Below are 56,824 nucleotides of genomic sequence, written 5' to 3'. Positions count from 1 at the left end.
AGCACCAGCGCGGGGTCGGTGGACACGGAGTTCGGGAAGCGGATCACCGAGCCCGAGCAGTTGCTGAGCGAGACGGTGCCCGCGAAGGTGACGGCCTGGAGCGTGGGGGCGGCGGCCGTCCGCGTGGGGGCGGCGGCACTGCCGACGGACGCGGGCGCCTCGGGTGCGGGGGCGGCGACCGCGGGTGCCGCGCCCGCCCCGGCGATCACCAGGGCGAGGAGCGCGGCGACGAGAGGCTTTCTCATGTGGGGGTCCCCTCTTACGACGGAGGCGACCGGAGATCTTCCGGCCACCACTGTTTTGTCATGTGCATTGTTATGACAGAGGGGCGCATGGGCAACGAGTGCTTTCCGGCCGGGGGTGGCCGAATCTCGGCCGAATGACAGGGGGAGGAATCACCTGATATCGGCTGAAAAACCTGAGTGGTTGGATCTGGGACGAACGGCTGGACGGCGACCGAGGGAGCCGGGGCGACCGGGGGTGGCCGGGGCGACCGGGGGTGGCCGGGGCGACCGGGGGTGGCCGGGGGCCGAGGGGCGTGCGGAGCCGGGGCGACCGGGGGCGGCCGGGGTGGCCCGTGCGGCCAGGACGCCCCGGAGGCGACCGGAACACCCCGGAGTCCCGCACTGGTCCGCGGGCCGAGCGCACCGCGGGCGCGACGCACCGCGGGCAGAGCACACCCCAGGCCCGGCGCACCGCGAGCCGAGCGCACCGGAGGCGCGACGCACCCCAGGCGCGACGCACCGCGGGCCGAGCACACCGCAGGCCCGGCGCGCCAACGGCCCGGCGTGCCGCAGGCCGGGCCGTCAGTTCTCGTCGCCGCCGCCGTGGCCCCAGCCGTGGCCGTGGCCGTGGCCGCGGGTGGGCTGGGTCGTGACCGGGGCGCTGACCGTGGGGGTGGCGGAGGGGGTCGTCGGGGTGGAGGCGGAGGCCGGGGACCCCTCGCTCCCACCCGGGGACGCCGAGGCGCTCGCCGACCGGCTCGCGGAGGGCGTGGCGGAGGCCGACCGCGTGGCGGCCGGGGCGCTGCTCGAAGCCGTCGAGGACGCGGGGGCGGCGGAGGGCGTCACCCCTTCGGGGTCCTTCACCGTGACCGCGGCCGTACCCGTCTCCGGGTCCTCCGGCGCGGCGGACCCCCCGGCCGTGCCGTCCCGTTCGCTGCCCGCGCCGCCGGAGCCGGTGAAGGAGAGTCCGGCCAGCACCGCCGCCACGGACACGACCCCCGCCGCACCGGCGACGATCGCCGTCCGGCGCCTGCGCACGGCACCCTGCTTGCGCCGGGACCGGCGGCCGGGACCCGCGGGCGCCAGGGACGCGACGGCCGGCACGGGCGGCGCGTACGGCGTGGAGTACCCGTCCTGCCCGGCCCCGGCCCCGTCCGGATGCCCGTCGGCCTCCGGGTACCCGTCCGCGCCCTGGGACCCGTCGTCAGCGGGATGGCCGCCCTCCACGGGATACCCGGAGTGCTCCGGATCCTCCGGCCGGCCGGGATAGCCGGGATGCCCGGGATATGCGGGATGCCCGGGATATCCGGGCGGTATTTCGCCATCCACCAGCACCGGCAGCTCGCGCGTCTGGTCGTACGAGTTCGTCCAGCCGTGCGCTGCCGCGGGATCGGCGTACTCCTCGTACGCCGGAGCCGGAGCGGCCTGCGGCCGGTACACGTTCGGGTGCGCCGCGGGCTCCACTCCGAGGTGGGCGCCGGACGCGCCGGCCGGGTCGGCTGCGGCATGGGGGCCGTACGCCCCGTCCTGGCGCTGAGATGGGGTGGACATGATCGCGGATTCTAGGTACAGGCGGGGCTCCAGTGACAGCTCTCGGCGATACCCGCACAAACCGACTTGTCTCACGTGGCGGAAAACACGACCCAAGAAGCGTTATCGAGCCGTAAGCTCACGGACATGCAGGTGATCCAGTCGACCAAGCTCGCCAACGTCTGTTACGAGATCCGGGGCCCGGTGCTCGAGGAGGCGATGCGGCTGGAGGCGGCAGGGCACCGGATCCTCAAGCTGAACACCGGCAATCCGGCCGCCTTCGGCTTCGAGTGCCCGCCGGAGATCCTGGAGGACATCCTCCGCAACGTCTCCACGGCGCACGGCTACGGCGACGCGAAGGGCCTGCTGGCCGCCCGCAGGGCCGTCGTCATGCACAACCAGACCCTCGGCATCGAGACGGACGTCGAGCACGTCTTCATCGGCAACGGCGTCTCCGAGCTGATCGTGATGGCGATGCAGGGCCTGCTGGACGACGGCGACGAGGTCCTCGTACCGGCCCCCGACTACCCCCTGTGGACCGCGGCCGTCTCCCTGTCCGGCGGCACGGCCGTGCACTACCGGTGCGACGAGCAGTCCGACTGGATGCCCGACCTCGCGGACGTGGAACGGAAGATCACCGACCGCACCAAGGCGATCGTCATCATCAACCCGAACAACCCGACGGGTGCGGTCTACGACGAGGCGATGCTCAGGGGCCTGACGGACATCGCCCGCCGCCACAACCTGCTGGTCTGCTCGGACGAGATCTACGACAAGATCCTCTACGACGGCGCCACCCACACCCCGACCGCCGCGATCGCGCCCGACCTGCTGACCCTCACCTTCAACGGCATGTCGAAGGCCTACCGGGTGGCCGGCTACCGCGTCGGCTGGATGTCGATCTCCGGCCCCCGCGCGCACGCCCAGTCCTACATCGAGGGCCTGACGATCCTGGCGAACATGCGCCTGTGCGCGAACATGCCAGGCCAGCACGGCGTGGTCGCCGCGCTCAGCGGCCGCCAGACGATAAACGACCTGGTGCTGCCGGGCGGGCGCCTGAAGGAGCAGCTGGACACCGCCTACGAGCTGCTGACGCAGATCCCCGGCGTGACCTGTGTGCGGCCGAAGGGGGCGCTGTACCTCTTCCCGCGCCTGGACCCCAAGGTCTTCAAGATCAAGGACGACCGGCAGATGGTCCTCGACCTGCTGCGCAGCGAGAAGATCATGGTCGTCCAGGGCACCGGCTTCAACTGGCCCGAGCCCGATCACTTCCGGGTGGTGACCCTGCCGTCGGTCGGGGACCTCCAGGACGCGATCGGCCGGATCGGCACCTTCCTGGACGGCTACAGCCAGCTCTGACGGCGTCCGGGCGGGAGCGACGGCGGCCGGCGGCGGCCCTGTTTTCCCGAACGGTGCAACTTTAGACGAAATCCAAGCTAGGATGGTTTCCTGTCAGAGCACAGGAGACCATCCCATGTACGAACCGATCCGCACCAAGTCGGTCCACAGCACGATGGACGGCAACACCTCCGACTTCCCTCACCGCTCCCGCGAGGAGGAGCTGGACATCCAGCTCGCCGGCCATCTCGCGGCACTGCTCGCCGTCACGGACGAACTGCGCGGCACCGACCCGTCGGCCGATCTCGACACCGCGGCCGACCGTCTCACCCAGCAGGTGACCCGACTGCGCGCGGGCCACGCGCCGGTCCGCGCCGCGGTGGCCGCCGGCGACGAGCGGCAGCGCGCGGCGCTGCACGAGCGGGCCCACACGCTCGCGGGCCGTGCCCTCGTCGTCGCCGCGTCCCGCGCCGACACGGCGGCGGCCATCCTGGCGGCGGAGCGCATGGACGCGCACGCCGCGGCGGCGGCGCAGCGTCCGGAGCTGAGCGCCGCCGGCTGACACCCCCTCACCGGGGCCCCGAACGGCCCCGGTCCGCGTGCACCCGTAGCGACGCGCGGACCGGGCGCCCTGTTTCTCCCGTCGGACTCCCGTCCTCCCGTTGCATACCGGGAACACCACTTCACCGCGCGTTCATCCGACCCGCCCAGGAATGTAGGGTTCCGCGAGCACAGTCCCCCGCGTGAGACGCATCGCAGGAATAGTCCTCGCGGTACTGCTGATCGGCGGAGTGGTGGCTGCCGTCGTCGCGGGCCGGGAACACGGGGACAAGGGCACGGCAACGAAGACCGTGCGCATCGTGATCGGGTCGGAGAAGGCCGAGTTCTTCGCCGATCCGGACGTGGTGAAGGCCCTCGCCGCCAAGGGCTACACCGTGCAGGCGGAGACCTCCGGGTCATGGGCCATGGAAGGCCTCGACCTCGAGGGGTACGACGTCGCCTTCCCGTCCAGCCAGGCCCCGGCCGCCGAACTCGCCGCGAAGTACAAGGTGCGCGGGACGCTGCCCCGCCCGTTCTACTCGCCCCTCGTCGTCGTGGCCCACCGCGGCGCCGCCGAGGTGCTCGCCGGCAACGGGCTCGCCACGCTCGACGGCAAGAACCGCGGCATCCTGAAGATGGCCGCCTACCTCGACGCCGCCCGGCACGACCGGACCTGGCAGCAGCTCAAGGGGGCCGCCAAGTACGGGGAGCTGACCGGCACCCTCTACATCTCCAGCACCGACCCGGAGACCTCCAACTCGGGCGCCCTCTACCTCGCCGCGGCCTCCTACGTCGCCGACGGCGGCCGGGTGGTGTCCAGCGACGCCGACATCGCGCGCACCGCGCCCCTGCTACACAAGCTGGTCAGCGTCCAGGGCGCCCAGCAGTCCAGCAGCGACGCGAACTTCCGGGACTTCATCAGCGGCGCCGGCAACCCGCTCGTCCTGGTCTACGAGTCCCAGGTCGCCTCCCTGCTCGGTCAACAGCACGACCCCGGGGACCTGGTCGTCCTCTACCCGGACACCACCGTCAACAGCGACCACACCGTCGTACCGCTGACCGAGAACGGCCGCGGTCTGGCCGAACTCCTCGGCACCGACCCGCTGTTGCGCAAGCTGGCCGTGCGGCACGGGTTCCGGCCACAGGGCGACACCGACGAGTTCACGGCGGCGGCCGCCGGCCACACCGCCTATCTCAAGCAGCAACTGACCGGCGTCCGGCAGGCGCCCGTGCCCACCTCGAAGGTGCTGCACGAACTGGCGCGCCGGGCCCGCGGATGAACGGGGGGAACCACATGACCACTGCGGAGAACGACTTCACGCTCAGCCCGCCCGAGGCCGTCGCGCCGGTGCCGCGGGAGAAGGCCGGCGGGCTCGTCCCCGTGGACGACCGGGTCCGTACGGAGATGGCCGCCAAGGCCACCGCCTACATCGAGGGCCTGACCGCGCTGGACGCCCGCTCGCCCGAGTTCGCGGGCAAGGTCGGGGAGATCACCGCGCTCGGCGCCGGGGAGATGCGCACCGCCACCGCGCAGTCCAACCGGATGCTGGAGCGCGCCGTGCGCAGCCTGCCCGACAAGGGCGGCGACGCCCAGTCGAAGGTCGCGGGCTCGCTCGTCGAACTGCGGCGCGTGGTCGAGGACCTGGACCCGCGCGACCTGTCCGCCAACAAGGGGCGCAAGTTCCTCTCCCGGCTGCCCGGCGGCAACAAGCTGCGCGACCACGTCGCCAAGTACGCCTCGGCACAGGGCACGTTGAACAAGATCGTGGGCTCGCTGCGCGGCGGACAGGACGAACTGCGGCGCGACAACGCCGCGTTGCAGACCGAGCGGGTGCGGCTGTGGGAGACCATGGGCAAGCTCCAGGAGTACGTGGTGCTGACCCAGGCCCTGGACACGGCCGTCGAGCAGCACATCGCCGGGGTGGAGGCGACCGAGCCCGAACAGGGCGACACCCTGCGCGCGGACGTGCTCTTCCCGGTCCGGCAGAAGCAGCAGGACCTGCTGACCCAGCTCGCGGTGTGCGCACAGGGCTACCTCGCCATGGACGTCGTACGCCGCAACAACGACGAGCTGATCAAGGGCGTCGACCGGGCGGCCACGACCACCGTGTCGGCGCTGCGCATCTCGGTGATGCTGGCCTCCGCCCTCGACCACCAGAAGAAGGTCGTCGACCAGGTCAACGCCCTGCGCGGGACGACCGAGGACCTCATCCGGGGCAACGCGGAGATGCTCGCCACGCAGAGCGGGGAGATCCAGCGGATCGCGGCCGACCCGGCGGTGGGCGCGGAGACCCTGCGCGCGGCCTTCCAGCAGATCTACCGCACCCTCGACGCCATCGACACCTACAAGGTCCAGGCGACCGAGGTGATGGCGACGACCGTGGAGTCCCTGACCTCGGAGCTCCAGAGCGCGAGCTCGTACCTGGAGCGCAGCCGCTCGCAGAGCGCGCTGGAGGGAGGCCTCGGATGAGACGTGGTCTGACCGCGGCCCTGGCCGCGCTGTCCGCGCTGTCCCTGCTGACGGCGTGTTCGACGGAGCAGCAGAAGAATCCCGACGCGCCCGAACCCGGCACCGTCCGCGTCCTCGCCTCCAGCGAGCTCGGCGACATGACACCGGTGCTGGAGCAGGTCCGCAAGGACACCGGCCTCACCGTCCGCCCCACCTACATGGGCACGCTGGACGCCGTGGACCTGCTCGCCAAGGGCAAGGCGGACAGCCGCTTCGACGCGGTGTGGCTGTCCTCGAACGCCTATCTGCGGCTGCGCCCCGACGCGGCGAAGAAGGTCGTGTCCGAGACCCCGATCATGTCGAGCCCGGTGGCGATAGGGGTGAAGACACGGACGGTGAACTCGCTGGGCTGGCAGCCCGACCACGTCACCTGGTCGCAGGTCGAGAAGGCCGTCGCGGACGGCAGGCTCACCTACGGCATGACCGACCCGGCCCGCTCCAACTCCGGCTTCTCCACGCTGATCTCGGTCGCCTCCGCGCTCTCCGGCGCCCAGTCGGCGCTCACCGACGCCGATGTCGCCAAGGCCACCCCGCGGCTGAAGGAGTTCTTCCGGGGGCAGAAGCTGACCTCGGGGTCCTCGGGCTGGCTGGCGAGCGCGTACACCCGGCGCGGGAACGTCGACGCGCTGCTCAACTACGAGTCCGTCCTCAAGGGCATCCCGGGCCTGACCGTGATCCGCCCCACGGACGGGGTGGTCACCGCCGACTACCCGCTCTCCTCGCTGGCGGCCTCGAACGCGGCGGCCCGTGCGGACGTCCGCCGCCTCGCCGACGACCTGCGCACCGACGCCGTGCAGCGGCTCATCACCGAGCGCACCCACCGCCGGCCGGTCGTGGCCTCGGTGGCCCCGGCCGCCGGTCTCGACACCTCCAGGCGGCGCGAACTGCCCTTCCCCGGCAGTCGTTCCGTCGCCGACGGGCTGCTCGACTCCTACGAGAACGAGCTGCGCCGGCCCTCCCGGACGGTGTACGTCCTGGACACCTCCGGCTCGATGGAGGGCGACCGGCTGTCCCGGCTGAAGAAGGCGCTCACCGATCTGACCGGCGACTTCCGCGACCGCGAGGAGGTCACGCTGATGCCGTTCGGGTCGGAGGTGAAGAGCGCACGGACCCATGTCGTCAACCCGTCCGACCCGCAGCGCGGGCTCGCCGCGATCCGCAAGGACACCAGGTCCCTGGAGGCCGACGGCGAGACCGCGATCTACACCTCGCTGGAGAAGGCCTACGACCATCTCGCCACCGACAGCGACACGTTCACGTCGATCGTGCTGATGACGGACGGCGAGAACACCACCGGCGCCGAGGCCGGCGACTTCGACGCCTTCTACCGCAGGCTCGGCGCCGCCCGGCGGGACATCCCCGTCTTCCCCATCCTCTTCGGCGACTCCGACCGCGATGAGCTCGCGCACATCGCCGACCTGACCGGCGGCCGCCTCTTCGACGCCCAGCAGGGCTCGCTGGACGGCGCCTTCGAGGAGATCCGTGGCTACCAGTAAGTTCCTCGGGTACCTGGAGAGCCGCAAGAACATCACCGGCGCCGCCTGCGGGATCGCCGGTCTGGCGCTGACCTTCACGGGGGTGGCGGGCCCGTACTGGCCGGTCGTGGTCGCGGGCCTGTACGGCGCGGGCGCGCTGATCGCCCCGCCGGAGCGGCCGCCGCTGCCCGACTTCCCGGATCCGTCCGCGCAGCTGGACGAGGTACGTGCCGACTTCGGGAAGCTGCGCGACTATCTCGCGGACGTCGAGCTGCCGCCCGCCGCCGCGGGCCGGCTGACCGAACTGAACGAGCTGCTCACCGCGTTGCTCGACCCCGGCTGGGTCACCGAGCTGCTCGCCCAGGACCCGGAGGGCGTGCACACGCTCTCCCGGGCGGTACGGCAGGACCTGCCGGAGGCCGTCGACACCTTCGTACGGACCCGGTGGTGGACGCGGCTGGCACCCGGCCAGGAGCCGCCGGAACGGCATCTGGAGCGGCAGCTGACACTGCTGCACGAGGAGGCGGACCGGCTGGCGGCGAGTCTGCGGGAGGCGGAGGCGCGGCGGCAGGAGTCGCACACGCGCTATCTGGAGGACCGCTCGCAGTAGCGGGGCCGGTGCCCGTCGGGGAAAGGGCCGGTGCCCGGAAAAGGGCGAAGGCCCGCCGCCGGTTCCCCGTCAGGGCGGACGGGGACACGGCGGCAGGCCTCGAGCCGCGCACGTCGTTGTGCGCAACCTCGCCGGTCTGTGGTGGTTCACCGCGGCCGGCCGTGACGATACTGCTGGTCAGGGCACGATCGGAGCCGGCCGCGGCGTATGGGGGGCTGGTCAGCCCAGGCGCTCCACCAGGGCGCGGTACTCGTCCCACAGTTCCTTGGGCGTGTGGTCGCCGAAGGTGTTGAGGTGCTCGGGGACCAGGGCGGCCTCCTCGCGCCAGACCTCCTTGTCGACCGTGAGCAGGAAGTCCAGGTCGGACTCCGACAGGTTCAGGCCGTCGGTGTCCAGGGACCCCTTGGCCGGCAGGATGCCGATGGGGGTCTCGACGCCCTCCGCGCGGCCGTCGAGACGGTCGACGATCCACTTCAGGACGCGGCTGTTCTCCCCGAAGCCGGGCCAGACGAACTTGCCCTCGTCGTTCTTGCGGAACCAGTTGACGTAGTAGATCTTCGGGAGCTTCGCCTTGTCCTTGTCCTTGGCGACGTCGACCCAGTGACCCATGTAGTCGCCCATGTTGTAGCCGCAGAACGGCAGCATGGCGAAGGGGTCGCGGCGCAGCTCGCCGACCTTGCCCTCGGCGGCGGCGGTCTTCTCGGAGGCGACGTTCGCGCCGAGGAACACGCCGTGGTTCCAGTCGAAGGACTCCGTCACCAGGGGCACCGCGGTGGCGCGGCGGCCGCCGAAGAGGATCGCCGAGATCGGCACGCCCCGGGGGTCCTCCCACTCGGGCGCGATGATCGGGCACTGGGCCGCGGGGACGGTGAAGCGGGCGTTGGGGTGGGCGGCGGGCACGCCGGACTCGGGCGTCCAGTCGTTGCCCTTCCAGTCGGTGAGGTGGGCCGGGGTCTCCTCCGTCATGCCCTCCCACCAGATGTCGCCGTCGTCGGTGAGGGCGACGTTGGTGAAGACGGAGTTGCCCCACAGCGTCTTCATCGCGTTGGCGTTGGTGTGCTCGCCGGTGCCGGGCGCGACGCCGAAGAAGCCGGCCTCGGGGTTGATCGCGTAGAGGCGGCCGTCCTCGCCGAAGCGCATCCAGGCGATGTCGTCGCCGATCGTCTCCACGGTCCAGCCGGAGACGGTGGGCTCCAGCATGGCGAGGTTCGTCTTGCCGCAGGCGCTCGGGAAGGCGGCGGCGACGTACTTGGACTCGCCCTGCGGCGGGGTCAGCTTGAGGATCAGCATGTGCTCGGCGAGCCAGCCCTCGTCACGGGCCATGACGGAGGCGATGCGCAGGGCGTAGCACTTCTTGCCGAGCAGCGCGTTGCCGCCGTAGCCGGAGCCGTAGGACCAGATCTCGCGGGTCTCGGGGAAGTGGGAGATGTACTTGGTGCTGTTGCACGGCCACGGGACGTCCGCCTCGCCCTCCGCGAGGGGGGCGCCGAGGGTGTGCACGGCCTTCACGAAGAAGCCGTCGGACCCCAGCTCGTCCAGGACGGGCTGTCCCATCCGGGTCATCGTGCGCATGGACACCGCGACGTAGGCGGAGTCGGTGATCTCGACGCCGATCGCGGACAGGTCCGAGCCGAGGGGGCCCATGCAGAACGGGACGACGTACATCGTCCGGCCCTTCATCGAACCGCGGAATATGCCCTTCTCGCCCTGGAATATCTCCCGCATCTCCGCGGGGGCCTTCCAGTGGTTGGTCGGGCCTGCGTCCGCCTCGTCCTCGGAGCAGATGTAGGTCCGGTCCTCGACCCGGGCGACATCGGTCGGGTCGGATGCGGCGTAGTAGGAGTTGGGGCGCTTGATCGGGTCGAGCTTGCGGAAGGTGCCCTTGGCTACCAGCTCCTCGGACAGCCTGTCGTACTCGGCCTCGGATCCGTCACACCAGACCACGTTGTCCGGCTGCGTCAGTTCGGCGATCTCGTTGACCCACGAGATCAGTTCCTGATGGTTGGTGGGGATGACGGGAGCCGCAATGTCGCGCGCCACGATTGCTCCTAAAAAGAGGGGATTTTTTGTTGGAGGCCCCGTGGGGGCTGCGACCCGGATGCTGCACAGCGGAGCGCTCTCCGCTCATCCGGTGCCGACCGCACTCATTTGATCCTCCGATGCGTCCGCCCATATGTCCAGAGGGCGTCACAGGTGAGCGGAGTGACCATCGCCACGTGTAGCCGGGCATCTTTGCGTCCACATGGCGTTCGACTGAAGGACTTTTTGCGTTGCCCGATTCACCGTGAGATCATGAATACTCGGACGTCGTACTGACACGTAACTTACGGTTCCGTAGGTACCATGCCCTCCATGACTGCGCCCGTCCCCGACGCGTCGACGGACACGTCGGCCGCCACCCCCGGCACCGCCCCTTCGCATCCGGTCAAGCCGAAACTGCGCGGCTGGCTGCATCTGGGCATGTTCCCGGCCGCACTGGTCTCGGGACTGGTACTCACCGCCCTCGCCGACTCCCCGCGCGGCCGCATCGCCTGCGGGATCTACGCGCTGACGGCGTGCCTGCTGTTCGGCGTGAGCGCGCTGTACCACCGGGGCGACTGGAGCCCGAGAATGGACGGCGTCCTGCGCCGTCTCGACCACGCGAACATCTTCCTGATCATCGCGGGCACCTACACACCGCTCACCATGCTGCTGCTGCCGGAGGCCAAGGGGCAGTGGCTGCTGTGGGGCGTGTGGGGCGCGGCGGCCGCGGGCATCGCCTTCCGTGTCTTCTGGGTCGGCGCCCCGCGCTGGCTCTACACGCCCTGCTACATAGCGATGGGCTGGGCGGCCGTCTTCTTCCTGCCCGACTTCATGCGCACGGGCGGCATCGCGGTCCTCGTCCTGGTGATCGTCGGCGGCCTGCTCTACAGCGCGGGCGGGGTGATCTACGGGATCAAGCGGCCCAACCCTTCACCGCGCTGGTTCGGCTTCCACGAGGTGTTCCACTCCTTCACCCTGGCCGCCTTCATCGTCCACTACGTCGGGATCTCCCTGGTGGCGTACCAGCACGCGTAACACTCCCCCTCTTTTATGGCCACGGCTCACGAGCCGTGGCCATTTTTCGTTGCCCGAGCTCTGCCGAGAGCAGACTTCACTTGACAGTGAGCATCTTTTGAAAGCTACTCTCATTTCATGGTTACTGTCACGCAAGGCGACGACGTACGGCGCGACCCCCATCGCTGGTGGGCCCTGGGCGCCCTGGTCGCGAGCATGCTGGTGCTCGGCTTCGACATGACGATCCTCAATGTGGCGCTGCCGACGATGGCGGACCAGCTCGGCGCCACCACCGGCCAGCTCCAGTGGATGGCGGACGCGTACATCGTCGTCTTCGCCGCGCTGATGCTCCCCGCCGGACTGCTCGGCGACCGGTTCGGGCGGCGCCGGATGCTGATCACCGGGCTGGTGATCTTCCTGGCCGGCTCCCTGGTCGGCACCCTGGCCGGCGAGGTGGACTGGGTGATCGCCGCCCGCGCCCTGATGGGTGTCGGCGCGGCGCTCGTGATGCCGCTCGCCCTGTCCGTGCTGCCCTCGCTGTTCGGACCGGACGAGCGCACCCGGGCCGTCGGGATCATCTCGGCCGCCTCGGCGCTCGGCCTGCCCCTCGGCCCGATCATCGGGGGCTTCCTGCTCAACCACTTCTGGTGGGGCTCGGTCTTCCTCGTCAACGTCCCGATGGTCGCCATCGGCGTCACGGCCTGCCTGTTCCTGCTGCCCGAGACCCGCGACCCGGCCTCACCGAAGGTCGACGTCGTCTCCACCGCGCTCACCGCGTCCGGCCTCGCCGCCCTCATCTACGCGATCATCGAGGCGCCCGGCCGCGGCTGGGGCGACGCACTGGTCCTGTCCTGCTTCGCGGGGGCCGCGGTCCTGCTCACCGGCCTGGTCCTGCGCGAGCGGCGGACCGAGCGCCCCATGCTCGACATGAGCCTGCTCGCCCACCGCGGCTTCCTGCTCAACACGGCCGCGGCGACCCTGGTGATGTTCGCCCTGTCCGGCCTGATGTTCGTCCTGCCGCCCTACCTCCAGGCCGTGCTCGGCAACGACGCCCTGGGCACCGGGGTGCGGCTGCTGCCGATGATGGGCGGTCTGATGATCGCCGCGCGGGCCGCCCAGCCGGTGGTGGCGCGGTTCGGGGCCCGGGCCGTGGTCAGCGTGGGCCTGGTCGTCCTCGCCTTCGCCGCGCTGCTCGGCAGCCGCACCACGACCGACTCCGGTTACGGCTTCACCGCGCTGTGGCTGTCGGTCGCGGGCCTCGGCTTCGGCTTCTCGGTCGTCCCGGCGATGGACGGCGCCCTGGCCGCGCTCCCCCGCGACCGGGCCGGCAGCGGTTCCGGGCTGCTGATGACGCTGCGCCAGGTGGGCGGCGCGGTCGGCATCGCCCTGCTCGGCAGCCTGCTCGCCGGCGCCTTCCGCGACCGGCTCGACGTCACCGGGCTGCCGCCGCGGGCCGCCGACGCCGCCGGGGACTCGGTGGTGGCCGCGCACCTCGTCGCCGAGCGGGCAGGGTCGGCCCACCTGGCGGCCTCCGCGGACAGCGCCTACGTCCACGGCATGGGCCTGGTGCTGCTGGTGTGCGCGATCGCCTCGCTGGCCGCCGCCCTGCCGGCCGCGGCCTTCCTGCCGAGCGCGCGGCCCGCCCGGGACGAGGCGGGCGACGAGAGCCCGGCCGTGGTCACGCTCGCGGGTGATGCCCGACAATGAACCCCATGACGGCCGCACATCGCACCACCCCCGCCGACCGCCCCCAGCTGGGACTGAGGGAGCGGAAGAAGATCAAGACCCGGGAGGCGATCCGTACCGCCACCTACGGACTGATCGAGGAGCAGGGGTACGACGCCACGACGATCGACCAGATCGCCGAGCGCGCCGAGGTGTCGCCGTCGACCGTCTTCCGCTACTTCCCCACCAAGGAGGACATCGTCCTCACGGACGAGTACGACGCGTTCCTCATGGACGAGCTGCGCGCCCGGCCCGCCGACGAGCCGTGGCCGCAGTCCATCCGCTATGTGGTGCAGCGGGCCCTCAGTCTCGGCGCGAAGGACGACATCGAGGTGTCCCGGCTGCGCAGCAGGCTGACGGTCGAGGTCCCCGCGGTGCGCTCGCGCATGATGGAGAGCATGTCGGTCACCGGCCGCATGCTCTGCCAGGCCATCGGCGAGCGCACCGGCCTGGATCCGGAGAGCATCGAGGTGCGGGTCTACGCCATGTCCCTGGTCGGCGGTCTGATGGAGGCGTCCCTGTACTGGGCCGAGCGGGGGCACACGGACGACTTCCCGGAACTCATCGACCGCACCCTGAACGTCCTGCAACACGGCCTCCCGCAGCGGAACTCCTGAGACCGCGCACCGGCCTCCGTGTCATCCTGACCAGGTGAACCGACCCGAGATCCACGTCGAAGTCGCCCCCGAACTCACCCTGTTCGTCCCGCACGCCCGACGCCACGGCGCCACCGCCCTGGCCACCGACGGCGTCTCGACCCTCGGCCATGTCGTCGAGTCCCTCGGTGTCCCGCTCACCGAGGTCGGCTCGCTCGTCGTGGACGGCCGCCAGGTGCCGGTCTCGCACATCCCGGCCGCGGGCGAGTCGGTGACCGTCCGCGCGGTCGAACGCCCCCAGCGGATCCCCGGCGCCCCCTTGCGCTTCCTCCTCGACGTCCACCTCGGCACCCTCGCCCGCCGGCTGCGCCTGCTCGGCGTGGACACGGCGTACGAGTCGACCGACATCGGCGACCCGGCGCTCGCCGCCCGCTCGGCCGCCGAACAGCGGGTGATGCTCAGCCGCGACCGCGGGCTGCTGCGCCGCCGTGAACTGTGGGCGGGCGCGTTCGTCTACAGCACCAGCCCCGACGACCAGCTCCGGGACGTCCTCGACCGCTTCGCCCCCGAGCTGCGCCCCTGGACGCGTTGCACGGCCTGCAACGGCCTGCTGAAGGAGGCCACCAAGGACGAGGTCGCCGATCAGCTCAAGCACGGCACGCAGGCGTCGTACGACGTGTTCGCGCAGTGCCGGGAGTGCGGGCGCGCCTACTGGAAGGGCGCGCACCACGAACAGCTGGAGGCCATCGTGGAGCGCGCCCTGGCGGAGTTCGCGGGCGAGCGCTAGCTCGTCACCCGCCGCTCTGCACCCGCTATTTCTTCACGTCACCCTTCCCGCAGGCGACCCCGTCCCGGTCGCGGTCCAGGGCCAGCGGGTCGTCCTTGCCGTTGACCTTCAGCCGGCCGTAGTGGTTCGTCTTCAGCCAGGCACAGCGCGCGGCGGCCGTCTTCTTCACCTGCGCCGGGAAGACGGTCGGCACACACACGTTGATCGTTCCGTAGTGCCGGTCGCAGCCGGAGACGGTCGGGCTGACCTGCTGCGAGGTGCGCTTCTTGCCGGGCTCGGTGACCGTGCCGGTCAGCGAGTCGGCGAAGGCGTGCACGTGCGGGGAGGCTTCGGTGGCGCTCAGCGCCGCCGGGCCCTGGAGGTGGACCCACTTCGCCACCGACGGCACCCCGTTGGCGTCCACCGCGAAGAGCATGTACCAGCCGGGCGGCGCCAGGTTGGGGTTGCTCGTCACGTTCAGGTCGACGTTGTTGCCGCTGACGGACAACGGCAGGTCCACGAACCGCTGGTTGGGGTCGGAGGAGTGGGTGACGGCGGCGGGACGGATCAGTTCGGCCTTGGCGACCGGCCGGTCGACCGTGATCCGCTGGGTGTCGCCGTAGGTCCACTCGGTGTCGATGACCGAAGTGATCGTCGGCCGGGCGCCCTTGAGCAGATAGGGCGGGGTGTAGATCGACACGTTGTGGTTCCAGGTGCCGTTGCCCGGGTTGTCGCCGGTCGACATCACCCGCCCGTCGGGCAGCAGGAACGACGAGGAGTGGTAGCCGCGGGCCTGGGGGTCGGCGGCCACCGGGTCGAAGGTGTTGGTCGCCGGGTCGTACAGCGACGACTCGAAGACCGGGTTGGCGCGGTTGTGCAGCGCCCCACCCGTCTCCAGCACATGGCCGTCCGGCAGCAGCACCGCGGAGACGTACATCTTGCCCTGGTTGCCGGTCTCGGCCACCGGGCCGTTGCCGAGGTCCACCGTGCCCTGCGGCAGCGGCGGCCCGGCCACGTAGGCGGGGCTGGCCGCCTTGAGGTCGATGACGTCGGTCAGCCGGTTGCCGTCCGGGTTGGAGTCGATGTTGCCGCCGCCGAGGGTGAGGACCTTCTGGTCCTGGGCCGGGGGCAGCAGCACGCTCGCCGACTGGTCGCGCTGGTCCTTGTTCTGGAGGCCGGGGATCTGGGTGATCGTGTTGGCGTTGTAGTCGTAGATCGCCGAGCCGGTGCCGGGGATGTTGTTGCCGAAGACATGGCTGCCCGAGTAGAAGAGGCGGCCGTCCTGCATCAGGATCATCGACGGGTACAGACCCCAGTACGACCAGGTCTGGTTGACCTGCCACAGCGGCAGCCACTTCTGCTGCGCGTTCGACCACAGCTCGGCGGTCACCGAGCCGGTGGAGTCCTCGCGCAGACCGCCGAAGGAGATCACGTCACCGTTGCCGAGCTCAGTCGCCGACGGGTACCAGTGGCCGTCGTTGAGGTCGTTGGTCTTGCTGTAGGTCTCGGTGACGGGGTCGAAGATGTACGAGTCCTTGAAGCCCTCGTAGCCGTGGCCGCCCGCCACCGGGAACGCCTTGTTGCCGCTCATCACCAGCACCCGGCCGTCCTGGAGCTGGATGTGCCCGGCGCAGAACATGTCCTTCGGGGTGGGGATGACCTTGTAGCTGCCGTCGGCCGGGTTGTAGACCGCCGAGGTGAAGGTGCCCGCGTTGAACTGCTCCTCGCTGTTGCCGGAACCCGCGATCAGCAGCACCTTGCCGTTGTTGAGGACGACGGAGTGCATGGAGCGGACCGGGTTCTGCGTGGGCAGCACCGTCCACCTGCCGTTGGCGCACTCGTCGGCGGTGCCGGTGCAGGTGGCGGGCGGTGCGACGTCGGGGACCTGCTCCATCGTGTAGTCGTCGGTGGTCGCCGAGCCGGTGCCGTAGACGGAGACACCCCAGGTGATGCGGTCGGTGCCGGCCGGCACCTCGGGGGTGCGGACCGAGGCCTGGGTCCAGTTGCCCTGCATCTCCAGTGTCTTGAGGTCGGTCCAGTACTGCCAGCCCGCGACGGTGTCGTGCCGGAAGAGGGTGACGGCCGCGTCCGGTGTGGTCGTCTTGTACCAGAGCGAGAGGTCGTACTGCTTGCCCGGCGAGACCGCCGGGGCGCAGGCGGTGGACTCCGTGACCAGCGCCTTGCGGTCGCCGTCGACCCGGCGGGTCAGGGTGACCTTCATGGCCTTGGAGCCGGAGTGGGCGTCGGTGGTGGTGGCGAAGGTGAAGTCGTTGTCGCCCCAGCCCGACTTCTCCCAGCAGTACGGCATGCCGTCGGTGCCGGCCGTCTCGAAGCCGGGGTTCAGGATCAGGTTGGCGGCGGAGGCGGGCTGGGGCGAGGCGAGCAGGAGCCCGGCCGTCAGGGCCCCCACCCCGACGAACGCGGTCCTTCTTCGGCTCCCGCCCCTGCGGTTCACACGGCTGACTCGGTTCACACGGCTCTCCTTGCTGTGCGGCTCCCGGCGGGGGCGTCGGTGCGTCCCCGGCGGGGCAGGTAGACCAGCGCTTCGGTACCGACGAAGCGCAAGACGAACGTCGTCACCAGCGCCAGGGCGGTGGCGGACAGCGCCCCCATCCCGAACCGGTCGACGAACAGGGCGATCAGCGGAATGCGCAGCACGAGGTCGGCGTTGGCCAGCAGTGCGAACCGGCCGACGCGGTCCCACCAGCGCCGGTGCAGGCGCCGGTCGCGGAACAGCAGATGCTCGATGAGCAGGAAGTTCCAGGCGACGCCGAACTGGTTGGCGAGGATCTCCGCGGGGACGTAGTGCATCCCCGCTGCGGTCAGCGCGCCCAGGCCGAGCAGGTTGGGGACGAAACCGGTGGCGCCGATCAGCCCGAAGCCGATCATGCGCGCCACCGGCGAGGCGGTGCGCAGGCCGGCCAGATGGCGCAGGAAGCGCAGGCCCTCCTGCGCGCTCGACTTGGACTCGCCCGCGAACCGGTCCTGGAAGACGAAGGGCACCTCGGTGACCTGGCGGGGGCGGCTGCGCACGGCGAGTTCGAGGAGGATCTTGTAGCCGAGCGGCTTGAGGTCGTCGGCGGTGACCGCGCTGCGGCGGATGGCGAAGAAGCCGCTCATGGGGTCGCTGATGCCGTGCAGCTTGCGCGGGAACAGCGACTTGGTCAGCCAGGTCGCCCCGCGCGAGACGGCCACCCGGTAGCTGCCCGCGAGCCCGGCGCGGCTGCCGCCCTTGATGTAGCGGGAGGCGACGACGAGACCGGCGTGCGCCCGCTCGCCGGTGGCGACCAGCTCCGGTACCAGGGACGGCGGATGCTGGCAGTCGCCGTCCATGACGACGATCCAGTCCGACCCGGCGGCCCTGAGCCCCTCGACGACCGCCCCGCCGAGGCCGCCGACCGGCTCGTCCCGGTGCAGCACGGTCACCGGGAACGGGCAGTCCTCGGCCGCCGCGCGGATGACCTCGGGGGTGTCGTCGGTGGAGTCGTCCACGAAGACGACCTCGCAGGGCAGCCGGGCGGGCACCGACTCGGTGATCAGCTGCAGCAGCCGGCGGACGTTGGCGGACTCGTTGAACGTCGGTACGACGATGGTGACGGCGCCGGGCTCCGGCACCTCCGCGGCCTTTACGGCCGGGTCGCCCAGCTCGCCCGGGACGGTGTGCTCGTGGCTCATCGTGTGCCTCCGGAGACGGTCTCGATCCGGCGGATCTCGATGCGGTCCTCGCCGGTGCCGAAGGTGGCGACCGGCGTCGAGTGCCGCAGGGCGTCCTGGACGGCGGGCAGATCGGCGGCGTCGCGCCGCACGGTCGGCGAGGCCACCACGTAGTCGAGGTCCCGCCAGCCGTGCGGCATGGTCTTGGTCACCGCGGGGTCGAGGTCGGCCTTGTAGAACCAGATCACGCCCAGTCCGGGCCGGTACCCGGCGTGCACCAGGTCCAGCCAGAGCGCGTCGTCGACCAGGACCCGGGTGTCGGCCGGGTCGGCCACCTCGGTGCTCAGCCACCGGGACGCGGCCCGGTAGGGGGCGTTGGCGTCCGCGGTGACGGCGGTGCTGTCGCCGTCGTACCACTGCGGTACGACATAAGCGCCGGCGGCGAGCGCCAGGACCGCGGCGAGGGCGTAGCGGCCGCCGGTGACGTACCGGTTCTCGCCCTCGCCGCGCCGTCGGCGCAGCACGGCGTGGGCGACCGACGCGGTGGCGCCGGCCAGCACCAGGGCGAGGAACGGCAGGGCCCCGATGACGTACATCGCGGGCAGGTAGCCGCTGGGGCGCATCGCGACCAGGGTGAGGACGGCGACCGCGAGGGCCGGTCCGGCCAGCGCGCGGGCGGTGACCGACCAGCGCCAGGTGGCCAGCAGCAGGACCGCGCCGGCCAGGCCGCCCAGGGGCAGCACCCGGTCGTAGTACAGCCACGAGTGCAGCACACCGTAGGAGCCGCTGCCCGGGTCCAGGACGAAGCCCGAACCGGGCCTGGACATCTGGTACTTGATCCCGTCCCAGAGCGAGACATGCCCGCCGCCGGGGAGCAACTCGCCCTTGAGCAGGGCGAAGAGGGGGTAGGAGAAGCCGATCAGGACGCAGGCGGTGACGGCGCCGGTGAGCGCGAACTTGCGGGTGTCGCGGTGTCCGTGGCGCCACATGGTGACGACCACGGCGGGCAGGACGACGAGCATCGTCTCCTTGGTGAGCACGGCCGCGGCGGCCGCGATCCCCGCGCCGAAGTGGTGCCACAGATGCCGGCTCGGGGAGGCGGCGAGACAGAACGCCAGCAGCGTCCACATCACGGCGAGGTTGTCGAGGAAGATCTCGCGCTGGAGGACGACGGACAGCGGGGAGAGCCCGAACAGGGCCATGCCGAGCCCGGCGGCCCAGCGCGGCAGGGAGAGCCGCCGGGCGAGGACGTAGACCAGTACGGCGCTGACCGCGCCGACGGCCAGCATCACCAGCCGCATCGTGCCGACGGTCATCGAGCCGGGGCTGACCAGGGACGGGATCCAGGTGAGCAGGGCGATCTGGAACCAGCCGAGGGGCGGGTGGTCGTACCAGTACGTGTAGTGGGCCAGGCCCCTGCCCTCCTGGACGGCCCAGGCCTGGGCGAGGTAGGTGCCCTCGTCGTCGCTGAGGGTCGGGTAGTCGGCGATGTTCCAGCCCTGGACGACGAGGATCGCCACGAGGAGCACACCGCACAGCAGGAGGTCGGGACGGGACGACCGCAGCCGCTTGGGCGGCTCCGTGCGGCCGGTCGGAGGGGTCGTGGGCGCAGGCCTGCGTTGCGCGGGGACCTTGGCTGCGGTCACCGCGGGAAGGGTGGAGGTCACGCGGGGACGTCCTCTCGGATCACTTCGGATGCGGTGAGATGCGCGCCGACATGAGTGGTCAGCTCCCAGTCGTTGCGGCCGCGGTGCTCGCGCCAGACGGCGCGCATGGCGGCCCCGGCGAGGAGGACCTGGTAGAAGGGCCCGCCCACGATGAGCTTCAGGTAGTGGACGAGGCGGACGCGCAGGCCGTACTGCCTGCCGAAGTCGTGCAGTCCGACGACCTCGAAGACGAAGGTGACCAGTGCCGTGACGGCCGGGAGGAAGGTGACGAAGGCGATCCCGACGGGCACGTCGAGGAAGAGCGCGATGGCCACGTTGAGCGGGATGATGACACCGGAGAAGGCCTGGAGGAACGGTGTCATGAGGGTGTAGCGGGCCAGCAGCCGCTGCCCGAAGCCCGGGAGCTGCTTCCAGTCCTTCTTCCGGTAGACCTGGAGGAAGCCCTGGTTCCAGCGGGTGCGCTGCTTCAGCAGCGACATCAGCGTGCCCGGGGTCTCCTCCCGGGTCACCATCGCGGAGTCGTAGGCGACGACGACCTTCTTGCCGACGCTGGACAGCCGCACCCCCAGGTCGCAGTCCTCGGCGAGGCACTCGGGGTCCCAGCCGTCGGCCTCGCGCAGCACGTCGGTGCGCACGAAGACGGTGTTGCCGCCGAGCGGGATGAACCCCTTCTGCGCGTGCAGGTGCAGCCGGGAGCGGAACCAGAAGAAGTACTCCAGGCAGTTGCGCAGGCTGTACCAGCTGGAGTGGAAGTTGATCAGCTGCACCCCGCCCTGGACGACGTCCGCGCCGGTGCTGCGGAACGCGTGGTCGACATGGGCGAGCAGCTCCGGGTGGACCTGGTCCTCGGCGTCGAAGACCCCCACGACATCGCCGCGGCAGTGCGGCAGCGCCGTGTTCATGGCCTTGGGCTTGTTCTTCTTCTCGTGGGTGTCGACGACCACCCGGACCCGTGGGTCGCGGCGCGCCGCCTGCTCGGCGACGGCCGTGGTCTCCGGGTCGTCGTGCCCGACGATGACGATGATCTCGAAGTCGGTGTGGGTCGATTCCAGCAGTCGCTGGATGGTGTGGTCCAGCACGGCCTGTTCGTGCCGGGCCGGCAGCAGCAGCGAGAAGGAGAGGTGCTCGCCCCCGTCCGGTCTGCTGAAGCGGGTGGACGCGAGCACTTCGGGCGTACGCCACGCGTGCATCTGCCACCAGAGCGTGAAGGCCGCCATCCAGAACAATGCCAGTGAAATGGCAGCGATGAAGACAGACGTCAGCAACAGATCCCCCCGGATCCCCTTAGCCCCCTGTCGCGACGGGGAGTCACCTCCGTCGCGGTACTGTGCAGAGACTAGGGGGGAACTGTGAAATGAGGCAGCTCTTCCGATAAATAGCTTGTTTCGGAACTGAGTCGCCATTACCCGGACGTGTCCGAACACATGCCCAATTCGGGCACGTCCCGTCGGCCATCCATGGCCCGTTTCAGCCGTTCAGCGCCCCGCGCAGCCGCTCCTGGTCGGTCGTGGGAGCGTCGCACGTGAAGTTACGGCAGACGTACGCGGCCGCCTCACCACCCACCAGAGGCCGCCCGGCCAACAGCGGGAACTCGTCACTCTCCGCGATCCCGACGGCGACCACGGCACCGGGGGCGGTGCCCAGAAGCGCGGTGCGGTGCAGGGCCCGGGTCGCCGGATCGTCGAGCGAAGGACCGACGATCGCGACCTCCCGCGGCCCGTCCAGCAGCGCCTCGGCGACCGCGAGCCCCCAGCCGATGAACCGCGGCACCCGCGGGCCGAGCGCCTTCACCACGCCCAACGCCCGCTCGGCCGCCGCCCGGTGGGGCGCGGAGCCGGTCTGCGCGGCATAGCCCAGCAGGGCGCCCGCCGCGGCCGTCCAGCCGGACGGGGTGGCGTTGTCGGTCGGATCCTGCGGGCGGCGGATCAGCTTCTCGGCGTCGGCCGCGGTGTCGAACAGGGCGCCCGACCCGGGGTCGACGAATCCGGCCAGGACGTGGTCGAGGAGCAGCCCGGCGAATTCGAGCCACACGCCCTCGCCGGTCACCGACGCCAGGGCGAGGAAGCCCTCGGCGACGTCGGCGTAGTCCTCCAGCACTCCCGCGTTCGCCCCGGCCCGGCCGTCCTTGCTGGTCCGGCAGAGCCGCGCGTGCTCGTCCAGATGCAGACGCACCAGGAGATCGGCGGCGGAGACGGCGGCCTCGACCAGGTCGGGGCGGTCGAAGTAGGCGCCGGTCTCGGCGAGGGCGGCGATCGCGAGCCCGTTCCAGGCGGCCACCACCTTGTCGTCCCGGCCCGGCGCGGGGCGCAGGTCCCGGGCCGCGAGCAGCCGCGTCCGGACCGAGGCGATCCTCTCCGCGTCGAACACGCCCTCGCGCTGCGGAAGTTGCAGTACGGAGGAGCCCTCCTCGAAGGTGCCCTCCGCGGTCACCCCGAAGTGGGCGGCGGCCAGTTCGGCGTCCTGCTCCCCGAGCACCTCGGCGAGCTGCGCGGGTGTCCACACGTAGTACGCGCCCTCGACATGCCGGCCGGCGCCGTCGTCGCTGTCGGCGTCGAGCGCGGAGGCGAACCCGCCCTCGTTCGTGCGCAGTTCGCGCACCATGAAGTCGGCCGTCTCCAGCGCCACCCGCCGGGCCGACTCCGAGCCGGTGGCCCGCCACAGATGCGCATAGACACGGCACAGAAGTGCGTTGTCGTAGAGCATCTTCTCGAAGTGGGGCACGACCCACTCCCGGTCCACGGAGTACCGGGCGAAGCCGCCGCCCAGCTGGTCGTAGATACCGCCACGGGCCATCCGCTCACAGGTGTCCTGCGCCATCTGGAGCGCACCCTCGGAGCCGGTACGGGCGTGGTGGCGCAGCAGGAACTCGACCACCATGGACGGCGGGAACTTGGGCGCCCCGCCGAACCCGCCGCGCCGGTCGTCGTACTCCCGGGTGAGCGCGAGCAGCGCCTGCGCGAGCTCCCCGTCGCCCGGGGTCTTCGCGTCGCCGTAGGAGATCTCCCGTGCCGCCAGGTCCCGCACGATCTTCCCGGCGACCTCCGCGACCTCGTCCCGCCGGTCGGTCCAGGCGCTGTGCACCCCCTCCAGCACCTGCCGGAAGGACGGCATGCCCTGCCGGGGCTCGGGCGGGAAGTAGGTCCCGAAGTAGAAGGGCTCGCCCTCCGGCGTCAGGAAGACCGTCATGGGCCAGCCGCCCTGCCCGGTCGCCGCCTGCACGGCCTCCATGTAGACGGCGTCGACGTCGGGCCGCTCCTCGCGGTCGACCTTGACGTTGACGAAGTGCTCGTTCATGTACGCGGCGGTCCGCTCGTCCTCGAAGCTCTCCGTGGCGAGGACATGGCACCAGTGGCAGCTGCTGTAGCCGACGCTCAGCAGCACCGGCCTGCCGCTCGTGCGGGCCTCCTCGAAGGCCTCGGCCGACCAGGGCCACCAGTCCACGGGGTTGTCGGCGTGCTGGAGCAGATACGGGGACGTCTCATGAGCCAGGCGGTTCGGCATGGGTTCCATCCTGCCCCAGTACCCGGGGATCCACGGACAGCGTCGATGCGGCGCGGCTCCCGCCCGCACCGGCGGCGGGTCGTCGGCCCTCTCCCCTCCACTCCTCATCCGCCGCACACTTGACCACGAGGCACACCGTCGCCGCCGGAGGGGGACCTGGCATGAGGGACAGTCACAGGGTGGAGGCCGAGCAGCTGATCGTGCGGGCCGTCGAGGAGGAGGTACGGCGCTCCGGCGGCCGTGCCGACGGACAGGCTCTGATCACCCGCACGCGCGCCGCGCTCGACAGCATGGCTCAGACGGCCGCCGAGGAGTACGCGGCCTACACCCGCGCCCTCGACGCGGCCCACGCCGGACAGCTCACCTTCGGCCAGCGCTACGCCCGCGAGGGCGGGACGACCCCCCTGCTGGTGGCGGCCGTTGCCGCGGTCGCGGCCGCCGTGACCGACCTGGCCCTGGGCACCGGCGCGGGCACGGCGCTGGCCGCGGGCGCCACCGTCGGGGTGGCCGGCGCGGCGGCGACCGTCGTGAAGGTGGCCGGTTCCCATCTGCCGGCCGCCCACCACCGGGCGGGAGCCGCGGGCCAGCCCGGCGGCCCGGAGCAGCTGAGGTTGCAGTGGCTGACGGCACTGGAGGTACGCGGGATCCGTCCGTTCCTGGACCAGCAGCGGGTGCTGAGCGCCTCCACCGGCCCGAAGAAGACGGGTCCCCAGCTGCGCGGGACGGACAAGAGCGCGGCCGCGCGCGGCCGCAGCGTGCTGGGCCAGTCCTTCGGGCAACTGCCCGAGCCCGGCGGGCCGTTCACGGGACGGCGCACCGAGCTGGCGCAGATCCGGCAGTGGGTGCAGGCGGCCCGCGCGAGCTCGGAGACCCGGCCGACGGTCGTCGTGCTGCACGGGGCGCCCGGCAGTGGCCGTACCACCCTCGCGGTCCGTGCCGCCCACGATCTGAAGGACCAGTTCCGGGGCGCCTGCGTGGTCGATCTGCGCGGCGACAGCGCGCAGGAACCGCCGCTGCCCACCCGCGACGCGCTGCTGCATCTGCTGAACCGGCTCGGCGCACCCCGCGAGCAGCTGCTGTTCCGGGAGCGCGTCTCCCCCGAACAGCAGGTCAAACGGCTGACCGAGCTCTACCACCAGCATCTGACCGGGCTGCCCGTCACCGTGGTCCTGGACGACGCCTGCGACCCCGAGCAGATCCGCACGCTGGTCCCCGAGCGCTCCGACAGCCTGGTGCTGGTCACCGCCCGCGAGCCGCTGGAACTGCCCGCCGACCTGGCCGCCTGGGTGCACCGGCTGCCGGTACGGGCCCTGGACGCGGCCGGCGCGGAGGCGCTGCTCGGGGCGGTCGCCCAGGACAGTTCAGGGCCCTACGACGCCGAATCGGCCGACCTGATAAGCCGGTTGTGCGGGGCGCTGCCGCTGGCCCTGCGGGTCGCGGGCTCCGCGCTCGGCCCGCGCTCGCCCCGGCAGCTCGCCACCGACCTGAGCGCGTACGGCCCGGTCGAACCGGTCGAACGGGCGCTGTGGCTGCGCTACACCGACCAGCCGGACCCGGCCCGCAGACTGCTCAGACGGCTGGCCCTGGCCGGCCGGGCCTCGCTCGGCGCGGCGGCCGCCGCCGCACTGCTGGCCACCGACCGGCAGGAGGCCTCCCGGCTGCTCGAGGCGCTCTCCGGGGCCGGCCTGATCGACCATGTCCGCGGCGACCGCTACCGGCTGCACGACCTGGTCCGCTCCTTCGCCCAGGCCCGCCTGGGCGACGAGGAGGAGCCGGCCGAGCGCACGGCCGCGCAGGAACGGCTGATCGTCAGCTACGCCGAGCTGGCCGACTCGGTGCTGCGGCTCGTCGACGGCAACATGTCCACCCGCTCGGACCGCTTCAGCCCGCACGGCTTCACCTCCCTCGACGAGGCACTGCGCTGGCTGGACGACGAGTCGAGCTTCATCACCGCGACCCTGCGGCAGGCGGAGGGCGTGGACCAGGCGGCGGTGCAGAACCTGCTCGGCGCGCTGTGCGACTACTGTCTGCTGCGCGGCGACCTCTACCGGCTGGGCGAGATCAGCGAACTGGCCCAGTCCGTCGACCAGGGGCTGCTGGTCCGCTCGGTGCAGTGGCGCACCGGCATCGCGGCCCGTCAGCTCGGCGAACTCGACAAGGCCCGCACGACCCTCACGTCCGTCGTCGACCTCTACCGGGAGGCCCACCACGACGCCGGCGCCGCCCGCGCCCTGTGCTCGCTGGGCATCACGCTGCACCACCAGGGCCAGCTGACCGAGGCGGCGGCGCGACTGCGGGAGGCCCTGGCCCTCCAGACGGACCCCGCACTCGCCACGGACCGCGCCTGGACCATGCACGCGTTGGCCGCCGTGGAACGCGACCGCGCCCACCTCGCCGAGGCGCTCGGCCTGCTGACCCGCTCCCTGGTGCTGCACCACGAGGGCGGTTCCGTGCACGGCGAGGCGTGGGCCCACTTCCAGCTCGGCCAGCTGGGGCTGCGTATGGGCGACGTACCGCGCGCGGAGGCGGAGCTCGGCAAGGCCCTCGACCTGTACGGCCGGACCCGCGACGCCCGCGGCGAGGCCTGGGCGCTGACCCAGCTGGCGCGGGCCCGGCTGGTGGCCGGGGACCCCTCGCCCGCGGTGGACGGCCTGCACCGGGCGGCCGCCCGGCACCGCGACAACGAGGACGCCCGCGGCGAGGCCTGGACCCTCTACTACCTCGGCCAGTCGCTGGAGGAGACCGGCGACCTGGACCGCGCGGTGCGCGCGCTGGAGCGCTCCCGCACGATGTTCTCCCGGATGCGCGACGTCTACGGCCTGGCCTGCGCCCGCCACCACTCGGCCCGGGTGACCCGGGACCAGCGCGCCGCGCAGACCGGCTCGCTGCGCAACTCCGGCTTCGCCCGCCAGCTCCTCGTCGACGCCCGCGCCGACTTCCAGCGCATCGGCGTCGCCCACGGGGAGGCCTGGACCTGCCTGGAGCTGGCGGTCGTCGACGCGGGCAACGCCCGCGACCGGCAGGCCCTGGCCCTGTGCGACGAGGCCACCGACCTGTTCACCTCGTACGGCGATCTGCGCGGGGCCGACTGGGCCGCCTTCCTGCGCTGCACCCTGCTGCCGCACACCGACCCGGACGGCGCCGAGGCCGGCACCGCGGCGGCCCTGGCGGAGGTGACCCGGCTCGCCGGCTCGGGGCATCCGCTGCGCGACGAGAAGCTGACCGGCTGTCTGGAGGCGTACCGGCTGCTGCTGGAGCGGGGCGTGAGCCCGGAGGCGGGCTGGCCGGCATGGCGGCTGGGCATGGTGCCGGACCGGCACGCCCGCGAAGTGATGGGGGTACCGGTACCGGAAGGGCCCCGAGCCGCCCGGTGACTCCCCGGACAACCGACGGTCCACCGGGATGTGCGGCGGTGAGGCATCCGAGCCCTGGGCGTGCGGGCGCAAGGCATGCGGGCGCAGGGCGCCGGGACACGGGCGTCGGCCGGACGGGCGTGGGGCGGCGGGGGCGCCGTCCCTGCCCGGTCCGGCCGGCCGTGGGCGGTCAGCCCTGCTGGGGCTCGGCCTGGGCGGCCGCCGTCGTACGGGAGCCGGCCTCCGCCGCGGGGTCCGGGGACTCCTTGAAGTCGACCTTGCCCATGTGCTTGCTCATGGACTTCATCAGGGCCCACACCGCCAGGGCCATCGCCGCGAAGACGATGAAGCCGAGGACGCCGGGGGTGACCTTGTTCTCGTCGACCTCCTTGGCGAGGGGGACGAGGTGCGTCACTGCCAGACTCACGCTTGCGCTCATGTCAGGCATTGTCGCGGATGCCCGCAAAGAGGTCGTCCTCGGGGAGGGAGGTGTCCACGAGGGACTTCGCCAGCTCGTACTCCTCCGTCGGCCAGACCTCCTTCTGGAGCTCCATCGGCACCCGGAACCAGCCGCCGTCGGGGTCGATCTGCGTGGCGTGCGCGATCAGCGCCTTGTCGCGGATCTCGAAGAAGTCGGCACACGGGACGTGCGTGGTGAGCGTGCGCTCGGTGCGCTCGAACTCGCTCCAGCGCTTGAGCCAGTCCCCGTACGGCGACTCCATGCCCCGGTCCAGCAGCGCCTGGTGCAGCGCCTCGGTGCGCGGACGGTTGAAGCCCTGGTTGTAGTACAGCTTGAGCGGACGGTGGACCGCGCCGTACTCGCTCTCGGGGTACTTCTCGGCGTCCGCCGCGCCCTCGAACGCCACCATCGAGATCTTGTGGGTCATGATGTGGTCGGGGTGCGGGTAGCCGCCGTTCTCGTCGTAGGTGGTGATCACCTGGGGGCGGAACGAGCGGATCTGCTTGACCAGCTCGCTGGCCGCCTTGTCGACGTCCTCCAGGGCGAAACAGCCCTCGGGCAGCGGGGGCAGCGGGTCGCCCTCGGGCAGGCCGGAGTCGACGAAGCCGAGCCACTCCTGCTTGACGCCGAGGATCTCCCGGGCCTCGTCCATCTCCTTGCGGCGCACCTCGTGGATGTTCTCCTCGATGTACTTGTCGCCCTGGAGCTTGGGGTTGAGGATGGAGCCGCGTTCCCCGCCCGTGCAGGTCACGACCAGCACGTCCACCCCCTCGGACACGTACTTCGCCATGGTGGCCGCGCCCTTGCTCGACTCGTCGTCGGGGTGCGCGTGCACGGCCATCAGTCGCAGCTGGTCAGTCAAGACTCATTCCTCGGTAGGTCGGCGCCCGCGGTGCACGGGTGCAGTTCGGTGGGTGCCGTCCCGCAGGGACCTCGTTGAGGGGCGGCAGTCGGGCGGCTGGCGGGCGCCTTCTATAGTGACCGAATCGGGGGACGAATAATTCCGGGGCCCCGCTCCGGAACGCACTTTCGGAGCTTCATCCGACACCGCCGACGGCGTTGCCGAGAGGACGATCATGAGTACGGCGAGTACGCGACTGCCCGAGGGCCGTTACGGCCGTTCCTCGGACGAGCGGACCGACCGCACGCTCAAGGTCGTCGGGGCCGTGCTCGGCGCCGCGCTGCTGGCCCTGATCGGCTTCCTCGGCTACCACTACGTGGTCCAGAACGAGATCAGCGCCCAGGTGATCACCTTCGACGCCTCGGCCCACGCGGTGAAGGTCCATCTCGAAGTGCACAAGGACGCGGGCGCCGACGGCTACTGCACCCTGCGCTCCCAGGCCGCCGACGGCTCCGAGGTGGGCCGGGCGGACTTCCGCTTCTCCGGCTCGGCCACGCGGATCGACAAGGTCGTCACCCTGCGCACGACGGCCCTCGGCACGACGGCCGAACTCCTCGGCTGCCACACCGGCTGACACCGGCCCCGGCCGGCCGCCGACACACCGCCCGCCCGCCCGCCGGATCCTGCCCCTGACGGCCGTACCGGACAGTACCCGGTGACATCGGCCACTACCGGCTGACGAGGTACGCATCCTCCGGAATGCGTAGCCGCTGACCTGCGCCGACAGAATTCTAGTGGCTTATGTCCTCCCCCTTCAGCCCGTGAACCGTTAGGCTCGTGGTTTCGCCCATCCGTGAGGGACCATTCTTGTGGGGAGGGCGATGCTTTGTATTCCCTGTACCGACGAGGAGCACCCTGTGACCCAGACCAGCGAGAACGTCACCTGGCTGACCCAGGAGGCGTACAACAAGCTCAAGGACGAGCTTGAGTACCTTACTGGTCCCGCGCGCACGGAGATCGCTGCCAAGATCGCGGCCGCGCGCGAGGAGGGCGACCTGCGTGAGAACGGCGGGTATCACGCCGCCAAGGAGGAGCAGGGCAAGCAGGAGCTCCGCGTGCGCCAGCTGACCCAGCTCATGGAGAACGCCAAGGTGGGCGAGGCCCCGACCTCGGCGGACGGCACGGTCGCGCCCGGCATGGTCGTCACGATCGCCTTCGACGGCGACGAGGACGACACGATGACCTTCCTGCTCGCCTCGCGCGAGTACGCGAGCGCCGACATCGAGACCTACTCGCCGCAGTCCCCGCTGGGTTCCGGCGTGATCGGCCACAAGGTCGGCGAGGACGCGGAGTACGAGCTGCCCAACGGCAAGAAGGCGTCGGTGCGCATCCTGACGGCCGAGCCCTACAGCGGCTGACCCCTTTCATCTCGTACGAAGCCCCCGGCGCCCCCGAGACGCCGGGGGCTTCGCCGTACGCGAGGCGCCCCGGTGCCTCAGCCGATGACGGTGTAGCCCGCCTCGCGCAGGGCCCGGCCGACCTCGGCGCAGTGTTCCGCGCCCTTCGTCTCCAGGTGCAGCTCCACCTCCGCCTCCGCGAGGCCGAGCCGGGGGTCGGTCCGTACATGGCTCACGTCGAGGACGTTGGCGTCGGCCACCGACAGCACGCCCAGCAGTGCCGCGAGGGCGCCCGGCCGGTCCGTCAGCCGCACGGTCACCGCGAGGTAGCGGCCCTGCGCGGCCATGCCGTGCCGCAGGATCCGCTGGAGCAGCAGCGGGTCGACGTTGCCGCCCGACAGCAGCGCCACCACCGGCCCCTCGAAGGCCTCCGGCTCGCTCAGCAGGGCCGCGACCGGGCTCGCCCCGGCGGGTTCGACGACCAGTTTGGCCCGCTCCAGGCAGAGCAGCAGCGCGGTCGACAGGGCGTCCTCGCCGACCGTGCGGACCTCGTCCACCAGCGCGTCGACGATCCCGAAGGGCACGTCACCGGGCCGTCCCACCTTGATGCCGTCGGCCATGGTGGCCGGGTTCGCGATCGACACCGGGCGTCCGGCGGTCAGCGAGGGCGGGTAGGCCGCCGCGCCCTCCGCCTGCACACCGACGATCCGCACGTCCGGCCGCAGCGCCTTCACCGCGACCGCGACCCCGGCCGCCAGTCCGCCGCCGCCGATCCCGACGACGATCGTGCGCACCTCGGGGCACTGGTCCAGGATCTCCAGGCCCACCGTGCCCTGGCCCGCGATGATGTCGGGGTGGTCGAAGGGGTGGATGAACACCGCGCCCGTCTCGTGCGCGTACTCCTGGGCGGCGGCCAGCGTCTCGTCGACCACGTGCCCGTGCAGGCGCACCTCGGCGCCGTAGTGCTGGGTCGCGCTGATCTTCGGCAGCGGGGCGCCCTTGGGCATGAACACGGTGGAACGCACCCCGAGCAGCGACGACGCCAGGGCGACGCCCTGGGCGTGGTTGCCCGCGCTGGCGGCGACGACACCGGCGGCCCGCTCCTCGGGCAGCAGTCCGGCGATCCGCACGTACGCGCCGCGCAGCTTGAACGACCCGGTCCGCTGGAGGTTCTCGCACTTGAGGTGCACCGGCGCACCCACCAGCCGCGACAGGTACCTGCTGCCCTCCATCGCGGTCGTGCGGGCCACGCCCGCGAGCATCTTCTGCGCTCCGCGCACGTCGTCCAGGGTGACCGGCGGCAAGGGGGCGGCCTTGCGGTAGTTCATGACTCAAGTCTCGCAGTTCACACACGGAGCGTTTCATTGTGACCAACCACCGAGACCGGTTTCCGCAGCGCCGGTACGGCCCGCCCTTCGGCCGCGTACCCTGTCCCCCACATCCCAGCACCCTTCATGAAGTGAGTCCGCGGCCATGCCCACAACACCCGAAATGTCGATGGACATGACGACCCTCGGTGACCCCGGCCTTCTGGACACCCTCCAGCACGAGGTGGCGGTGTTCGCCCGCCGCGCCGAACAGACCCGGCTCGGGGGCGTGGGGCAGGTGCGCAACTCCATGGACCGCGCCGCGTACCTGCTGCTCAACCGGCTGGACAACGAGGGCCCGATGGGCGTCAAGGCGCTCGCCGCGAGCATGGGCATCGACTCCTCGACGGTCACCCGGCAGGTGGCTCCGCTGGTGGACACCGGCCTGGTCAAGCGCACCTCGCACCCGGAGGACGGGCGCGCGGTGGTGCTCCAGCTGTCCCCGCGGGGGCTGGCGCGACTGGAGGAAGTACGTTCGTCGAGGCGACAGTTGATGGCCGAGCTGACGCACGACTGGGCGCCCGAGGAGCGGGAGGCGTTCTGTTCGCTGCTGACCCGTTTCAACACCGCGCTCTCCGCCCGGATGGCGCCCCAGGGAGTCCCGGGCGCGAATCCACAGCCCGCCTCCTGAGCCCCGGTCGGCGCGCCGGCCCGCGGTGGACTCCCGGACCGGGACGCGCGGGCCGCGGTTCCCGGCCGTGCGCGCCTCTTGACCGAAAGGTCGTCCCGGGCCTCATATGAGACCGGTTCTCCCTCACCAAGGACGGGGAACCGTTTCCTCAGGGCGGCTGTCGGGCGGGAGGCGCGGTGCGAGAACGACGTGCCCCGCAAGCTGCCCGCCAGGACCGGGAGTTCGAGTCGTTCGTGGCCGGCGCGGGCGGACGGCTGCTGCACACCGCCACGCTGCTCACGGCGGAGGCACCGGACGACAACCCCCGTGCGCGACACCTGCTGACGCTGGCCCTGGCCCACACCTACGCGTCCTGGGACCGGCTGCGCGGGGAGGATCCGTACGACCGCACCCGTCGATATCTGGCCACCCGGTTCGCCCATGGTGCGTGGCACCGCTACGGCGTCCTCGGTATGCGCCGTCGCGCCCGTGGGCACCCCGCGAGCGCGCTGGCCGTCCTCACACCGCAGGAGCGGCTGATCCTGGTCCTGCGGTTGTACGAGGGGGTCGCGGAGGAGCAGGCTGCGTCGCTGCTCGGGCTGCCCGTCGAACGCGTCCACGCGATCTGCGACCGGGCGACGGCCACCCTCCTGCACCCGCCCAGGAGCCCGGCGCCCGCCGCGGCCGAGGCGAAGCCGGCCCCGTCGTGACGGCCGCCGGGGCAGGGCGGCCGCGCGAGGGGAGGCACCGGTGAACCGGCCCGAGCGGGAGGCGGCGGCACGGCGGATCATGGAGCGGACCCCGCCCCGGGTGCCGCCCGGCCTCCACGCGGACGCCGTACGCCGTGGCGGTCGCGTCCTGCGGCGCAGGACGCGCGCGCGTCGCCTGCTGTGGCTGCTGCTGGTCGCCGGGGTGCTGGCGTTCACGGTCTGGGCGCTGACCGTCCGGCCCTGGGTGGAGCCGCCCTCGGACACGACTCCACCCCTGACGGGCTGGTGAACCTCCCGGCGGGCCGCCGGCGGCCCCGGACGCCGCCGGCCCGGGGCACCCGCCGGTCCCGGCGCCGCTAGCCCAGGGCCTGCTGGAGGTCCTCCAGGAGGTCCTCGACGTTCTCGATGCCCACGGAGAGGCGTACGAGGTCGGCGGGCACCTCCAGGGCCGAGCCCGCCGCGGAGGCGTGCGTCATGCGCCCGGGGTGCTCGATCAGCGACTCGACGCCACCGAGGGACTCGCCGAGCGTGAACACCTTGGCCCGGTTGCAGACCCCGACCGCCGCCTCCTCGCCGCCCTCGACCTGGAAGGACACCATGCCGCCGAACGCCCTCATCTGCTTGGCGGCGATCTCGTGCCCGGCGTGCTCGGGCAGACCCGGGTAGAGCACACGGGTCACGCGCGGGTGCCGGGTGAGCATGTCGGTGATCTTCGTGGCGTTCTCGCTGTGCCGATCCATGCGCACCGACAGCGTCTTGGTGCCGCGCAGCACCAGCCAGGAGTCGAAGGGCCCGGCGACCGCGCCCATCGCGTTCTGGTGGTAGGCGAGTTCCTCGCCCAGCTCCGCGTCGTTGACGATCAGTGCGCCGCCGACGACGTCCGAGTGGCCGCCCATGTACTTGGTCAGGGAGTGCACCACGACGTCCGCGCCGAGCGCCAGCGGCTGCTGGAGGTACGGCGTGGCGAAGGTGTTGTCGACGACGAGCCGGGCGCCCGCGTCCCGGGCGATCTGGGCGACGGCGGCGATGTCGGTGATGCCGAGCAGCGGGTTGGAGGGGGTCTCCACCCACACGGCCTTGGTCCGCGGCGTGATGGCCGCCCGTACGGCGCCGGGGTCGCTGGTGTCGGCCACCGACCACTCCACGCCCCACCGGGCGACGACCTTCGCGAACAGCCGGAACGTGCCGCCGTAGGCGTCGTTCGGGATGACCACGTGGTCGCCGGGGCTCAGCAGCGTACGCAACAGGCAGTCCTCGGCCGCCAGTCCGGACGCGAACGCGAGGCCGCGACGACCGCCCTCCAGGGCGGCGAGGTTCTCTTCGAGGGCGGTGCGGGTCGGATTGGCGCTGCGGCTGTACTCGTAGCCGCCGCGCAGTCCGCCGACGCCGTCCTGTTTGTAGGTCGAGACCTGGTAGATGGGCGGGACGACGGCGCCGGTGAGGGGGTCGGCGGTGTTGCCCGCGTGGATCGCGAGGGTCTCGAAGTGCTGACTGATGTGCCTGTCACTCATGAGCCCCGAGCGTAGTGCGCCCGGGAGGCCGGTGTCGGGCGGCGGGACGGCGGGACCTCCGTGGCGGTGGCGCCGGCCGTCGAACGGGTTGGCCAATTGTCGGCGCCGTCTGGTTCGCTTGAGCCATGGAGATTCTCTGGGTCCTGATGGCTCTGGCCGTGCTGGGCTTCGTACTGACCCGCTTCCTGCTGCGCGGCGGCGGCCGGATCGAGCAGGTGACGCCCGGCCACCCGGACGCCGCCGATCCGGCGACGTACGGATTCGTGCGCGAGGAGGAGCTGGACATCCGTCTGCCCGGCCGCGACCAGGACCTCGTCGACGTCCTCGACCTGGTGCAGCGCACCCAGGACTACCGGGCGGCGCAGCAGCTGCTGGCCGGCACCGAGACGGCGGGCGAGCTGCGCTGGCAGCGCGTGCAGTCCCTCGCGGGGGCGGCCTCGCTGGAGATGCAGCAGCGTCCCGGCGGGGTGAGCGAGACGCCGGGCGGGCAGTGGCTGCGGGTGTGGCGGGCCGAGGCGCCCAAGGACCCGGGCGGCGCGGCGGTGCACGCCGAGTTCCTGGTCCAGCAGGCGTGGCGGACGTCGTCCCCGGGGACGGAGGAGTTCCGGATCATCATGGAGGAGGCCAGGGACGCCTGCGGGCAGGCGGCGCTGCTCGCCCCCGGCGACCCGGTCCCGTACATCGTCGAGCTGTCGGTGGCCCGCGGGCTGGCGTACCCCCAGCCCGAGTTCGAGCAGCTGTGGCTGAAGATCCTGGACCGCGCCCCGGCGCACATGGGCGCGCATCTGGCGGCGCTGCACCACTGGTGCGAGAAGTGGCACGGTTCGCGCAAGCTGGCGTACTCCTTCGCCGAGTCCGCGGCGACCCGCGCGCCCCAGGGCTCGCTGCTGGCCGCCATGCCGCTCTTCGCGGTCTTCGAGCACCTGCCCGAGCTCAACCTGGTCAGGAGCTTCTACCAGAGCGAGGTCGTGACGAAGGCGATCCACGGCGCGCTGTTCGCGGTGCACGCGGCCCGCCCCGACGACCCGATGCTGGCGCACGTCCGTCACCTCCTCGTCTTCTTCCTGGTCCGCTCCGAACGCTGGTCCGAGGCGATGACCCAGCTGATACACGTCGACGGCCACGTGGGTGCCCTCCCCTGGGCCCTGTCCGCCGACCCGGCCGCCGAGTTCGCGACGTACCGGGCACTGGCGGTGGCGGGCTACGAGGCCAACGGCGGCAGCCCGGCGACACTCCCGCACTGAACAGGGTCCGTTCCGGTGGTCAGTGCACCGCCGGGGCCTCGATGGCGAGTACGCGGTCGCGCAGGACGGGGAGTTCGGTGCGGATACGGGTGACCTCGGCCATGTCGAGGTCCACCGTCAGCGTCTCCTCCGCGGTGCGGGCCTCGCCCAGGACGGTCCCCCAGGGATCGACGACCGCGCTGTGCCCGGCCTGCCGCATGTCGCCGTGCGTACCCGTGGCGCAGCAGGCCAGGAGGAAGACCTGCTCCTCCAGGGCCCTCGTGCGGGTGAGCAGCTGCCAGTGGCTCAGCCGGGCCGCGGGCCAGGCGGCGGGCACCGCGATCAGCTCGGCGCCCGCGTCGATCAGGCCCCGGAAGAGTTCGGGGAAGCGGAGGTCGTAGCAGATGGCGAGGCCGACCACGCCGAAGTCGGTGGGCACGGTGACGATGTCGTCGCCGCCGCCCATCAGGGTGGCCTCGCCGGTGTCGAAGCCGTACCGGTGGATCTTGCGATAGCGGCCGCGCAGTTCGCCCGACCGGTCGAAGAGGAGCGCGGTGTTGTACAGGGTCCCGTCCGCGTCCCGCTCGACGATCGATCCCGCGTGGAGCCACACTCCGGCCCGGCGTGCCGCAGCGGACATCGCCTGCGCGGTGGGGCCGTCGATCCCCTCGGCGTCGTGCTCCCAGCGGTCGTACGACCATGCGCCGGCCGCCCAGAGCTCCGGCAGGACCACCAGATCGTCACCGGTCCGGGCGCCCACCAGCGAGGCCGCCCGGTGACGGCGCTCGTCCGCGGTGTCCGACGCGTCCACGGACAGCTGTACCAGCGAGGCACGCATGGGTGTCACCTCCGCGACCGCGTCCCGGCGGTCGAAGGCAAAGGAAACCTGTTCCTACGAGCGTAAGGAAGCGGACGCGAGGAGGCATCCGCGGGCTTCGCGCCCCGTGGGTCCGCCCGGGGGCACGGCCCGACGCGGCGCCGTCCCGGCGGCCTCGGCCGCACCCGGCACCGGCTCACCCGGGAGTGGCCGAAGTCCGCGTCCGGCGGGGACAACTGACCTACGCTGACCGGGATTTGACCATTCGGATCGGCTGAGAGGTGGAAGGGCGGATGGTTCACACCCCGTCAAGACGTGCCGTGCTGCGCGGACTCACCGTCACCGGGACGGCGGTGATCGGCTTCGACGCCGCTACCCGTGGCTGGGCCGCGGCCGGGTCGGCCCCCGGTCCGGGCACGGCCGGGATCCCCCGGCTGGACGGGACGCTCGTCACGGACGAGCCGTCGCTCGCCGCCACCGCCGACGACTACGGACACCTCGCGCACCACCGTCCCGTCGCCGTCCTGCGCCCGGGTTCGGTCCGCGACGTCGTCGCCATGGTCCGGTTCTGCAACGAGCGGCGGCTGCCGGTCGCGCCGCGCGGGCAGGGCCATGCCACCTTCGGCCAGGCGCAGGTGACGGGCGGTCTGGTCATCGAGACCGCGACCCTCGCGGACATCGGTCACGTGGGGCCGGACAGCACCACCGTCACCGTCGGCGCGGGCGCCCGGTGGAGCGACGTGGCCCGGGCGACGACCGCCCACGGGCTCACCCCGCCCGTCTTCACCGACTATCTCGAACTCTCCGTCGGCGGCACCCTGTCCGCGGGCGGGCTGGGCGGCCAGACCCACCGGCACGGCGCCCAGGTCGACAACGTCACCGGACTCCTGGTCGTCACCGGAGCGGGCGAGGCGGTCCGCTGCTCCCCCACCCGGCGCCCCGACCTCTTCCACGCCGTCCTGGCCGGGCTCGGCCAGTGCGGTGTCGTCGTCGAGGCGACGCTGCGGCTGGTGCGCGCGCCGGAGACCGTACGCCACTACCTGCTGCCCTACGACGACCTGGAGACCTTCCTCGACGACCAGCGCATCCTCGTCGAGGAGGACCGCTTCGACTACGTCGAGGGCCAGGTCGTCGCGGACGCCGACGGCGCCTTCCGCTCGTACCTCCTGGAGGCGGTGGCCTACGGCCCGCCGGCCGGACCCGCGCCCGACGACACCGCCCTGCTGCGCGGCCTGCGTCACGACCCGGCCAAGGCGGAGCGCGCCGACCTGGCCTACTACGACTTCCTGGACCGGCTGGCCCCGGCCGTGGCCGCGCTGAAGGCGGCGGGCCTGTGGTCGTACGCCCACCCGTGGCTCAACCTGCTGCTCCCCGGGTCGTCCGCCGCCGCGCTCGGCGCCCGGGTGCTGGACGCCCTCACCCCGGCCGACCTGGGCCCCGGTGTCGTCCTGCTCTACCCGCTGCGCCGGGACCGGCTGACCGCCCCGCTGCTGCGCACCTCCGACGACTCCCTGTCGTACCTCCTCGGTGTGCTGAGGACCGTGCCGCCGGACGACACCGCCGCCGTCGGCCGGCTGCTGGCGGCCAACCGCTCCGCCTACGAGGCGACCGCCGCGGCCGGCGGCACCCAGTACCCGGTCGGCAGCATCCCCTTCACCCGCGCCGACTGGCGGGCCCACTTCGGCCCGGCCTGGCCGCGGCTGCAGGCGGCGAAGCGCCGGTACGACCCCCGCGGGATCCTCGTCCCGGGCCAGGGCATCTTCTGAGCGCGGGCGCCCCGGCCGGATGCCTCCCCGGGCAGCGGGGAGGCATCCGGCCGGGAGACGGACGGCGCGGTCAGATCGTCGCGGTGTCGATCACGAACCGGTAGCGCACGTCGCTGGCGAGCACCCGCTCGTACGCCTCGTTGATCTCGTCGGCGCGGATCAGCTCGATCTCGGCGCCGAAGCCGTGCTCCGCACAGAAGTCCAGCATCTCCTGGGTCTCGCGAATGCCGCCGATGCTGGATCCGGCCAGCGTCTTGCGGCCGCCGATCAGCGAGAAGAGGTTGAGGGAGACCGGCTCCTCGGGGGCGCCCACGTTCACCAGCGCGCCGTCGGACTTCAGCAGGGACAGGAACCGGCCGAAGTCGAGCGGTGCGGACACCGTGGAGACGATCAGGTCGAAGCTGCCGCGCAGTTCATCGAAGGTCTTCGGGTCGCTGGTGGCGTAGTAGTGGTCGGCGCCCAGCTTCAGCCCGTCCTCCTGCTTGCGCAGCGACTGCGACAGTACGGTCACCTCGGCGCCGAGCGCGTGCGCGATCTTGACGCCCATGTGGCCGAGGCCGCCCATGCCGAGGATGGCGACCTTCTTGCCGGGGCCCGCGTTCCAGTGCCGCAGCGGGGAGTACAGGGTGATGCCGGCGCACAGCAGCGGCGCGGCCTCGTCCAGCTTGAGGCCGTCGGGGATGCGGACGACGTAGTTCTCGTCGACGACGACCTTCTCGGAGTAGCCGCCGTAGGTCGGCTCCCCGTCCCGGCCGACGCCGTTGTACGTCATGGTCGCGCCGCCGGTGCAGTACTGCTCCAGGCCCGCCTTGCAGTTGTCGCACTCGCGGCAGGAGTCGACCATGCAGCCGACGCCCACCCGGTCGCCGACGGCGAACCGGGTCACGCCGGGGCCGACCTCGGAGACGACGCCCGCGATCTCGTGGCCGGGGACCATCGGGAAGATGGCCTCGCCCCAGCCCTCGCGGGCCTGGTGGATGTCCGAGTGGCAGATGCCCGCGAACTTGATGTCGATCAGCACGTCGAACTCGCGGACCGCGCGGCGCTCGATCGTGGTGCGCTCCAGCGGCGCCTTGGCTGCGGGGGCGGCGTAAGCGGCGACAGTGGTCATGCCGATTCTCCTAGCTGGTGATTCCGTGCCCGGCCGTCCTCGGCCGGGCACGGTGTCCAGCCTGCCCGAGATCAGGACGGCCACCCAGACCACGCTTGTGCCTACGTCCGGTGTTCCTACTACTGGCGGGGTCAGGCTCGGGAACGTAGGACCAGCCACGGGCCGTGAATACTGGACGTATGGACGAACTGCCCGAGCCCGTACCAGGGCCCCTGGAGCCGGGCGGGGCGGCGCTGGACCGCCGGGCCGAGCTCAGCGAGTTCCTGCGGTCCCGGCGGGCCCGGCTGAAGCCGGAGGACGTGGGGCTGCCCGACTTCGGGCGGCACCGCCGGGTACCCGGGCTGCGGCGCGAGGAGCTGGCCCAGCTGGCCGGGGTGTCCGTGGCGTACTACACGCGGCTGGAGCAGGGCAACGGGCGGAACGTGTCGGCCGAGGTGCTGGACTCGATCGCGCGGGCGCTGCGGCTGACCGGCGCCGAGCACGCGCACCTCACGCATCTGGCGAAGCCCAAGCAGCACAAGCGCAGGCCGGCGGCGCGGCAGCAGCAGGTGCGGACCGGGCTGCGGCAGCTGCTGGACAGCATGGAGGGCATCCCGGCCTATGTCACCGGCCGGCGCTCGGACATCCTCGCCTGGAACCGGATGGCGGCGGCCCTGTTCGGCGACTGGTCGGAGCTGCCCGCGCAGGAGCGGAACTGGGCCCGGCTGGTGTTCCTCAGGCCCGACTACCGCGACCTGTTCGTGGACTGGGACCAGAAGGCGACCGACATCGTCAGCTACCTGCGGATGGACGCCGGCTGTCATCCGGACGATCCGCGGCTGTCGGCGCTGGTCGGCGAGCTCTCCGTGAAGAGCGAGGTGTTCCGCAGGCTGTGGGCCACGCACGACGTCAAGGAGAAGAGCCACGGCACCAAGCGGATGCACCATCCGCTCGTCGGCGATCTCGCCCTCTCCTTCGAGACGTTCGGCCTGGTCGACGACGGCGAGCAGCACCTGATCACCTATCACGCGGAGCCGGGCTCCGCGTCGGCCGAGGCCCTGCGCCTGCTGGCCAGCTGGGGCACGGACGCCAGACGCGTACCGCTGGCCTGAGCGGACGGGCCGGGGGCGGCGGGCAGGGGCGCGGAAGGGGCGGACGCGAACGGGCCGGGCGTGGACAGGGCCGGGTGCGGAAGGGGCGGACGCGAAAACGGGCCGGGCGTGGACAGGGCCGGGTGCGGACGGGCCGGGCGCGGACAGGGCCGGGCGCGGGACCGTCCGCGTACCACCACCGGTGCGGTCGTGCGCGGACGGCGTCCTCGGTGTGCCCGGCCTACGAGTTCGCGTTCTCCTTGACGGTGATCTTCCCCTTGCGGATGGTCGCCAGGCGCGGTGCCTTCTTCGCGATCGCGGAGTCGTGGGTGACCATGATGAAGGTGAGCCCGTGCTCCTTCCACATGCTTTCGAGCACCTCCATGATCTCGTCGCGCATGCCCTCGTCGAGGTTGCCGGTGGGCTCGTCGGCGAGGAGCACCTTCGGCTGCTTCACCAGGGCGCGGGCGATGGCGACGCGCTGCTGCTGACCGCCGGACATCTCGCCGGGCAGGTGTCCCAGCCGCTCGCCGAGTCCGACCGACTTCAGGGCCTCGGCGGCCCGTTCGCGCCGGTCCTTCACCTTCACGCCGAGCGGTACGAGCGCGGTCTCGACGTTCTCCTGCGCGGTCAGCGTCGGGATGAGGTTGAACGACTGGAACACGAAGCCGATGTTCTCGCTGCGCACCTTGGTGAGCCGGGCCTCGGACAGCTTGGCCAGGTCGGTGCCGTCGAGGACGACCTCGCCGGAGGTGGGCCGGTCGAGTCCGCCGAGCATCTGGAGCAGGGTGGACTTGCCGCCGCCGGTGGGGCCCTGGATGACGAGCCGGTCGCCGTCCGCGATGGTCAGGTCGATGCCGTCGAGCGCGTGGACGGTGTCCTTGCCCCGCGTGTAGCGCTTGGTGACGCTTCTGAGTTCGTACATGGTGGGTGCAACTCCTGGGTGAGGTGTGGAGACGGGGGCCCGCCCCGCCGGGAGCGGGCCCCGGGGCCGCGGTAACCGTGCGGGGGCCGGTTACTCGACGCGGCGCAGGGCGTCGGCCGGGCGCAGCCGGGAGGCGCGCCAGCCGCCGAAGGCACCGGCGATCAGACCGCCGGCGACGGCCAGGCCGACCGCGAGCGCGACGGTGGTGAGGCTGACGGGCGCGGTCAGCGCGACGTCGAGGGTCTTGGCCGCGGTCTGCCGACCGGGACCGCCACCGCCGAAGGGGCCGCCCATGCCGCCGCCGTTGCCGCCGCCTCCGCCGCCCATCTGGGCCTGGAGCGTGGGGCTGATCGCGGTGACGGTGTACGCGCCCGCCAGGCCGAGCGCGATGCCGAGGGCGCCGCCGAGCAGGCCGTTGACCATGGCCTCGCCGATGACCTGCCGGGTGACCCGGCCGGACTTCCAGCCCAGCGCCTTGAGCGTGCCGAACTCGCGCACCCGGCGGGAGACGGCCGAGGAGGTCAGCAGACCGGCGACCAGGAACGCGGCCACGAGCACCGCGATGGACAGCCACTTGCCGACGTTGGTGGCGAGGCTGGAGGCGGTGGACAGGGAGCCGGAGACGGTGTCCGCCAGGTCCGCGGAGGTGGTGACGGTCGTACCGGAGACGTTCTTCTGGATCGTGGACTTGACGCTGTCGATCTGCTGCGAGTCGGTCGCCTTGACGTAGATCGTGGTGACCTTGTTCTTCGAGTCGCTGAGGGTCTGGGCCTGCGTCAGCGGGATGTAGAGGTTGGCCGCGGAGTCACCGCTGTCGGCCGTCGCGACGCCGACCACCTTGAACTTGACGCTCTTGACGGTGACGGTGGAGCCGACCTTGAGCTTCTTCTCCTTGGCGTACGCCGAGTCGACGACGGCGACCTTGGCGTTCGCCTCGGCGGTCGTGAACGTACGGCCGCTGCTGATCTTGGAGGAGGTCAGCGGGCCGAGCGCGGGCTTGGTGACGTCGGTGCCGTAGACCGAGTAGTTGTTGACGTCGAAGTCGGCGCCGCCGCCCTTGACCTCGCCCTGCGGCTGGCCGCCACCGCGGCTGAAGCCCCCGCCGTTGCCGTCCTGCTGGAACTGGCCGCGGGTGAACTGGCCGCTGACCTTGATGACCTGGAGGCTCAGTCCGCCGACCGCGTCCGAGACGCCGGACTGCTTGCCGACCTTGGTGACGGTGGCGGTGGACAGGGTCTGGAAGCCCTGGACCATGACCCGGTCGGTGCTCTGCTCCGCGTCGGAGTCGCTGTCCTTCGCGTCGAACTGGAAGCGCGGACGCTGCGAGGTGCCGGTGGTCGGCGAGGCGGCCTTGGTGACCGTCATGTCGGTGCCCAGTCCGTACAGCGACTGGAGGACCTTGTCCTGGGCCTTCCCCATCCCGGAGGAGACGGAGTTGACCACGATGACCAGCGCGATGCCCAGCGCGAGGCCGGAGGCGACGACGAGGGCCGCTTTTCTGCGGCGGCGCAGTTCGCGCCTCAGGTAGGTGAAGAACATGGCCGCAAGCTAGGTACGGCGTGTGATGACTCGATAAGGCCGAAATAAGAGAACGATGAGAAGGCTGTGCGAGCCCCAGGAAAGTCCCCTCGAAGGCCCTTGAGAGCCTCCGGGAGACCCCTGGAAGCCACTGGAAGCCCCGGGAAGCACTCGGGCAGCCCCGAGCCCCGGGAAGCCCCCGGAAGTCCGGCAGCCCCCGGCGCAGCCCCCCGAACGGCCGATGCCGCCCCTGGGGGCGGCATCGGTCGGTGATGGGGGAGGTCGGCGTCAGACGGCCGAACCCGCCTTCCACTGCGCCCAGTCCATGTTCCAGCCGTTGAGGCCGTTGTCCGGGGCGACGGTCTTGTCACCGGTGTTCGAGACGACCACGACGTCACCGACGATCGAGTTGTCGAAGAACCAGGCCGCCGGGGTGCTGGCGTCGTTGGCGCCCTTGGTGTCCGACAGACCGACACAGCCGTGGCTGGTGTTCACGTTGCCGAAGACGGACTTCGCACCCCAGTAGTTGCCGTGCACGAAGGTGCCGGAGTTGGTCAGCCGCATGGCGTGCGGCACGTCCTTGATGTCGTACTCGCCCTTGCCGTCGTCGTCGGTGAAGCCGACGGTCGCGCCGTTCATCCGGGTCTCCTTGAACTTCTCGGAGATCACCATCTGGCCCTGGTACGTCTTGTTCTCGGGCGAGCCGGCCGAGATCGGGATGGTCTTGACCGTCTTGCCGTCCTGCGTGACCTTCATCTGCTTGGTCTGCGCGTCGACGTAGGTGACCTGGTTGCGGCCGATGTGGAAGGTGACCGTCTTCTGCTGCACGCCGTAGACACCGGAGGCGCCCTCGACACCGTCGAGCGCCAGCTTCAGCGTGACGGTGGAGTCCTCCTTCCAGTAGTCCTCGGGGCGGAAGTCGAGCCGGTTGGCGTTGAACCAGTGGCCGACGACCTCCTGGCCGGCGCTGGAGGTGACCGTGATGCCCTTCTGGACGGCCGCCTTGTCGGTGATCGCCTTGTTGAAGTTGATCGACACCGGCATCCCGACACCGACGGTGGAGCCGTCGTCCGGGGTGAAGTTCCCTATGAAGCTGTTGGCCGGGGAGACCGTGGTGAACGAGGCGTTCTCGTGCGCCTCGCGGCCCTCGGAGTCCTTGGCGGCGGCCGCGACCTTGTAAGTGGTGGAGCGCTCCAGCTGACCGCTGGGCTTCCAGCTCGTCTTGTCGGCGGACAGCTGCCCCTCGACGGCCTTGCCGTCGGAGGTCGTCATCGTCACCTCGGTGAGGGTGCCCTTGGTCACGGTGACGGCTGCGGAATTGTTGATGGATGCGTTGGACGAACCGTCGGCGGGCGTGATCTTGATCTGCGCCACCGACGTCTTCTTGGCCGCCGCCTCGTCGACCTTGGCCTGGGAGGTTCCCTCGCCGCTGCCGGATGCGTCCGCGTCACCGCCGGAACAGGCCGTCAGTACGAGCACACCGCCGAGCAGGGCGGACGCGGCCACGAGACGCTTGCGCCGCTTGCTGTCCGTCATCACACGCTTCTCCATCGTTGCCGAATTCCCTAAAAACCCCGAGAGTCCCCGTTTAGAACTACCTACGCTACGACCGGTTCGTCCCTTTTTACATAGTTCTCATATGTGGGTCGCGCCACGTCCGCCGGGCGGTCACCCGCCGGGGCAGCCGGGGCCGGTGGTGCGGGTGTCGGTCAGTGCGTCCCTTGAGACGAAGAAACCCCGGGCGATGGTTGCCGCCCGAGGTCCCGAATTCCCCGGGCCGCTCAACCGATGCCGGATTCGCGGTCGCCTTCGTCATCCTGGACGCCATCACCCTCGTCCACGTCCCAGTCCGGCGAATCAGGGTCGTACTCGACCAGCTCGGTCGACCAGGAGGCCTGCTGCAACTCCACCCCGGGCACCTCACTGACCAGGTCGAACGGATCCACCAGATAGGCGAGCGCCTCGGCGGTGTCTTCCGTCACAGCACTCTCGGCCTGCGCCTGTTCGTCACCCGGAAGCTCCTCGTCCTCCGCGATCCGAGCCAACGCGGCGGCCGTCAGAGCCTCCGTGTCGTCCACTTCCACAACGAGTTCCACGCGAAGCCGTACAAAACGTGTTGTCTCTTCAGCAGTCATGAACGGAGCGTACGACTCCGACCTCCCCTAACTTTCCCACGACCCGCGACTTTCATTAGCATCGCCCTACCCGGCCAATTCACCAGCGCCACAAGGGGATCGATATTCCGTGTCTTCTGCCCGCCGTCCGTTGCTGACCGCCACCGCCGCGGGAACCCTTCTGGGGGCCCTGTGGTTCGTGCCGTCCGCGAACGCGTCCCAGAACAGCCCGGCGGCGTCGCAGCCTTCGACGACCGCGTCGGCCCAGGCCACCACCCAGGCGCGGACCATGTCCGCGACGACGACCGACGCCGCCGACGACGCGACCGTCGGCACGGCCACGGGCGACGGGACGGAGGGGACCCGGCTCGCCGACACCGGAAGCTTCGACACCACCCCGTACACGGTGGGCGGAACCCTCTGCCTCGCCATGGGCGTGGGCTTCGTGGCCTACGCGGTCCGTCGCGAACGGCTTGGTTTTTAAAGAACTTGACGGTTCTTTGACTCAGCCTTCATAGTCCGCTCATGAAGAGATCAACGGGGGCGCGTCTCGGCGCCACGGCTGCCGTGAGCGTGCTGTCACTCGCCCTCATCACGGGCTGTTCCGGAGACGGTTCCAAGGACACCGCGGACGCCAAGGCGTCTGGTTCCACCGCGTCAAAGACCACTGCTCCGGCCGCGAAGGCACTCGGCGCGGCCGAGCTGGAGAAGCTGCTGCTCACCCAGGGCGAGGTCAAGGGCTACAAGGTCGACTCCGGGGACGACACGCTGCCGAAGTCCAAGTCCGAGGTGCAGACGGACAAGGCGGAGTGCGCGCCGCTCGCCTGGGCGACCGCCGGTCTGGCCCCGGGCGAGACGGCCGCCGGTGCCAGCAACTCCGTCCAGCAGGCCAAGACGTCGGACAAGTCCGTCCCCGCGGAGGACGCCAGTGCGGAGGACGTCGCGAACGCCTTCGACATCACCATGACGTTCGTGGGCCTCTCCTCGTACGAGGGCGACGGCGCGCAGAAGGCCCTGAAGGCCGTCAGTGACGGGGTGAAGGCCTGTTCCGGCGGGTACGGCCTCAAGGCCGACGGCGAGGACACGAAGGTCACCAAGGTCACCGCGGCGAAGGGCGCCGGCGGCGGCGACGAGTCCGTGGCGTTCGCCGAGCTGGTCGACATGGACGGCGAGGGCACGGCCACCTTCAACACCGAGGTGATCCGCAAGGGCAACACGGTCGCCACGTTCTACACGGTGAACTTCGCCGCGTTCGCGACCGGCGAGGCCATGGACAACCCGGCCGCCGTGGTCCAGGCACAGGTCGCCAAGCTCAAGTAGGCGCGAGGCGGGCTCGCGAGCGGCCGCGGGCGGACCCGCGAGCCGCCGAGAGGTGAACGGGGCCCCGCCGTCCGGCTCGGACGGCGGGGCCCCGTTCCGTCCTAGAACAGCGGTCCGGTGACCGGCTCCACGGCCGCCACCAGCAGCCCCGCGCGCACGAACGCGTCCGCGGCGGCCAGGTCCGGCGCCAGGAAGCGGTCCGGTCCGGGGCCCTGCACCCCCGCCGCCCGTACGGCGTCGATGGCCGCCTGCGAGGCCGGGGCCGGGGTGAGGCCCTCGCGCAGCTCGATGGCGCGGGTCGCCGCGTACAGCTCCACGGCCAGCACGCGCGCGAGGTTGTCCACGGCCGTACGCAGCTTGCGGGCGGCCGACCAGCCCATGGAGACGTGGTCCTCCTGCATGGCGGAGGACGGGATCGAGTCCGCCGAGGCGGGCACCGCGAGCCGCTTCAGCTCGCTCACCAGCGCCGCCTGCGTGTACTGAGCGATCATCAGCCCGGAGTCGACGCCGGCGTCGTCCGCCAGGAACGGCGGCAGACCGTGGCTGCGGTTCTTGTCCAGCAGCCGGTCGGTACGGCGCTCGGCGATGGACGCCAGGTCGGCGACGGCGATGGCGACGAAGTCGAGGACATAGGCCACGGGCGCGCCGTGGAAGTTGCCGTTGGACTCCACGCGTCCGTCGGGCAGGACCACCGGGTTGTCCACGGCCGAGGCCAGTTCGCGCTCGGCGACCAGCCGGGCGTGCGCCAGGGTGTCCCGGCCGGCGCCCGCGACCTGCGGGGCGCAGCGCACCGAGTAGGCGTCCTGGACCCGCGGGGCGTCGTCCTGGTGATGCCCGGTCAGACCCGAACCCTTCAGCACGGCCAGCATGTTGGCGGCGGCCGCGCCCTGACCCGGGTGCGGGCGGATGGCGTGCAGCTCGGGGGCGAGGACCTTGTCGGTGCCGAGCAGGGCCTCCAGCGACAGCGCGGCGGTGATGTCGGCGGACTTGTAGAGGGTGTCGAGGTCGGCGAGGGCCATCACCAGCATGCCGAGCATGCCGTCGGTGCCGTTGAGGAGGGCCAGACCCTCCTTCTCCCGCAGCTCGACGGGGGTGATGCCGTGCTCGGCGAGGAGTTCGCCCGCGGGTCGGACGACCCCGTCGGGACCTTCCGCGTCGCCTTCGCCCATCAGGGTGAGGGCACAGTGGGACAGCGGCGCCAGGTCGCCGGAGCAGCCGAGGGAGCCGTACTCGTGCACGACCGGGGTGATGCCGGCGTTCAGCACGTCGGCCATGGTCTGCGCGACCTCGGGCCGCACACCGGTGTGTCCGGAGCACACGGTCTTCAGCCGCAGGAACATCAGGGCCCGTACGACCTCCCGCTCCACGCGCGGGCCCAGGCCGGCGGCGTGCGAGCGGACGATGTTGCGCTGGAGCTGCGCGCGCAGCTCGGGGCTGATGTGCCGGCTCGCCAGTGCGCCGAAGCCGGTGGAGACGCCGTAGACGGGCTCGGGCTTGGCCGCCAGCGCGTCCACGATCTCGCGGGCCGCGGCGAGGGCCGCCACCGCCTCGTCGGAGAGCTCGATCCGGGCGCCGTCGCGCGCCACGGCGAGAACGTCGGACGCGGTGACCCCGGACGTCCCCACCACCACAGTGTGCATATCCATATTCAGGAGCGTACGCACTGAATTCCAAGATGTCACCAGTGGGTGGGCGGTGCACCCCTTACCGACTCCGTCACACGCCGGACCGGCGTCAGCGGCGCCCGCGGAAGCGGCGGCGCTCCGGGCTCGCCTCCCGCGAGGGCGCGTCCGCCAGCCGTACGACGGGGTCGTCGGGCCCCTCCCGCCCGGCGACGACCGGCCGGTCCGCCCGCAGCGCCTTGGCCCGGTACTGGGCCGCGTCGGCCAGCCGGAACAACCGGCGGGCCGAGCGGACGGGTCCGATGGCGTCCTCGGTGCACGCCACCCCGCAGGCGACGCCGTCGCCCAGCTCCAGCTCGGCCGCGCGGCGGCACAGCTCGCCCGCGGCCGTCACCACGTCGTCGGCGGGCGGCCCGACGGCGAGCAGGCAGAACTCGTCGCCGCCGAGCCGGGCGGCCAGCGCTCCGGGCAGCATCGCCCCGCACAGCGACAGGACGGACCCGAACCGTTCGAGGAGCCGGTCGCCGACGGCGTGCCCGCAGGTGTCGTTGACCCGTTTGAGGCCGTTGAGGTCGCAGACCACGAGGCCCACCGCGGCGCCCTCGCTCCGGTGCCGTTCGATCGCCTCGTCGAGGCGCATGTCCACGGCGCGGCGGTTGGCGAGCCCGGTGAGCGCGTCGGTGAAGGCGAGTCGGCGCGCCTCCTCCAGCCGCTCGGTCTGGGCGATCCCGGCGGCGACGACGGAGGCGAGGACGGTGGCGAAGTCGGCGTCGCCGCGGTCGAAGACGGGCGCGCCGGCCGCGCGGGCGACATAGAGCTCGCCCCAGGCGCGGCCGTGCATCACCAGGGGCGCGACCACGCAGCACCCCCGCCCCCGCCGCCGCAGCGAGGCGACCCGCTGATGGCAGTAACCGGAACCACCGGAGGCCGCGCCGAAGGCGGTCTCGACCCAGGCGTCGGGCTCCCCGCCCGCGGCCCAGCGCTCGTGCAGGAACTCGGTGATCTCCGGGAACTGGTGCACGGGATAGGCCTCCCCCTCGGGGAACTCCTCCTCGTCCGGGGCCCGGTCGCCCACGTTCACGAGCACCCGCAGCCGGCCCAGCTCCCGCTCCCAGACCGACAGCGCGGCGAAGTTCCCCGACAGTGCGCGGCAGGCCCCGAGGGCCGCCGCCCGCCATGACTCACGGGGAGTGCGGGCCGCGGCCATCCCCTGCGCCAACGCCACCACGCCCGCGAGCCGACTGTCCTCACCCATCACCCCAGGTTAGGGAGGTTTCATGACAATCGGGGCATTGATACGGCGAACAGGTGGACGGACGACGGGTGCCGGTCCGGCGGCGGGGACGGGTGGACGCAGCCCCCGGGCAGGCCCGCCGCCGGGCAGGCGTCAGCTCACTCGCCCGGCCACTGGGGCCTGCGCTTCTCGTTGAACGCCGCCACGCCCTCCGCCCGGTCCCCCGAGAACGCCACCGACCGCCACGCCGCGTCCTCGACCTCCAGGCCGGCCCGCAGGTCGAGGCCGTGCCCGAGCCGCAGCGCCCGCTTCGCGGCGCGCAGCCCCACCGGCGAGTTGGCGGCGATCCGCGACGCCAGCGCCAGCGCCTCCTCCCGGTCGCGCCCCTCCTCCACGAGCACGTCCACCAGGCCCAGCTCCCGCGCCTCGGCGGCCTCGACCCGGCGCGCGGTGAAGATCAGCTCGGCGGCCCGCGCGGCCCCGATCCGGCGCGGGAGCAGCTGGGTACCGCCACCGCCCGGAAGCACACCGACGGAGACCTCCGGCAGCCCGACCACCGCCGTGCCGTCGGCCACGATCAGATCGCAGGACAGCGCGAGCTCGAAGCCCCCGCCGAGCGCGAACCCGTGCACCGCGGCGACCGTCGGCACCGGCAGCTCCAACACCCCGGTGTACGCGCCCCGCGCCACCGGCCGCTGCCGCATCAGGTCGGCGTCGGTGAAGGAGTTGCGCTCCTTCAGGTCGGCGCCCACGCAGAACGCCCGCTCATGGGTCGAGGTCAGCACGACGGCCCGTACGTCCCGGTCGTCGCCCAGCGCCGTGCAGGCCGCGGCGATCGACCGGGCCATCTCGGTCGAGACCGCGTTCATGGCCTTGGGCCGGTCGAGGGCCAGCTCGGCGACATGCCCGTCACCGTGCCGCCTCACCAGCACGAACTCCCCGAACCGCTCCTCGCTCATGACACCCTCCGGTTAACGCGGGTTAACATCCGACTCCGCCCGATCATCGCAGCCCGATCCCGCGGGGGAAAGAGCGGGCTCCGGCGCGGGCGGCCTCCGCGATCACACCCGATTACCCGTTCGAGTGACATCTCGCCCAACCGACGGCCGATCGCCCACCGCAGCGCATAACGTGCGCTCCGCCATGGCGCAACGGGGGCGCGGGCGCATCGGGAGGGATCACGATGACGGACACAGCGGTCGAGAAGACCGCACCGATCAACAAAACCGAGAAGGCCACCACGACGGCCGCCGAAGGCGCGACGGGCACGCCGGGCGCACCGCGCAGTGCGAGCACGCCGGGTAGCGCGGGCGTGGCGGGCGGCATGGGCGTGGCGGGCACGCCGGGCGCGTCGAGGTCGCCGGGCACGTCGGGCGCACCGGGTAGTGCGGGCCCGGCAGGCACGCCGGGCAGTGCTGGCACGCCGGGCGGCACGGGCGTGACGGGCACGCCGGGCGCGTCGGGGGCGCCGGACCCGGTGGAGGCGGTGGCCGCAGCGGGCGCAGCGAACGCGCCGGGCACAGCAGGCTGGGCGGATACGCGAGCCATGCCGGAAGCAACGGCCACGGCGGGCGTGGCGGGCCGGGCGGGCACAGCGGGCCGGGCGGGCGCCGCGGGCGCGGGGGATGCGCCGGGCGCGCAGGAAGCTGCGGGGGTGCTGGGCGCGGCAGGTGCCGTTCGGGGCGGGGTCGGCAAGGGGCCCGGCGGTGTGCGGCGGCCGTTCGGTGTTCCGGCGCCGGTCGGCGTTCGTCCCTGGGCTCCCCGGGGGCGGCACCGCAGGCCGCGCCCGCGCAAGGTGCTGCTCGCGGCGGGCGGGCTCGCGCTGGCCGCCGGTGTGCTGAGCCTCGTACGGATGGCGCCCGATTCCGGTGTCGGCGGGCCCGGCACGGCGGAGGCCGGGCCCAGCCCGGACATCGGCGGGGACCGGTCGCCCGGCGCCGCCGCCACGGACGCGGCCGTGCCCCGGGTGAGCCCTTCGTCGACCTCCGTGACGGGCGGGTCGGGCCCGGTCGTGACCACCACCCGCGTCACCCCCGTCCCGGCGGACCCGGCCCGGGCATCGGCCTCCGCGCTCCCCCCGGCGGCGGCCTCCGCCGCGGGCCGCACCGCTGTCCCCGCGTCCACGCCGGCACCCCGTACGCAGGTCACGGGCGCCGCCACCCCGCACCCGACGGCCCCGGGACCCGTACCGGCACCGGCAACTGCCACGCCAGCGGACCACCAGGACGAGCAGGACGGGCAGCAGGACGGGCAGGGCCCGCAGGACGTGCCGACGACGCCGGGGCTGTGCGTGCCGGTCATCGGCCTGTGCGTGGACGCGCTGGACCTGGGGACCGGCCTGGGTGCCCGCTGACCCGGCACCGGCACAGGCAGCCGGAAACCGGAAACCGGAAGCCGAGCCGCTACCGCTGCTCGCCGTCGCGACGGGTGAGCAGCCACGGCTCGACCACACCGAGTCCGCGCACCGGCCGCTGCCACATCGGCCGCAGCGCGAAGCGGTACGTCGGCGGCTCCTCGCCCTCCTTCTCGGCGGCGGCCGCGGCCTCCGCCGCCTCCGCCTCGGAGACCGGCGCCTCGCCGGTGCGGATGAGCTCCTGCGCGAAGGCCCCGTCGACGAGGACGGCGTCGCGCGGGGCTATCGAGGTCAGCCGTGAGGCCAGGTTGACCGTCGTGCCGAAGACGTCGCCCATCCGGGTCGTCACCGTGCCGAAGGCCATGCCGACCCGCAGTTCGGGCATCGTCTCGTCGTTGGCCATGGTCTCGATGAGCCGCAGCGCGATCTCCGCGGCGACCCCCGCGTCGTCCGCGGCGAACAGCACCTCGTCGCCGAGCGTCTTGATGAGCCGTCCGCCACGGGCCGCCACCAGGTCGGCGGAGGTCGTCTCGAAGGCCTCGACGAGCTCGCCGAGCTCCTCCTCCTCCATCCGCCGGGTCAGCCGGGTGAAGCCGACCAGGTCGGCGAAGCCGACGGCCAGGCGCCGGTCGACCATCTCCTCGTCGTCGGCGGCCTGCACGACCCGGCCGGCCGAGGCGGCGAGCTGACGGCGCCAGACGTAGACGAGGAACTCCTCCAGTTCGGGCAGCAGCAGCTCGACGATCGGGTACGTCACCTCGGTGCGGGTCATCCCCGGCTCGGGCGGCTCGGTCAGTCCCTCCAGGAAGGAGTCCATCTGCCACTCGGCCAGCCGGGCGGTGGTCTGCCCGGTGGACCTGGCCACCTGCACGGCCATGGCCTCGCTGAGCAGGCCCGCCTCCACGAGACCGGCCAGCCGGCGCAGGGCCAGCACGTCCGCCTCCGTGAGCGCCTTGGCCTGGCCGATGTCGGCGAAGCCCATGGCCCGCCAGAACCGCGACGCCAGCTCCATGGAGACACCGGCGCTACGGGCCGCCTGGAAGGGGGTGTAGCGCCGCTCGGCGCCCAGGATCAGCTGTTCGAGACGCAGGGCGAGGGGGTTCCCGTCGGATTCGGCACCCTGCGGCTCATTGCGCTCGGGCGAGGACGAGAACGGGGGTGGATCGACCCGGCCGTCCGCGTCCGCGCCGGAGCCCGTGTCGTCGACGGTCACGCCTGTTGCCCTTCCGATCTGCCACGGTCAGGTATCGACCGGCCTTTACTCTACGGCAGGTGTGCGCCAGCTCACTCCGTCAGGTGGAGCCGACGTTTCCTTCCCGTGCGCGTGCGTCACCGGGCATCGTCGCAGGCCGGTGCGGGCCCCGCCGGGTACTCGGCAGACCCGGACCCGCCGCCGCTCCGACGGCCCGGACGCCGGGCGGGCCGGATGACAAGGACCGGCCCTTCCATGACACCCGCCCGACGGTCCGCCCGCACCTCAGGCAGGTCGCAGATGCACGATGTCGCCCGCTCCGACCGGTTCCTGCACCCCTTCGCCGGTGGCCAGCACCAGCCGTCCGTCCCCGTCGACCGCCACCGCCTCGCCGACGATCGAACGGTCGCCCGGCAGTTCGGCCCGCACGGTCCGGCCGAGCGTCGCGCAGCCCGCCGCGTACGTCTCCTGGAGCCCGCTGGAGACCGGATCGCCGCCGGCGTCCCGCCAGCGTCCGTACCAGTCCTCCAGGGCCCGCAGCACGGCCCGCAGCAGCGGATCCCGGTCGGTGGCCGCCGCCCCGGCCAGCAGCAGCGAACCGGCACCCGGCACCGGCAGCTCGTTCTCGCGGAGCGTGACGTTGACCCCGACGCCGATCACGACGCCGTCCTCCCCGGCACGCTCCGCGAGGATCCCGCCCGCCTTGCGCTCCTCGCCCCCGACCGTGACCAGCAGGTCGTTGGGCCACTTCAGGGCCGTGTCCACGCCCGCCGCGCGGGCCAGTCCGGTCGCCACGGAGACCCCGGTGAGCAGCGGCAGCCAGCCCCAGCGGGCCACCGGCACGTCACTGGGCCGCAGCAGGACGGAGAAGAACAGGCCGGAGCGGGGCGGTGCCGACCAGTGGCGGTCCAGGCGGCCCCGCCCGGCGCTCTGTTCCTCGGCGACGAGAACCGCGCCCTCGGCCACCTTGCCGTCCACGGCCCGGGTGACCAGGTCGGAGTTCGTGGAGCCCGTCGAGGGCACCACCTCCAGCTCCGTCCACAGGCTTCCCGGGCGCACCAGCGCGCGGCGCAACGCGCCCGCGTTGAGGGGCGGACGATCCAGATCGGACCAGGGACTGTCGTTTCCGTGGGAGTCATCTTGCGGCGTCATGCAAGCCACCCTAGGTGTGTGAAACGCCGCACTGCCGAACGGTAGGGCCGCCACTACTCTACGGATGAGTAACCGTCCCCCCTTTTGAGCAGGCAGGGAGCCGTATCCCGATGTCCGAGCCGGAAGAGATCGACATCCACACCACCGCGGGCAAGCTCGCGGATCTCCAGCGCCGTATCCAGGAAGCGACGCACGCCGGTTCGGAACGCGCCGTCGAGAAGCAGCACGCCAAAGGCAAACTGACGGCGCGTGAGCGCATCGAGCTGCTCCTCGACGAGGACTCGTTCGTCGAGCTGGACGAGTTCGCGCGGCACCGCTCCGCCAACTTCGGGCTCGACAAGAACCGCCCTTACGGCGACGGCGTCGTGACCGGTTACGGAACCGTGGACGGCCGGCCGGTGGCCGTGTTCTCCCAGGACTTCACCGTCTTCGGCGGTGCGCTGGGCGAGGTCTACGGGCAGAAGATCGTCAAGGTCATGGACTTCGCGCTGAAGACGGGCTGCCCGGTCATCGGCATCAACGACTCCGGTGGCGCCCGGATCCAGGAGGGCGTCGCGTCGCTGGGCGCGTACGGCGAGATCTTCCGCCGCAACACCCACGCCTCCGGTGTCATCCCGCAGATCAGCCTGGTGGTCGGGCCCTGCGCGGGCGGCGCGGTGTACTCCCCCGCCATCACCGACTTCACGGTCATGGTCGACCAGACCTCGCACATGTTCATCACCGGCCCCGACGTCATCAAGACCGTCACCGGCGAGGACGTCGGCTTCGAGGAGCTGGGCGGCGCCCGTACCCACAACTCCGTGTCGGGCGTGGCGCACCACATGGCCGGGGACGAGAAGGACGCCGTCGAGTACGTCAAGCAGCTGCTGTCGTACCTGCCGTCCAACAACCTCAGCGAGGCCCCGGTCTTCGCGGAGGAGGCGGACCTGTCCGTCACCGACGAGGACCTCGAACTGGACACGCTCGTCCCGGACAGCGCGAACCAGCCGTACGACATGCACACGGTGCTCGAACACGTCCTGGACGACGGCGAGTTCTTCGAGACCCAGCCGCTGTTCGCGCCGAACATCATCACCGGTTACGGCCGGGTCGAGGGCCACCCGGTGGGCATCGTCGCCAACCAGCCGATGCAGTTCGCCGGCTGTCTGGACATCAAGGCCAGCGAGAAGGCCGCCCGCTTCGTGCGGACCTGCGACGCCTTCAACATCCCGGTGCTCACCTTCGTGGACGTGCCCGGCTTCCTGCCCGGCGTCGACCAGGAGCACGACGGCATCATCCGCCGCGGCGCCAAGCTGATCTACGCCTACGCCGAGGCCACCGTCCCGCTGATCACGGTCATCACCCGCAAGGCCTTCGGCGGCGCGTACGACGTCATGGGTTCCAAGCACCTGGGCGCGGACCTCAACCTGGCCTGGCCGACCGCGCAGATCGCCGTCATGGGCGCGCAGGGCGCGGTCAACATCCTGCACCGCCGCACGATCGCGGAGGCGGAGGCCGCCGGTGACCTGGAGGCGACCAGGGCGCGGCTGATCCAGGAGTACGAGGACGCCCTCCTCAACCCCTACGTGGCGGCCGAGCGCGGCTACATCGACTCCGTGATCATGCCGTCGGACACCCGCCGCCACATCGTGCGCGGTCTGCGTCAGCTGCGTACCAAGCGGGAGTCCCTGCCCCCGAAGAAGCACGGCAACATCCCCCTCTAGACCCTGGAGCGGTTGTGACGATCAAGGTCGTACGGGGCAATCCGACCCCGGAGGAGCTGGCCGCCGCACTGGCGGTGGTCCGAGCGCGCGCCGCGGCGGCACAGGCCGTGCCGTCCGGCGCGCCCCTGCCACGGGACTCCTGGTCCGACCCGGCCCGGGTGGCCGCCCGTCCGGTGCCCCGGCCGGGCCCCACGGCATGGGCCAGGACCTACTGGCCCGGCTGAGCACATCGCGCGGCGGACCCCGTCGGTCCGCCGCGCGGTCTCCGACGGCACGGCATCGGCCACCACCGGCTTCCGGTGGTGGCCGCCGTCTTCACAGCGGGTTACGGACAAGTTGAGTATGCGTACTCAGGCGCCGCGCGCCGCGGCGCCGCACGCTCGTACACATGCTGTGGTCCGACCCCGAGAACGAGCCGCCGCCGGAACTGCGCGAGATGCAGCTCATGTTGCGGCGGCTGGGCGTTCTCATGGCGCTGGCCATGGTCCTCGCGATGATCCTGATCGGTCTGAGGTGAGTCCGGGCGGGGCCGCCGATACGCTGGCCGCATGACTGATCAGCCGCGCCGTCGACTCGTCCTCGCCTCCCAGTCCCCCGCCCGGCTCGGGCTGCTGCGGCAGGCCGGACTCGCCCCCGAGGTGCTGGTGAGCGGTGTCGACGAGGACGCCGTCACCGCGCCCACCCCCGCCGAGCTGGCCCTCGCCCTGGCCGAGGCCAAGGCCTCCGTCGTGGCGGCCCGCCCGGAGGTCCAGGGCGCGCTGGTGATCGGCTGCGACTCGGTGCTCGACCTGGACGGGCAGGCGCTCGGCAAGCCCGCCGACGCCCAGGAGGCCACCGCCCGCTGGAAGGCCATGCGCGGGCGGGCCGGCACCCTCCAGACCGGCCACTGCGTCTGGGACACCACGGCCAAGCGGTACGTGTCGGGCGTCGCCTCCACCGTGGTCCGCTTCGGCGAGCCCACCGACGCGGAGATCGCCGCCTACGTCGACTCGGGTGAACCCCTGCACGTCGCGGGGGCGTTCACCCTCGACGGCCGCTCGGCCCCGTTCATCGAGGGCATCGACGGCGACCACGGCAACGTGATCGGCATCAGCCTGCCCCTGGTACGACGGCTGCTGGCCGAGCTGGGCGTCGGCATCACGGAGTTGTGGACGCCCCGGGAGGGCTGATCAGGACGCGCCGGACACGGCCTCCGGGACCTCGTGGGCCTCGCGAGGCTCCTCCGGCTCGCGGAGGCCTGGCTTGCTCAGGCCTGGCTTGCCCAGGTCGGGCTTGCTCAGGTCGGTCCTGGGGGCGTCCTGCGGCCCCTGGGGGTACTCCGGGGCGTCAGGGCCTTCAGGGGCGTCGGAGCCTTCGGGGGCGCCTGGGCCCGCCGGGTGGCCGGAGTCGCCGGACACGGCCGCCGCGGGCCCTTCCTGACGGTCGTGCGTCATCAGCAGCAGCACGATCAGCGCGAGTACGACGACCATGAACGCGAAGGCGCTCCGGCCGAGCAGCCCCCAGGCGACGGCACCCAGCAGGCCGTGCACCACCGCCGCGCTGATCAGCAGGATCCGTCCGAGGACGGCGGGCGGCCGGTTGCGCACGCCGACCAGCAGCGCGGCCACGCCGCAGCACAAGAAGTACAGCCCGAAGACGAGCCCGCCGATCTTCGTCGCGGTCGCCATCGCCCCCAGGTCCAGCCCCGCCACCTTCATGTTCTGGCGGTCCGCGGCAACCCCCAGGAACCAGTTGAGGGCCGCGATCCCGACCGCCTCCACGAGGAACACGACCGCCAACAACCAAGCCACCGGTCTTCGCAGCACCGGCCCCCACCCACTTTCGACTGCCGTTCGAGCAGATCTGCCGTTACCCCAAGTACGTTTGGGACATCGCGAACGCTACTAACGGGTAAACCGTGGGACAAGGGTTCGGGGGAGGGCAAAGAATCGTTGGGCCATTCGTAGGGACTCCACAAAGAAACCGAGTGGGCCGCAGCACGCTCTCACAGAGACCTTGCCCACACCGGAGGGCTAGGGTTTTCGCAAGGAGTCCTGCGTACCGAGGTGCGACAAGGGATTTCGTGGGTCGGGCGCGCCTCGCATCACGCTCCGTGTGGGCAAGCTCACCATTGGGGATGGGTCGAAGTGGCGTGTCGGCAGTCCCTAAACTCGGCTTGTTTCAAGGAGGGAGCCTCAATCGTGCGCAAAGTGCTCATCGCCAACCGTGGCGAAATCGCTGTTCGCGTTGCCCGGGCCTGCCGGGACGCCGGGATCGGGAGCGTGGCCGTCTACGCCGACCCGGA

51 protein-coding genes (1 of these 51 cut by a window edge) are annotated in these 56,824 nt (G+C 71.8%); 27 read left to right on the top strand and 24 right to left on the bottom strand.

Annotated elements, in window-relative coordinates:
* Positions 1–245, bottom strand: the 5' portion of a protein-coding gene (locus ACZ7OY_RS25505) for a S1 family peptidase (protein ID WP_471913516.1). 637 nt of this gene lie to the left of the window's left edge; only the first 245 of its 882 coding nucleotides appear in the window; its start codon is at positions 243–245; its stop codon lies off the left edge, out of view.
* A 561-nt stretch (positions 246–806) separates the two neighbouring features.
* On the bottom strand, positions 807–1,775 hold the full coding sequence (locus tag ACZ7OY_RS25500; protein ID WP_471913515.1) for a hypothetical protein: 969 nt from the start codon (positions 1,773–1,775) through the stop codon (positions 807–809).
* Between the two features lie 126 nt (positions 1,776–1,901).
* On the opposite strand from ACZ7OY_RS25500, the gene ACZ7OY_RS25495 reads away from it, so the two are divergent.
* The 6 genes from ACZ7OY_RS25495 (at position 1,902) to ACZ7OY_RS25470 (ending at position 8,226) form a co-directional block, all read left to right on the top strand.
* On the top strand, positions 1,902–3,113 hold the full coding sequence (locus ACZ7OY_RS25495) for a pyridoxal phosphate-dependent aminotransferase (RefSeq protein ID WP_471913514.1): 1,212 nt from the start codon (positions 1,902–1,904) through the stop codon (positions 3,111–3,113).
* Positions 3,114–3,228: 115 nt separating this feature from the next.
* Positions 3,229–3,654 carry an SCO4983 family protein gene (locus tag ACZ7OY_RS25490; RefSeq protein ID WP_471913513.1) on the top strand — a complete coding sequence of 142 codons (426 nt, stop codon included), beginning with the start codon at positions 3,229–3,231 and terminating at the stop codon, positions 3,652–3,654.
* Between the two features lie 181 nt (positions 3,655–3,835).
* Complete coding sequence (locus tag ACZ7OY_RS25485) at positions 3,836–4,912, top strand: substrate-binding domain-containing protein (RefSeq protein WP_471913512.1); 1,077 nt, start codon at positions 3,836–3,838, stop codon at positions 4,910–4,912.
* Between the two features lie 14 nt (positions 4,913–4,926).
* The gene (locus ACZ7OY_RS25480) at positions 4,927–6,102 is read left to right on the top strand and encodes a toxic anion resistance protein (protein WP_471913511.1); all 1,176 of its coding nucleotides are present in this window, start codon (positions 4,927–4,929) and stop codon (positions 6,100–6,102) included.
* Complete coding sequence (locus ACZ7OY_RS25475; protein WP_471913510.1) at positions 6,099–7,637, top strand: vWA domain-containing protein; 1,539 nt, start codon at positions 6,099–6,101, stop codon at positions 7,635–7,637. The genes ACZ7OY_RS25480 and ACZ7OY_RS25475 overlap by 4 nt, the downstream gene beginning before the upstream one ends.
* Positions 7,624–8,226: a hypothetical protein gene (locus ACZ7OY_RS25470; protein ID WP_471913509.1), complete on the top strand. Its 603-nt coding sequence runs from the start codon at positions 7,624–7,626 to the stop codon at positions 8,224–8,226. Before ACZ7OY_RS25475 ends, ACZ7OY_RS25470 begins: the two co-directional genes overlap by 14 nt.
* Before the next feature lie 219 nt (positions 8,227–8,445).
* Here ACZ7OY_RS25470 and ACZ7OY_RS25465 read toward each other — a convergent pair whose 3' ends face one another.
* The gene (locus ACZ7OY_RS25465; protein WP_471913508.1) at positions 8,446–10,266 is read right to left on the bottom strand and encodes a phosphoenolpyruvate carboxykinase (GTP); all 1,821 of its coding nucleotides are present in this window, start codon (positions 10,264–10,266) and stop codon (positions 8,446–8,448) included.
* A 312-nt stretch (positions 10,267–10,578) separates the two neighbouring features.
* Here ACZ7OY_RS25465 and trhA point away from each other — a divergent pair, with 312 nt between their 5' ends.
* From trhA to ACZ7OY_RS25445, 4 genes are all read left to right on the top strand, one after another.
* On the top strand, positions 10,579–11,283 hold the full coding sequence (gene trhA / locus ACZ7OY_RS25460; RefSeq protein WP_471913507.1) for a PAQR family membrane homeostasis protein TrhA: 705 nt from the start codon (positions 10,579–10,581) through the stop codon (positions 11,281–11,283).
* Positions 11,284–11,400: 117 nt separating this feature from the next.
* Positions 11,401–12,969, top strand: coding sequence for an MFS transporter (locus ACZ7OY_RS25455; RefSeq protein ID WP_471913506.1), 1,569 nt, complete (start codon positions 11,401–11,403; stop codon positions 12,967–12,969).
* Positions 12,970–12,974: 5 nt separating this feature from the next.
* Positions 12,975–13,604, top strand: coding sequence for a TetR/AcrR family transcriptional regulator (locus ACZ7OY_RS25450; protein WP_471913505.1), 630 nt, complete (start codon positions 12,975–12,977; stop codon positions 13,602–13,604).
* A gap of 34 nt (positions 13,605–13,638) precedes the next feature.
* Positions 13,639–14,370 carry a Mut7-C RNAse domain-containing protein gene (locus tag ACZ7OY_RS25445; RefSeq protein ID WP_351612947.1) on the top strand — a complete coding sequence of 244 codons (732 nt, stop codon included), beginning with the start codon at positions 13,639–13,641 and terminating at the stop codon, positions 14,368–14,370.
* 25 nt (positions 14,371–14,395) lie between these two features.
* On the opposite strand, the gene ACZ7OY_RS25440 is transcribed toward ACZ7OY_RS25445, so the two are convergent.
* The 5 genes from ACZ7OY_RS25440 to ACZ7OY_RS25420 all read right to left on the bottom strand — a co-directional run bounded on the left by ACZ7OY_RS25440 (position 14,396) and on the right by ACZ7OY_RS25420 (position 23,171).
* Positions 14,396–16,822, bottom strand: a complete 2,427-nt coding sequence (locus ACZ7OY_RS25440; RefSeq protein WP_471913504.1) for a galactose oxidase-like domain-containing protein — start codon at positions 16,820–16,822, stop codon at positions 14,396–14,398.
* Positions 16,819–18,024 carry a glycosyltransferase gene (locus ACZ7OY_RS25435; protein ID WP_471913503.1) on the bottom strand — a complete coding sequence of 402 codons (1,206 nt, stop codon included), beginning with the start codon at positions 18,022–18,024 and terminating at the stop codon, positions 16,819–16,821. Before ACZ7OY_RS25435 ends, ACZ7OY_RS25440 begins: the two co-directional genes overlap by 4 nt.
* Entirely contained in the window at positions 18,021–19,670 is a 1,650-nt protein-coding gene (locus tag ACZ7OY_RS25430) for a phospholipid carrier-dependent glycosyltransferase (RefSeq protein WP_471913502.1), read from the bottom strand. Before ACZ7OY_RS25430 ends, ACZ7OY_RS25435 begins: the two co-directional genes overlap by 4 nt.
* Complete coding sequence (locus ACZ7OY_RS25425; RefSeq protein WP_471913501.1) at positions 19,667–20,935, bottom strand: glycosyltransferase; 1,269 nt, start codon at positions 20,933–20,935, stop codon at positions 19,667–19,669. Before ACZ7OY_RS25425 ends, ACZ7OY_RS25430 begins: the two co-directional genes overlap by 4 nt.
* Before the next feature lie 202 nt (positions 20,936–21,137).
* Positions 21,138–23,171, bottom strand: a complete 2,034-nt coding sequence (locus ACZ7OY_RS25420) for a thioredoxin domain-containing protein (protein WP_471913500.1) — start codon at positions 23,169–23,171, stop codon at positions 21,138–21,140.
* A 161-nt stretch (positions 23,172–23,332) separates the two neighbouring features.
* Between ACZ7OY_RS25420 and ACZ7OY_RS25415 the strand changes: the two genes are divergently transcribed.
* Positions 23,333–26,545, top strand: a complete 3,213-nt coding sequence (locus ACZ7OY_RS25415) for a tetratricopeptide repeat protein (RefSeq protein WP_471913499.1) — start codon at positions 23,333–23,335, stop codon at positions 26,543–26,545.
* Between the two features lie 169 nt (positions 26,546–26,714).
* On the opposite strand, the gene ACZ7OY_RS25410 is transcribed toward ACZ7OY_RS25415, so the two are convergent.
* Complete coding sequence (locus ACZ7OY_RS25410; RefSeq protein WP_471913498.1) at positions 26,715–26,972, bottom strand: hypothetical protein; 258 nt, start codon at positions 26,970–26,972, stop codon at positions 26,715–26,717.
* The gene (gene mca / locus ACZ7OY_RS25405; protein WP_471913744.1) at positions 26,965–27,825 is read right to left on the bottom strand and encodes a mycothiol conjugate amidase Mca; all 861 of its coding nucleotides are present in this window, start codon (positions 27,823–27,825) and stop codon (positions 26,965–26,967) included. The genes ACZ7OY_RS25410 and mca overlap by 8 nt, the downstream gene beginning before the upstream one ends.
* Before the next feature lie 235 nt (positions 27,826–28,060).
* Between mca and ACZ7OY_RS25400 the strand changes: the two genes are divergently transcribed.
* Both ACZ7OY_RS25400 and greA read left to right on the top strand, forming a co-directional pair.
* A complete protein-coding gene (locus ACZ7OY_RS25400; RefSeq protein WP_471913497.1) occupies positions 28,061–28,459 on the top strand; it encodes a DUF4307 domain-containing protein in 399 nt (132 codons plus the stop codon).
* Positions 28,460–28,742: 283 nt separating this feature from the next.
* Positions 28,743–29,243, top strand: a complete 501-nt coding sequence (gene greA / locus ACZ7OY_RS25395; RefSeq protein ID WP_471913496.1) for a transcription elongation factor GreA — start codon at positions 28,743–28,745, stop codon at positions 29,241–29,243.
* A gap of 77 nt (positions 29,244–29,320) precedes the next feature.
* Here greA and ilvA read toward each other — a convergent pair whose 3' ends face one another.
* Entirely contained in the window at positions 29,321–30,550 is a 1,230-nt protein-coding gene (gene ilvA / locus ACZ7OY_RS25390) for a threonine ammonia-lyase (protein WP_471913495.1), read from the bottom strand.
* A 163-nt stretch (positions 30,551–30,713) separates the two neighbouring features.
* On the opposite strand from ilvA, the gene ACZ7OY_RS25385 reads away from it, so the two are divergent.
* The 3 genes from ACZ7OY_RS25385 (at position 30,714) to ACZ7OY_RS25375 (ending at position 32,198) form a co-directional block, all read left to right on the top strand.
* Positions 30,714–31,220, top strand: coding sequence for a MarR family winged helix-turn-helix transcriptional regulator (locus ACZ7OY_RS25385; RefSeq protein WP_471913743.1), 507 nt, complete (start codon positions 30,714–30,716; stop codon positions 31,218–31,220).
* 176 nt (positions 31,221–31,396) lie between these two features.
* Complete coding sequence (locus ACZ7OY_RS25380) at positions 31,397–31,909, top strand: sigma factor-like helix-turn-helix DNA-binding protein (RefSeq protein WP_471913494.1); 513 nt, start codon at positions 31,397–31,399, stop codon at positions 31,907–31,909.
* A gap of 40 nt (positions 31,910–31,949) precedes the next feature.
* Positions 31,950–32,198 carry a hypothetical protein gene (locus ACZ7OY_RS25375; RefSeq protein ID WP_471913493.1) on the top strand — a complete coding sequence of 83 codons (249 nt, stop codon included), beginning with the start codon at positions 31,950–31,952 and terminating at the stop codon, positions 32,196–32,198.
* A gap of 67 nt (positions 32,199–32,265) precedes the next feature.
* Here the strand turns inward: ACZ7OY_RS25375 and ACZ7OY_RS25370 are convergent, their stop codons facing one another.
* Positions 32,266–33,420 carry a cystathionine gamma-synthase gene (locus ACZ7OY_RS25370; RefSeq protein WP_351616143.1) on the bottom strand — a complete coding sequence of 385 codons (1,155 nt, stop codon included), beginning with the start codon at positions 33,418–33,420 and terminating at the stop codon, positions 32,266–32,268.
* A gap of 125 nt (positions 33,421–33,545) precedes the next feature.
* Here ACZ7OY_RS25370 and ACZ7OY_RS25365 point away from each other — a divergent pair, with 125 nt between their 5' ends.
* The gene (locus tag ACZ7OY_RS25365; protein WP_471913492.1) at positions 33,546–34,664 is read left to right on the top strand and encodes a hypothetical protein; all 1,119 of its coding nucleotides are present in this window, start codon (positions 33,546–33,548) and stop codon (positions 34,662–34,664) included.
* A 19-nt stretch (positions 34,665–34,683) separates the two neighbouring features.
* Here the strand turns inward: ACZ7OY_RS25365 and ACZ7OY_RS25360 are convergent, their stop codons facing one another.
* Positions 34,684–35,481, bottom strand: a complete 798-nt coding sequence (locus ACZ7OY_RS25360) for a carbon-nitrogen family hydrolase (protein ID WP_471913491.1) — start codon at positions 35,479–35,481, stop codon at positions 34,684–34,686.
* Positions 35,482–35,753: 272 nt separating this feature from the next.
* Between ACZ7OY_RS25360 and ACZ7OY_RS25355 the strand changes: the two genes are divergently transcribed.
* On the top strand, positions 35,754–37,226 hold the full coding sequence (locus ACZ7OY_RS25355) for an FAD-binding protein (protein WP_471913490.1): 1,473 nt from the start codon (positions 35,754–35,756) through the stop codon (positions 37,224–37,226).
* Between the two features lie 70 nt (positions 37,227–37,296).
* On the opposite strand, the gene ACZ7OY_RS25350 is transcribed toward ACZ7OY_RS25355, so the two are convergent.
* Positions 37,297–38,337 carry an NAD(P)-dependent alcohol dehydrogenase gene (locus ACZ7OY_RS25350; RefSeq protein WP_471913489.1) on the bottom strand — a complete coding sequence of 347 codons (1,041 nt, stop codon included), beginning with the start codon at positions 38,335–38,337 and terminating at the stop codon, positions 37,297–37,299.
* Between the two features lie 179 nt (positions 38,338–38,516).
* Here ACZ7OY_RS25350 and ACZ7OY_RS25345 point away from each other — a divergent pair, with 179 nt between their 5' ends.
* The gene (locus ACZ7OY_RS25345; protein ID WP_471913488.1) at positions 38,517–39,428 is read left to right on the top strand and encodes a helix-turn-helix domain-containing protein; all 912 of its coding nucleotides are present in this window, start codon (positions 38,517–38,519) and stop codon (positions 39,426–39,428) included.
* A 220-nt stretch (positions 39,429–39,648) separates the two neighbouring features.
* Here ACZ7OY_RS25345 and ACZ7OY_RS25340 read toward each other — a convergent pair whose 3' ends face one another.
* From ACZ7OY_RS25340 to ACZ7OY_RS25325, 4 genes are all read right to left on the bottom strand, one after another.
* Positions 39,649–40,332, bottom strand: coding sequence for an ABC transporter ATP-binding protein (locus ACZ7OY_RS25340; RefSeq protein ID WP_385527724.1), 684 nt, complete (start codon positions 40,330–40,332; stop codon positions 39,649–39,651).
* A gap of 90 nt (positions 40,333–40,422) precedes the next feature.
* Positions 40,423–41,871, bottom strand: a complete 1,449-nt coding sequence (locus ACZ7OY_RS25335) for an ABC transporter permease (protein WP_471913487.1) — start codon at positions 41,869–41,871, stop codon at positions 40,423–40,425.
* 267 nt (positions 41,872–42,138) lie between these two features.
* A complete protein-coding gene (locus ACZ7OY_RS25330; protein WP_471913486.1) occupies positions 42,139–43,401 on the bottom strand; it encodes a L,D-transpeptidase in 1,263 nt (420 codons plus the stop codon).
* A 230-nt stretch (positions 43,402–43,631) separates the two neighbouring features.
* Entirely contained in the window at positions 43,632–43,985 is a 354-nt protein-coding gene (locus tag ACZ7OY_RS25325) for a hypothetical protein (protein ID WP_471913485.1), read from the bottom strand.
* Positions 43,986–44,094: 109 nt separating this feature from the next.
* Here ACZ7OY_RS25325 and ACZ7OY_RS25320 point away from each other — a divergent pair, with 109 nt between their 5' ends.
* Together ACZ7OY_RS25320 and ACZ7OY_RS25315 are read left to right on the top strand one after the other, a co-directional pair.
* Positions 44,095–44,448, top strand: coding sequence for a hypothetical protein (locus ACZ7OY_RS25320; RefSeq protein ID WP_471913484.1), 354 nt, complete (start codon positions 44,095–44,097; stop codon positions 44,446–44,448).
* A 41-nt stretch (positions 44,449–44,489) separates the two neighbouring features.
* Positions 44,490–45,284: a hypothetical protein gene (locus tag ACZ7OY_RS25315; protein ID WP_471913483.1), complete on the top strand. Its 795-nt coding sequence runs from the start codon at positions 44,490–44,492 to the stop codon at positions 45,282–45,284.
* A 101-nt stretch (positions 45,285–45,385) separates the two neighbouring features.
* Here ACZ7OY_RS25315 and hutH read toward each other — a convergent pair whose 3' ends face one another.
* From hutH to ACZ7OY_RS25300, 3 genes are all read right to left on the bottom strand, one after another.
* Entirely contained in the window at positions 45,386–46,924 is a 1,539-nt protein-coding gene (gene hutH / locus ACZ7OY_RS25310; protein WP_471913742.1) for a histidine ammonia-lyase, read from the bottom strand.
* Between the two features lie 94 nt (positions 46,925–47,018).
* Entirely contained in the window at positions 47,019–48,161 is a 1,143-nt protein-coding gene (locus tag ACZ7OY_RS25305; RefSeq protein WP_471913482.1) for a GGDEF domain-containing protein, read from the bottom strand.
* Positions 48,162–48,298: 137 nt separating this feature from the next.
* The gene (locus tag ACZ7OY_RS25300; protein ID WP_385527743.1) at positions 48,299–49,099 is read right to left on the bottom strand and encodes an enoyl-CoA hydratase/isomerase family protein; all 801 of its coding nucleotides are present in this window, start codon (positions 49,097–49,099) and stop codon (positions 48,299–48,301) included.
* 224 nt (positions 49,100–49,323) lie between these two features.
* On the opposite strand from ACZ7OY_RS25300, the gene ACZ7OY_RS25295 reads away from it, so the two are divergent.
* Positions 49,324–50,493: a hypothetical protein gene (locus tag ACZ7OY_RS25295; protein WP_471913481.1), complete on the top strand. Its 1,170-nt coding sequence runs from the start codon at positions 49,324–49,326 to the stop codon at positions 50,491–50,493.
* A 49-nt stretch (positions 50,494–50,542) separates the two neighbouring features.
* Here ACZ7OY_RS25295 and ACZ7OY_RS25290 read toward each other — a convergent pair whose 3' ends face one another.
* Positions 50,543–51,706, bottom strand: coding sequence for an adenylate/guanylate cyclase domain-containing protein (locus ACZ7OY_RS25290; protein ID WP_471913480.1), 1,164 nt, complete (start codon positions 51,704–51,706; stop codon positions 50,543–50,545).
* Between the two features lie 264 nt (positions 51,707–51,970).
* On the bottom strand, positions 51,971–52,837 hold the full coding sequence (locus ACZ7OY_RS25285; RefSeq protein WP_471913479.1) for a biotin--[acetyl-CoA-carboxylase] ligase: 867 nt from the start codon (positions 52,835–52,837) through the stop codon (positions 51,971–51,973).
* Positions 52,838–52,947: 110 nt separating this feature from the next.
* Between ACZ7OY_RS25285 and ACZ7OY_RS25280 the strand changes: the two genes are divergently transcribed.
* The 4 genes from ACZ7OY_RS25280 to ACZ7OY_RS25265 all read left to right on the top strand — a co-directional run bounded on the left by ACZ7OY_RS25280 (position 52,948) and on the right by ACZ7OY_RS25265 (position 55,709).
* Complete coding sequence (locus tag ACZ7OY_RS25280) at positions 52,948–54,540, top strand: acyl-CoA carboxylase subunit beta (RefSeq protein WP_384735922.1); 1,593 nt, start codon at positions 52,948–52,950, stop codon at positions 54,538–54,540.
* A gap of 14 nt (positions 54,541–54,554) precedes the next feature.
* Entirely contained in the window at positions 54,555–54,764 is a 210-nt protein-coding gene (locus tag ACZ7OY_RS25275) for an acyl-CoA carboxylase epsilon subunit (protein WP_384735925.1), read from the top strand.
* 164 nt (positions 54,765–54,928) lie between these two features.
* The gene (gene mmpB / locus ACZ7OY_RS25270) at positions 54,929–55,057 is read left to right on the top strand and encodes a morphogenic membrane protein MmpB (protein ID WP_351615127.1); all 129 of its coding nucleotides are present in this window, start codon (positions 54,929–54,931) and stop codon (positions 55,055–55,057) included.
* Between the two features lie 31 nt (positions 55,058–55,088).
* Entirely contained in the window at positions 55,089–55,709 is a 621-nt protein-coding gene (locus ACZ7OY_RS25265) for a Maf family protein (RefSeq protein WP_351615125.1), read from the top strand.
* Here ACZ7OY_RS25265 and ACZ7OY_RS25260 read toward each other — a convergent pair whose 3' ends face one another.
* Positions 55,710–56,330: a hypothetical protein gene (locus tag ACZ7OY_RS25260; RefSeq protein ID WP_471913478.1), complete on the bottom strand. Its 621-nt coding sequence runs from the start codon at positions 56,328–56,330 to the stop codon at positions 55,710–55,712. It abuts the gene before it with no gap.
* Between the two features lie 390 nt (positions 56,331–56,720).
* Here ACZ7OY_RS25260 and ACZ7OY_RS25255 point away from each other — a divergent pair.
* On the top strand, positions 56,721–56,824 hold a 104-nt coding region (locus tag ACZ7OY_RS25255; protein ID WP_184742946.1), incomplete at its 3' end, for a biotin carboxylase N-terminal domain-containing protein.

It is taken from the genome of Streptomyces sp. NPDC107559 (assembly GCF_055657365.1).
This window is presented reverse-complemented; position numbering and strand designations above follow the sequence as displayed.

Coding starts and splice junctions, on each gene's coding strand:
- ACZ7OY_RS25500 (WP_471913515.1), bottom strand. CDS start 1,775: ATGTCCACCCCATCTCAGCGCCAGGACGGGGCGTACGGCCCCCATGCC.
- ACZ7OY_RS25495 (WP_471913514.1), top strand. CDS start 1,902: ATGCAGGTGATCCAGTCGACCAAGCTCGCCAACGTCTGTTACGAGATC.
- ACZ7OY_RS25490 (WP_471913513.1), top strand. CDS start 3,229: ATGTACGAACCGATCCGCACCAAGTCGGTCCACAGCACGATGGACGGC.
- ACZ7OY_RS25480 (WP_471913511.1), top strand. CDS start 4,927: ATGACCACTGCGGAGAACGACTTCACGCTCAGCCCGCCCGAGGCCGTC.
- ACZ7OY_RS25475 (WP_471913510.1), top strand. CDS start 6,099: ATGAGACGTGGTCTGACCGCGGCCCTGGCCGCGCTGTCCGCGCTGTCC.
- trhA (WP_471913507.1), top strand. CDS start 10,579: ATGACTGCGCCCGTCCCCGACGCGTCGACGGACACGTCGGCCGCCACC.
- ACZ7OY_RS25455 (WP_471913506.1), top strand. CDS start 11,401: ATGGTTACTGTCACGCAAGGCGACGACGTACGGCGCGACCCCCATCGC.
- ACZ7OY_RS25450 (WP_471913505.1), top strand. CDS start 12,975: ATGACGGCCGCACATCGCACCACCCCCGCCGACCGCCCCCAGCTGGGA.
- ACZ7OY_RS25435 (WP_471913503.1), bottom strand. CDS start 18,024: ATGAGCCACGAGCACACCGTCCCGGGCGAGCTGGGCGACCCGGCCGTA.
- ACZ7OY_RS25420 (WP_471913500.1), bottom strand. CDS start 23,171: ATGCCGAACCGCCTGGCTCATGAGACGTCCCCGTATCTGCTCCAGCAC.
- ACZ7OY_RS25415 (WP_471913499.1), top strand. CDS start 23,333: ATGAGGGACAGTCACAGGGTGGAGGCCGAGCAGCTGATCGTGCGGGCC.
- ACZ7OY_RS25410 (WP_471913498.1), bottom strand. CDS start 26,972: ATGCCTGACATGAGCGCAAGCGTGAGTCTGGCAGTGACGCACCTCGTC.
- mca (WP_471913744.1), bottom strand. CDS start 27,825: ATGGCCGTGCACGCGCACCCCGACGACGAGTCGAGCAAGGGCGCGGCC.
- ACZ7OY_RS25400 (WP_471913497.1), top strand. CDS start 28,061: ATGAGTACGGCGAGTACGCGACTGCCCGAGGGCCGTTACGGCCGTTCC.
- ilvA (WP_471913495.1), bottom strand. CDS start 30,550: ATGAACTACCGCAAGGCCGCCCCCTTGCCGCCGGTCACCCTGGACGAC.
- ACZ7OY_RS25385 (WP_471913743.1), top strand. CDS start 30,714: ATGTCGATGGACATGACGACCCTCGGTGACCCCGGCCTTCTGGACACC.
- ACZ7OY_RS25370 (WP_351616143.1), bottom strand. CDS start 33,420: ATGAGTGACAGGCACATCAGTCAGCACTTCGAGACCCTCGCGATCCAC.
- ACZ7OY_RS25365 (WP_471913492.1), top strand. CDS start 33,546: ATGGAGATTCTCTGGGTCCTGATGGCTCTGGCCGTGCTGGGCTTCGTA.
- ACZ7OY_RS25360 (WP_471913491.1), bottom strand. CDS start 35,481: ATGCGTGCCTCGCTGGTACAGCTGTCCGTGGACGCGTCGGACACCGCG.
- ACZ7OY_RS25355 (WP_471913490.1), top strand. CDS start 35,754: ATGGTTCACACCCCGTCAAGACGTGCCGTGCTGCGCGGACTCACCGTC.
- ACZ7OY_RS25350 (WP_471913489.1), bottom strand. CDS start 38,337: ATGACCACTGTCGCCGCTTACGCCGCCCCCGCAGCCAAGGCGCCGCTG.
- ACZ7OY_RS25345 (WP_471913488.1), top strand. CDS start 38,517: ATGGACGAACTGCCCGAGCCCGTACCAGGGCCCCTGGAGCCGGGCGGG.
- ACZ7OY_RS25340 (WP_385527724.1), bottom strand. CDS start 40,332: ATGTACGAACTCAGAAGCGTCACCAAGCGCTACACGCGGGGCAAGGAC.
- ACZ7OY_RS25335 (WP_471913487.1), bottom strand. CDS start 41,871: ATGTTCTTCACCTACCTGAGGCGCGAACTGCGCCGCCGCAGAAAAGCG.
- ACZ7OY_RS25330 (WP_471913486.1), bottom strand. CDS start 43,401: ATGGAGAAGCGTGTGATGACGGACAGCAAGCGGCGCAAGCGTCTCGTG.
- ACZ7OY_RS25325 (WP_471913485.1), bottom strand. CDS start 43,985: ATGACTGCTGAAGAGACAACACGTTTTGTACGGCTTCGCGTGGAACTC.
- ACZ7OY_RS25315 (WP_471913483.1), top strand. CDS start 44,490: ATGAAGAGATCAACGGGGGCGCGTCTCGGCGCCACGGCTGCCGTGAGC.
- hutH (WP_471913742.1), bottom strand. CDS start 46,924: ATGCACACTGTGGTGGTGGGGACGTCCGGGGTCACCGCGTCCGACGTT.
- ACZ7OY_RS25305 (WP_471913482.1), bottom strand. CDS start 48,161: ATGGGTGAGGACAGTCGGCTCGCGGGCGTGGTGGCGTTGGCGCAGGGG.
- ACZ7OY_RS25300 (WP_385527743.1), bottom strand. CDS start 49,099: ATGAGCGAGGAGCGGTTCGGGGAGTTCGTGCTGGTGAGGCGGCACGGT.
- ACZ7OY_RS25295 (WP_471913481.1), top strand. CDS start 49,324: ATGACGGACACAGCGGTCGAGAAGACCGCACCGATCAACAAAACCGAG.
- ACZ7OY_RS25285 (WP_471913479.1), bottom strand. CDS start 52,837: ATGACGCCGCAAGATGACTCCCACGGAAACGACAGTCCCTGGTCCGAT.
- ACZ7OY_RS25280 (WP_384735922.1), top strand. CDS start 52,948: ATGTCCGAGCCGGAAGAGATCGACATCCACACCACCGCGGGCAAGCTC.
- mmpB (WP_351615127.1), top strand. CDS start 54,929: ATGCTGTGGTCCGACCCCGAGAACGAGCCGCCGCCGGAACTGCGCGAG.
- ACZ7OY_RS25265 (WP_351615125.1), top strand. CDS start 55,089: ATGACTGATCAGCCGCGCCGTCGACTCGTCCTCGCCTCCCAGTCCCCC.